Below are 43,586 nucleotides of genomic sequence, written 5' to 3' on the forward strand. Positions count from 1 at the left end.
TGGCCGAAGTGTGCCCCTCGTGCGCCGCGAGCGTCCTCGAAATGCCGAGGATTTACGGCGTGTCGGGGTACAGACACGGTCGCTCGCGGTGCAAGGGGTGCAGCACGGGAAGCAGAACTAAGCAGAACTAGATGGCCATGGCGGCGCGGACGTCGGCCTCGGAGGCCGAGCCGCCGGTGCCGCTGGAGGTGATGCGGCCAGACTCGAGGATGTAGTACCGCTGCGAGGATTCCAGCGCGAAGCCGATGTGCTGTTCGACCAACAGCACTCCGAGGTCACCGCGGGCGGTCAGCGCAGTGATGGCCTGCTCGATCTCGGCGACGACCGACGGCTGGATGCCCTCGGTCGGCTCGTCGAGGATGAGCGTCTTGGGGCTGGTGATGAGTGCCCGGGCGATCGCCAACTGCTGGCGCTGACCACCCGACAGCAGACCGGCCCGGCGGGTCAGCAACTCTTTCAGCGCCGGGAACAGATCGAGCTGCTCGTCGATGAGAGCCTTGCCGTTCTTGCGGCCATCGGCCACGACTTGCAGATTTTCGGCGGTGGTCAGTTGCCCGAACGACTGCTGGCCCTGTGGGACATAGGCCAGGCCGCGCGCGACGCGTGCGCTCGGCCGGAGCTTGGTGATGTCCTCACCTTCGAAAAGGACCTTGCCCGCAGTGCATTTGAGTAGCCCGACGGCAGCGCGCAACAGTGTGGTCTTGCCGGCACCGTTGTGCCCCATCACCGCGGCCACACCGTCGGACGGCACCTCGATGCTGGCGCCGTGGATGACCTCGGAGCGGCCGTAACCGGTTCGGACGTCGACGAGTTCGAGCATCAGGCAATTCCTTCCACGCCCGCGGCGGCCGTGCCCAGATAGACCTCTTGCACTTTCGGGTTGGCCTGGACTTCGGCCACCGACCCTTCCGCGATGACCTGTCCGCGGGCCAGTACGGTCACCGAAGTGGCGAACGCGCGCATGAAGTCCATGTCGTGTTCGACGACGACGACCGTGCGTTCGGCGCCGATGCGGCGCAAGAGGTTTCCGGTTTCCTCACGTTCTTCGGTGCTCATGCCGGCGACGGGCTCATCGAGCAGCAGCACGTCGGCGTTCTGGACCAGCAGCATGCCGATCTCCAGCCATTGCTTCTGCCCATGGGCGAGAATCCCCGCCGGCTTGTCGGCCAGATGGGTCAACCCGATGGTGTGCAATGCCTGTTCGATCACCGGCAGCACGCCTTTGCGCTTGCGCATCAGCGTCCACACCGACCGGCCCGCACCCGCCGCGATGTCGAGGTTCTGCAGCACGGTCAGCTGCTCGAACACGCTCGCGGTCTGGAATGTGCGGCCAACCCCACGCCGGGCGATCTGGTGCACCTTCTTGCCGAGCAGTTCCACGCCCGACTTGTTCACCGAACCGGACGCCGGGACCAGGCCGGTGATCGCGTCGATCACCGTCGTCTTGCCCGCCCCGTTGGGTCCGATCAGGAATCGAAGGTCGCCCTGGAACAGGGTGAGGTCGACGTCGCTGACGGCTTTGAATCCGTCGAATTCGACTGTCAACCCGCGTACTTCGAGGTACTGGGTGCCCATGCCGACATTGCCGCCCTCGACGGGTTCCTTGCCCGCGGTGCTCGCTTCGACCTCGGTCATGAGCTGGCGCCCACCTTTTCTGTGTCAGGGTCCGAGTCGGGGACTTTGTCCGACGGCGCGTCTGCCTTGGCTCTGCGTCGACGTTTGAGCAGTACCCCGAGTCCGGCCAGCCCGGCCGGGAAAAACCCGACGACGACGATGAACAGCAGTCCCTGGGCGTAGGTCCACTCGGACGGAAAGCGTTCGGAGAACAGTGTTTGCGCCCATGCCACACCGATCGCGCCGAGCACCGGACCGAGCAGCGTGGTCCGCCCACCGATCGCGACGCCGATCAAGAACGCGATCGACGGCACGATACCCACCTGCGAGGGCGCGATGAAGCCGACGATGGGCGCGAACAGTGCACCGGCGATGCTCGCGAACAGCGCGGCCAGCGTGTAGGCGACGACCTTGATGTTGGCCGGGTCATAGCCCAGGAATCGCACGCGTTCCTCACCGTCACGCACCGCGACCAACAGTTCGCCGTAGCGGCTGTACATCAACTGTCGGACGACGGCGACCACGATCAGCAGGGTCGCGGCGGCGATGAAGTACAGCATCTGCTTGTTCACCGGATCGTTGAGCGTGAAACCGAAGAACGTGCGGAAGTTGGTGAGCCCGTTGCTGCCGCCGATGCTGGTCTGACCGACGAGCAGGATCGCCAGCGCTGCCGCGAGCGCCTGCGACAGGATCGCAAAGTAGGCACCCTTGACCCGTCGTTTGAAAACCCCGAAGCCGAGCAGTGCGGCGATCCCGGCCGGAATCACCAGGATGGCCAACAGCGTGAAGGCGGGGGAGGCGAACGGCGTCCAGTAACCCGGCAGTTCGCGCACGCCGGCGATCTGCATGAAGTCCGGCACGTCGTCGCCGCGGATCTGGGCGTCGGCGATCTTGAGGTGCATGCCCATCATGTAGCCGCCGAGGCCGAAGAACACGCCCTGCCCGAGGACGAGCATTCCGCCACGGCCCCAAGCCAATCCGATACCGACCGCCACGATGGCAAAGCACAGGAACTTGCCGAGCAGGCTGAGGCGGAAATCCGAGAGCACTGCCGGCGCCACTCCGAAGAGCAGGACCGCTGCGACACCGAAGCCCGCCCATGTTTGCCAGCGTCCAAGGATGGTCATACGAGACTCCTTGTCCGAACGGTGAACAACCCCTGCGGGCGCACCTGCAGGAAGATCACGATGATCACGAACACGATCACCTTGGCCAGCGACGCCGTGGTGCTGTACTCGATGAACGAGTTCAGGAAGCCGAGCGCGAGCGCCGCGATGACGGTGCCCTTGATCTGGCCGAGCCCGCCGACGACCACCACCAGGAACGCGTCGATCAGGAAGCTCTGCCCGATGGTCGGGCTCGTCGAGCCGATCAACGTCAACGCGACACCGGCCACGGCCGCGAGCCCCGACCCGATGAAGAACGTCGTGATGTCGGTCTTGCGCGACGAGATGCCGCTGGTCTCGGCGAGGTCGCGGTTCTGCACGACCGCCCGGATACGCCGGCCCATGGGGCTCGTCTTGAGCACCGTGGCCAGCACCGCGACGCACACGATGGCCAGGATCAGGATGAAGATGCGCGTCTTGGGTACGACGGCGCCGAGGATCTCGACACCGCCCGACAGCCATGACGGAGCGACCACGTTGACTGCGGGGGCGCCGAAGATGTCGCGGGCGATCTGCTGCAGGATCAGACCGACGCCGAAGGTCACGAGCAGGGTGTCCAGCGGCCGGTCGTACATGCGCTGGATCAGCGTGACCTCCAGCAGTGCGCCCATCGCGCCGCCGACCACGAATCCGACGAGAAGCGAAATCAACAGTGATGCACCGGCATTGGAGATGATCTGCTGAACCACGTAAGCGGTGTAGCAACCGGCCATGATGAACTCACCGTGCGCCATGTTGATGACGCCCATCTGGCCGAAGGTCAAGGACAGGCCGAGCGCCGCCAGCAACAGGATCGAGCCGAGGCTCAATCCCGTTGCCAGCTGGCCGATCAGAATATCCATGGCCCGCTCAGCCGGACAGCCCGGCGGCCCACGGGTAGGACTTCAAGTACGGGTCCGGCTCGATCGGGCCCTTCGACTCCCAGATGGTGTAGATCAGGCCGTCCGGGCGGATCTCACCGATGCGGGCGGTCTTGGTGATGTGGTGGTTCTCGCCGTCGATGGTCACCTTGCCCTCAGGGGCGTCGAAGGTCACGCCGTCGGCGTTGTCCTGAATTGCCTTGACGTCGAACGACTGTGCCTTTTCGACGGTGTTCTTCCAGAGATAAACCGACACGTAGGCCGCTTCCATCGGGTCCGAGGTCGGCTTCTTGGGATCCTTGACGAAGTCCTTGTAGGCCTTGACGAAAGCCTTGTTGACCGGGGTGTCGATGGTCTCGTAGTAGTTCCACGCCGTCAGCTGCCCGGTCACGTTCTGGACGCCGATGCCGCCGACCTCTTCCTCGGCGATCGACACCGACACCACCGGCATGTCCTGCGGGGTCAGGCCGACGTTTTTGTACTCGCGGAAGAACGCCACGTTGGAGTCACCGTTGAGGGTGTTGAACACCGCGTCGGCGTTGGCGCCGCGCACCTTGTTGACGATCGTGGAGAAGTCCGTCGATCCCAGCGGGGTGTAGTCCTCGCCCTTGATCTCGATGCCGTTCGCCCCGGCGTACGCCTTGATGATGCGGTTGGCCGTCTGCGGGAACACGTAGTCGCTGCCGACCAGGTACAGCGACTTGACGCCCTTCTCCTTGAGGTAGTCGAGCGCGGGCACGATCTGCTGGTTGGTGGTCGCGCCGGTGTAGAAGATGTTCTTGCTCGATTCGAGGCCCTCGTACTGCACCGGGTAATACAGGAGAGAGTTGGCGCTTTCGAAGACCGGCAGCATGGCCTTGCGGCTCGACGACGTCCAGCCGCCGAACACCGCTGCGACGCAATCGCTGCTGATCAACTTCTCGGCCTTCTCGGCGAACACCGTGGGCTCCGACGCACCGTCCTCGCCGATGAGCTCGATCTGCTTGCCCAGCACACCGCCCTTGGCGTTGATCTCGTCGACAGCGAGTTTGATCGAGTCGCGGACCGTCACCTCGGAGATGGCCATCGTTCCCGACAGTGAGTTCAACGAGCCGACCTTGATCGTGGGCCCGGACGTGTCCACGCATGACTCAGCATTTGCTGCGTCGGTTTCGCTTGCCCTGCTTCCGCATCCGGCCAATAGAAGGCTGGCGACTGCGATCACGCTTCCGGTGGCTAACGCCGATCTGCGGAACGTGGCACGTGCTGGTACTCGCATGAACAACCTTTCCCAATGATTGCAGCGCTTTTCGGCCGATGCGATCGGCAGCGCCGCAGGAGGCTAAACACACTGTGCGGGTGTCGAATCGGGACGTTAGAGCGCCGGTGTTACTGAGAAATGTCTGTATGTGACGAACAAATTAACCTCTAGCTAGACGGGCGTTGGTTTGCCGTTTTCGCGTAACTCCACGACGCCTTTCGCGACGCCCGTGCGCTCATTCGTCGCACCTGTAACAAGCCGGTAGCCTGCCTCGATATGACGAACATGCGAAAAGTGACAACCACGGTCGGTGCGGCGGTCGTTCTGGCGGCCGCGGGTATGGCGGTCTCCAACGCAACGTCGTATGCGGAGCCGGAGGCAGGCGGTCATCAGGTGCGCTACACGCTCACGACGGGCGCGCCCTACGATTTCGATCTCTACTATCTGGCGACTCAGCCTCCGAGCAAGGAGGCCTATGACGCGGATCCCTACGCCTTCCTGCAGAAGGCTGAGGTGAACGTGGTCCCCGAGGCGCCGTGGGTCTTCGAGACCACGCTGGCCGATCCACAGTGGGCCATCTTCACCGTCGCCAGCACCACGCACGGCGGCCGGGGCGCGCCCAACGCGCACTGTGAGATCGCGGTCGACGGCCAGGTCGCGGTCCAGAACGATCATCCCTACAGCCCGCGGTGCCAGCTCGGGCAGTGGTGACAGGCCGCTGAGCGACGCGCCCGCCGGCACGGTGAGTTGACAAACGCGTCGAACAATTGTTCGATAAGAGGCATGCGAGACGGTGCCCGGGTACGCGATCAAGCCATGCGCCCCGGTCGCACCGTCTCGATGTGCTTCGTGCTCCGGCGCCCCTGCAGGCGTCCGGGTACGGTCTGACTGGGCAGCGCCCACGGCGGGCGCCGGTGCCGTACCCGAAACCGCGGCACCGGCGCACCCAATCTTTCTAACTGGTCGGGCGGCCCTCCGCCGCCGTCACGGCGGCTGAGATGAGCGCCGCCAGCGCGGCGGGCGCCTCGACGTGCGCCAGGTGGCCTTGGTCGGCGAGGGGCACCACCGGCGCCTGAGGCAGCGCGTCGGCGAACGCGGCGAACGCGGTGCCGTAGGGTGCCTGACCCTCGTTGCGGGTGCCCAGAATCAACCTGACCGGCATGGGAAGCGTTCGGTAACGGTCCAGCGCCGGGGGGTGCGTGTTGATCGCCGCGAGTTCCTCGGCCAGCGGTCCGGCGAGCGGGCGCAGGACGGCCCAGGCGGGGCTGCGGCGCAGGTCGGCCACATAGTCGGCGGCGAATCCGGATACGTCGGTGTTGACGAGCGTCACCGCGCGGTCGAGATCCCCGGCGGCGATGGCTTGGCGGAGCGGTTGCACGACGTCGGGCGCGAACGGCCGGCTGACCGGTTCGTAGGCGGTCAGCGAGACGATCCGCTCGCACGTCAAGGCGGTCTCGAGCGCGATCAGCGCACCGTAGCTCCAGCCGAACAGATGGACATCGCCGAGCGCATCGATGATGTGGCGCAGGTCGTCGACCTCGACGCGTACCGAGTAGTCGGCTCCGAGCGGACCGCTCGGATATCGACCGCGGCGATTGACCGTGATCACGGGGTTCGGCAGGTCGATCGAGTCGACCACCTGGCGCCACGTCGCCGCGTCGGCCATCACTCCGGGCACAAGCAGGATCGGTGTGCCCGTGCCCGGGCGGACGTCCGCGGTCAACGCCGTACCGGCACGGTCGAATACGAGGTTCTGCACTTCTGAGTGCGTGAAAGTCATTGCGGTGCACGTCCGATCGTGAGTAGGGGGCGCTTGTCGCCGGCGTAGAAATCGTTGCCCTTGTCGTCGATGACGATGAACGCCGGAAAGTCCTCGACCTCGATCCGCATGACTGCCTCCATGCCCAGTTCGCCGTACTCGAGGACCTCGGTCGCCTTGATGCAATCCTGGGCGAGGCGTGCGGCGGGACCGCCGATGGAACCCAGGTAGAACCCACCGTGTCGGGCACACGCGCGCCGCACAACCTCTGACCGATTGCCTTTCGCGAGCATCACGAGCGATCCGCCGGCGGCTTGGAACTGCTCGACGTAGAAGTCCATGCGTCCGGCCGTGGTGGGCCCGAACGAACCCGAGGCGTAGCCATCGGGTTTCTTCGCCGGCCCCGCGTAGTAGACGGGATATCGGCGAAGGTATTCCGGCATCGGTTCACCGGCCGCCAGGCGCTCGCGGATCTTGGCGTGCGCGAGATCTCGTGCCACGACCAGAGTGCCGGTCAATGACACTCGCGTGCCAACCGGATGAGCCGCCAGTTGCGCACGGGTGTGGTCCAGTGATTCATCAAGGTCGATGCGCACGGCCTCTCGGTCGGTGTCGATGCCGCCGGTGTCCGGCAGGAACTGTGCCGGGTCGGTTTCGAGTTGTTCGAGAAACGCCCCGCCACGGGTGATCTTGCCGAGCACGTGGCGGTCGGCGGCGCACGACACCGCCACCGCGATCGGTAGTGAGCCGCCGTGGCGGGGGAGGCGGACGACACGCACGTCGTGGCAGAAGTATTTGCCGCCGAACTGTGCGCCGATGCCGAGACGCTGGGTGGCCGCGAGCACCTGCTGCTCGAAGTCGAGGTCCCGAAAGCCGTTGCCTGCCGATGATCCCGCCGTGGGCAGGGTGTCGAGGTGGTGTGCGGATGCGAGTTTGGCCGTCTTGAGCGCGAATTCGGCACTCGTCCCGCCGATCACGATCGCCAGGTGATACGGCGGGCAGGCTGATGTACCGATCTCGGCCGCCTTGGTCACGACGAAGTCCAGGAGGCGGTCGCGGTCGAGGAGGGCAGGCGTCTGCTGGAACAGGAAGCTCTTGTTCGCGCTTCCGCAGCCCTTGGCGATGAACAGAAATCGGTAGGCATCGTCGCCGTCGGCGAGAATCTCGATCTGTGCGGGCAGGTTGGTGCCGGTGTTGCGCTCGTCGAACATCGACAGCGGCGCCAGTTGTGAGTAGCGCAGATTGAGGGTCGTGTAAGCCCGGGTGACGCCGCGTGAAAGGTGTTGCGCATCAGCGCCGTCGGTGAGTACATGGCGGCCCCGGCTCGCGTGGATGATGGCGGTCCCGGTGTCCTGGCACATCGGCAGCACCCCGCCCGCGGCGATGTTGGCGTTGCGCAAGAGTTCCGTGGCCACGAAGCGGTCGTTCGGTGAGGATTCGGGATCGTCGAGTATCGCCGCGATCTGGCGAAGATGACTGGTCCGCAACAGATGCGACACATCGCGATAGGCCTCGAAGGCGAGTTGTTCGAGGACGTGTGGGCTGATTTCGAGGAACGTACGGCCCGCGGCATGTACTGTGCCGATCGCATCGGGCTCGGTATCGAGCCGCCGATACTCCGTGCCGTCGGGGCCGGTCGGCAACAGCGGGGTGTAGTCGCCGGTCATCGTTGCGCTCGTTCGACGCGGTCAGCGAGCGCGAACAGGAGGTGCTCTCGGCCCGGTGCGGTGATGAGTTGCAGGCCGACGGGCAGCCCCGCCACCGTGCCGGCCGGAATACTCAGTGCCGGATGGCCGGTGAGATTCCACGGGCTGGTCAATGACAGCAGGGCCGACCGTACCTCCACTGCCTGACCGTCGATGACGTGGGCGCGCCTGCCGAGATCAGTGGCCACCGTCGGCACAGTCGGCATGGCCAGCACGTCGAACCGGCCGAGCAGTTCGACGATACTGGCGCGCAACATGTTTCGCGTACGGTCCGCACGGACGTACTGCCACGCCGGGGTGTCTCGGCCGCGGATCAACCGTTCGACGACCTCGGGATCGATGTCATCTCGGTGATCGGCGAGGGCGTCGGCGTGTTCGGTGTAGGCCTCGCTCGCCTGCAACACGCTCAGCACCGCGAACAGTTCGCCTGCCCGGAACGGGAGTTCGGTGTCGACGGCGCTGATACCGGCCTGATCCATCGCAGTGCGCACGGTTGCGACGATCGCCGGGTCGGTGGGTCCGATGCAGGTCGGGTCGATCCACGCGAGCAGGGGGCTGCGGGGGTCGGGATCGGGCGCGCGACCGGCCATCGCCGCGTAACCGGCCGCCGCGTCGGCCGCGGTGCGGGCGAACACGCCCACGTGGTCCAGCGACGCAGCCAGCGGCCGGACGCCGTCGATGGGTATCGCCCCGTACGCCGGCTTGAACCCGACTATGCCGCACAGTGCGGCGGGCACCCGTACCGAGCCCGCCGTATCGGTTCCGACAGCCAGTGGCACCATGCCCGCCGCCGTCGCCACCGCGCCGCCACCGCTGGACCCGCCGCTGATCTTGTCGGTATCCCAAGGGTTTCGGGATGCTCCGTGCAACGATCGGTCGCCGGTGGCTCCGTACGCGAACTCATGCAGGACGTTTCGTCCCACGATCACCGCACCCGCCGCGCGCAGCCGTGCGACACACGTGGCGTCCGCTTCGGCGGGGTGGTCCGGGTGCACCGCCGACCCGGACGTGGTGATCTGGCCTTCGACATCGATGAGGTCCTTGACGGACACCGGGATGCCGTGCAGCGGACCGTGATCCAATCCACGCGCAAGGTCTGCGTCAGCCTGCCGGGCGGCGGCCAGCGCCGCGTCGGCGTCGACGGTGGTGAACGCGTTGAGGATCGGGTTGAGGCGGGCGATCGCGGCCAGGCTCTCCTCGACGAGTTCCACGCAGGTGGTGCGGCCGGCACGGAGATCCGTTGCGAGCGAGCTGATATCGCGCTGGCGGAAGTACCCGCTCAATGCGGCGGTTTCGACTAGGTCGGTCATATCAGATTCCTGGAAGTAATTGCAGCGGCGGGATGATGACGGACGTGGCGACTGCCATGGCTGCCACATTGCCGATGAAGGGGTGAAAATCGGTTGGCAGCCGGGAGGAAATCGCCGCTGCCAGAGGTGGGCTCAGCAGCGCGCCCAGCACTGCTCCGGCGACTATGGAGACCGCTGTGCCCCCATAGGTGAGCACACACGCCGGGGCGACGGACACGACCGGCACGAACGTGGGGTAGAAGGGCTTTCGGGCCCACTGCCCGCGCCACAATGTCACGGCGATGATCGCGGTGATCGCCTGGGCGACCAGGATCTGCGGCAGGAGACCCGAACCGTAGGCCACCATTGCCGGGTTGAGCAGATAGGCGAGGACGACACCGGCGATCAGGCCGAAGCTCGCCCACTCACTGCCGAAGAACTGCGCTTCGGAGAAGTCGGCCAGGCAGCGACGCAAGAGCCAACCCGGCCCGTGCTTTTGAGCGCCTGTACCGACATCTGCCACCGCGGGCGCGCGTTGCAGGTGCAGCGGGGAGGGCAACCAGGGCAGGTGCCGGCACAGCGTGAAGGCGATCACCGCAGCGACCGCCATCCCAGCGGTTATTCCGACAACGGGTGGGAGGGTCAGCCGCGAACAGAGGTCGGCGCCGAGCACCGACAGCGGAGGCGTGATCAGGCCGCCGAGCACGCCTCCGGTCAGCACAGTCTTGGCCTCGGCGCCGAACATCAGCACGACGGTGGGCGATACCGAGACGAACGGGACGAACAGCGGTTGCCAGGTGCCTTCGGACAGCGTCCAGCCCCACACAAGATTGCTGATGGCCACTCCCAGTAGTGAACTCGCGAGGGTCGCGACCCACAGTCCGGATCCGCAGGCTTGGGCGAACCCCTGACAGGGGCGCCGTTTCATCTGTAACCGGTGCGCCACCACACCGCCCGCGAGCAGGCCGGCGCCGGCCAGTGCGCTCCCGTAGAAGTTGGGTTCGCTTGCCGCGGCGGCGATCATGTCGAGCATCGGTGCGACGACGTGCAGGCTGCCGGTCCACAACAGGGCGGCCAACAGACAGATGGCGGCGACGAGCGGCCACAGCGGAAGGGCGGCACTCTGGGGGCGCGTCGAGGGCGCGGTTGCCATGTCGGTGCCTCAGCGGGGGAGCGCCGTGCCGCCGCGGTATCCGAGCAGCTGATCGTAGAGATCGGTGCGGCGGTCGCGGTGAAGATCGTTGAACTGATTCCAGATCGGCGCACCGCGCGACGCGGTGATGTCGATGTCGGCGTAGAGGATCGTGTCTTCGTCCGGCCCGGCGATGCGGTCGATGGGCCATCCGTTGGTCCCCGCGATCAGTGAGTTGCCCATGAAACCCGATGTGCGTTCGGTGCCGATCCGATCCGCGGTCGCGATGAACACGTTGTTGACATGCGCGGCCGTCATGGTGAGGTACGCGGCCATGCAGGTGCCGCTCGCGTCGTAGAGCGGCGGCGGGGTCCACACCCACCCGGTGGGGATGCAGATGATGTCGGCGCCTTGCTGCGTGACGATGCGCGCGGTTTCGGGGAACCAGATGTCCCAGCACACCAACAGGCCGATCCGGCCGATCTTGGTGTGGAACACCGGGTAGCCGAGATCGCCGGGGGAGAAGAACAACTTCTCCTCGTTCCAGAGGTGGGTCTTGCGGTACTTGCCGATGTACCCGTCGGGGCCGACGAGGACTGCGGTGTCGAACAGTTCTACTCCGTCGAGCTCGGGCAGGCAGCCCACGATGTACACGTCGTGCGCTGCGGCGAACTCGACCCAGCCGGTCACGGTCGCACCGGACGGCACCGCCTCGGCGTGGGCGTACGCCTCGTCCCGCGATTCAAAGGTGTATCCGGTGGTGGCCAGCTCGGGCAGCACGATGAGATTGGCCCCTTCAGCTACTGCCGCGTGGAGGCGTTCGTACACCGCCTCGGAGTTGGCCTTGAGGTTCTCGACGCCGACCTGAGGATTGAACTGCACGACGGCCACGCGTGCCGGGCTGTGCCGATGAGTCTCTTGTGATGCGTCCTGATCAGGCATGACGGTCCCTTTTCTGTTGACGGGCTGGTCGATGTAGAGCCGTGCGACACGTCCGACCCGATTTGCCCGAACGTTCGGGCCGAACGTTCGGGCTATACTGCTCCCGAACGCGCGCCGCTGTCAAGGGCTCGTGTGGCGGATGTCGGACAGCAAACAGGAATGCGGGAAGTGGCCAAGTCGAAACAGGCGACGTTGCAGTCGATCGCGGACGATCTCGGTCTGCACGTGTCGACCGTCGCGCGGGTGCTCAACGGCATGCGGCAGGGCGAACGCGCGGCGTCGGGCGCCACCGCTGAACGGATTCGCAAACGGGCCGCGGAGGTGAACTACCGGCCCAATCCGCATGCGGCCAGCTTGCGCACGCGCCGGACCAACCTCATCGGCGTACTCGTGCCGCGGCTGAGCGACGTCGTACTGGCCACGGTCTACGAGGGCATCGAATCCGCCGCATCCGCGCGGGGTTTGACGGCGTTCGTGGCAAACACTCAAGACGAGCCTGCCGATCAGCGCAAGCGGATCGAGATGATGCTCGACCGCCGGGTCGACGGCCTGATCCTCGGCGATGCCCGCGCCGACGACCACACCGTCCTCGAAGAGCTGAGGCGGCGCGAAGTGCCGTTCGTGTTGGTCAACCGGAGCGTGGCCGGATATCCCGCGGCCACCTGCGACAACTATCTCGGTGGGCGGTTGGCCGCCGAACATCTGCTGGAACTCGGGCACCGCGACGTCGGGGTGATTGCCGGCCTCGCGCACGCCAGCACCGGAATCGACCGGCCCGCCGGTTTCGTCGACCGGTATCGCGAGGCGGGTATCGAGGTGCCCGCCGACAACATCGTGTTCTCAGGGCTCGACAGCCACGGCGGCCATTACGCCGCGGACCGGCTGCTGGCCGGGCCGACGCCGCCGACGGCCCTGTTCGCGGTCAACGATTTCGCGGCCATCGGCGCGGCCGGCGCGATCCGCAACCATGGGCTGCGGGTGGGCGACGACGTGTCGTTGATCGGGTTCAACAACATCGCGCTCACCGCCGAGCTGCATGTCCCGCTCACGTCGATCGAGTCGCATGCGTTCGACATGGGGCGCGACGCGGTGCAATTGCTGACCGAGGCGCTGGCCGGCCAGGAGCCGGATCAGCTCCGCACGACACCGGTCCTCGTGGCGCGGGAGTCGACCCGCGCGGCTTGAGCGCCCGGGGCGTCGCCTTGACTTCGACGTCGAACGAATGTTCGATGGACGTGTGCGGTGGGATCGACAGGCCGTCAAGGTTGACGACGGTGCGCTGCCCGGCCTGCAACGGGTCGGATTCGTGCGCAGCGTCCGCTCGCCGCAGTTCGAGGGCATCACGTTCCATGAGGTGCTGTGCAAATCGGCGTTGAACAAGGTGCCCGCGGCGTCGGCGCTGCCGTTCCGCTTCACGGTCAACGGCTACCGCGGCTGCAGCCATGCGTGCCGATACTGTTTCGCCCGCCCCACTCACGAGTACCTCGATCTGGACTGCGGCACGGACTTCGATTCGCAGATCGTCGTCAAGACCAACGTCGCCGAGGTCTTGCGCCGCGAGTTGCGGCGGCCGTCGTGGACGCATGAAACGGTGGCCCTCGGTACGAACACCGACCCCTATCAGCGGGCCGAGGGCAGGTACGGGTTGATGCCCGGGATCATTGGCGCGCTGGCTGATTCGTACACGCCGTTCTCGATCCTCACGAAGGGCACGCTGCTGCGCCGCGACCTCGGGCTGATCGCCGAGGCGTCGCGACGCGTCGACGTCAGCATCGCGGTGTCGCTGGCGATCGGTGAGGCCGACCTGCACCACGACATCGAGCCGGGTACGCCGACGCCCCAGGCCCGCCTGGGCCTGATCACGGCCATCCGCGAGGCCGGTCTGGACTGCCACGTCATGGTCGCGCCGGTGCTGCCGTATCTCACCGACTCGGCCGATCAGCTCGACGCCTTGCTCGGTCGCATCGCGGCTGCCGGAGCCACCGGTGTGACGGTGTTCGGACTCCATCTGCGCGGTTCGACCCGGGGCTGGTTCATGTCGTGGCTCGCGCGCTCGCATCCCGAATTGACGTGGCGTTATCGCGAGTTGTACCGGCGCGGCGCATATCTGCCCGCCGAGTACCGCGACGCACTGCGGGCTCGAGTGCAACCGCTGATCCGCGCACACGGATTGGCGGCCGGTCCGCGCGCGATGTCGCCCGCCCCGGTTCTCGGTGAGCGCGCGCCGGAGCCGGTCCAGCAGACCCTGTTCTGAGTTTCCTCGGCGAGCAGACGCGCAGGTACCCGAAATGTGCTGGAAATGGGTACTTTAGCGTCTGCTCGCGGGAGGAAGCTCAGGTCTTGTTGCGCTTGACCTGATTGAACGGCACGCCGCGGTCGGCGGCGAATTCCCGCGGAAAACCGAGAATGCGTTCCCCGATGACGTTGCGGGCCATCTCGGAGCTGCCGCCGCCCAAAGACCCGGTCTGGCGGGACAGGTAACGCACGCCGATGTCGAGCATGCCGCTGAGTTCGTCGCCCTCGTCAACGACACCGGCCGTGCCGGCGATGGCAAGTGCGGTGTCGACCTCGAGCTCGGTCGTTTCGGCGTGGAAGAGGCGGATCAGCGTGCCGGCATTCGGTGGCAGCGAACCGTTTCCGATGGCGCGGCCCACGTGGTCGATGAGTTGCTTCTTCACGATTCGCCGTGCCAGGGCGCGTCCGGCGAGATCCTGTACCCGCGCGTCGTCACCCTGCCCGGTGGCCTCGGCCAGCCCGACGTGGTCGGGCGGCATCTCGTTCGCGTTCTCGGCGCCGGTGCCGCTGGCGAACTCCGAGCCACCGCCGACGGCCCGGCGTTCGTGGTGGAGCTGGCGCGAGGCGACCGTCCAGCCGTCGTTGACCTCGCCGACGACGGCGTCGGCGGGAAGCTCGAGCCCGTCGAAGAACTCCTCGCAGAATTCCTCATTACCGTTGACTTCCTTGATGCGCCGCATGGTGATGCCCGGCGCGGCGAGCGGCACCAGGAACATCGTCAACCCCTCGTGTTTGGGGACCGTCCAATCCGTTCGGGCCAACATCAACCCGTAATCACCGGCGAACGCGCTCGTGCTCCACGTCTTGGCGCCGTTGATCACCCACGTGCCGTCGTCGCGGCGGTCGGCGCGGGTGATGACGCCGGCCAGGTCCGATCCGCCGTTCGGCTCGCTCAGCAGTTGAACCAGGATCTCGTCGCCACGGATCGCGGCCGAAATGCGTTCGCGCTTCTGCGCTTCGCTGCCCATGTCGAGAATGGTTGCGGCACAGATGGTGAACGACGGCGTGTTGAGGATCAGCGGCATCTCGTAACGGATACACTCGTCGTTGAAAGCCTTCTGGTACGCGTAGTCGAGGCCGAGACCGCCGTACTCCCGCGGGAAGCAGATGCCCGCGAAACCACCTTCGTACAGCCGCTTCTGCAGGTCCTTCGCTCGCTCCCACGACTCGGCTTCCGCGCGCACCGCGAACGGGGGATTGTCCGGATCGATCGGCGGCATGTTCTCGGCCAGCCACTGCCGCGCACGACGAGCGAACTCCTCGACGGACTCCGTGGTCGCGCTCGTGCTCACGGTCTCGGTCATGCCCCAACCTCCTCGACTGCGCGGTTCCTGCGGCTCACTGCATACACCGCGTGATGGTGGTCCTCGGGTGACCCGAACATGGCGCGGTAGAGGGCAACTCGGCGAAGGTAGAGGTGCAGGTCGTGCTCCCAGGTGACCCCGATGCCACCGTGCAACTGGACGCAGTCCTGCAACATCACCGGAGCTCGTTCGGCCACATAGGCTTTCGCGACGCTGACCAGCAGCTCGGCGTCAGGTGAGCGGCCGCCGACCGCGGCGACTGCTCCGGCGGTGGTGGCCCGGCAGGCCTCGAACCACATCTTCATGTCGGCCGCACGATGCTTGAGCGCCTGATAGGACGCCAAGGGCCGCCCGAAGCTGTGCCGATCGAACAACCACTGGTTGGTCATGGTCAGGACGGCGTCGAGGATCCCGACGATCTCGGCGCACTGCAGCACGAGTGCGATCTGGCGCTGCCGCTCGACGATCGCCTGCGTCGCATCGGCACTACCCACCACCGCGGCTTCGCCGACCTCGACCCCGTCGAACTCCACGCGCGCGTACTGCTTGACCATGTCGACCGACGCCTGCGGGGTCACCGTCACGCCCGGGGAATCGGTGGGCACCACGAACTGTCTCAGTCGACCGTCACACATGGCAGGCACGAGCAGCACGCCGCTCTGCTCGCCGGCCTCGACCCGGTCCTTGGTGCCGTCGATGCGGAAGCCTGAGGCGGTGCGGGTCGCGGTGGTCTGAACCGAATCTCCGCGCAATACCGAGAAGGGTTGGCGCGGTTCGTATGCGGCCCATGACGCCACGAGCTCGCCGGAAACCAGCGCCTCGATCGTCTCGTCGTGACCGTCGGGTGCCTCGACCAGCGCGGCCAGCACAACGCTGACGGGGTGTAGGGGACCTGGCGCGACACTACGGCCGGCCTGCTCGGCGAGCAGCGCGAGATCGGCGACGCCGTCACCCGAGACGCTGCCTCCGCCGAGTTCTTCGGGAACCAGCAGACTGGCCCAGCCGAGTTCGGCGGCCCGCTGCCACCATTCGGCATCGAACGCGATGCCGTCGGCGTGCAGTTGACGCACCCGGCCCAGTGGGACTTCCTTTTCCAGGAACGCCTGCGCAGTCGAGGTGAACAGCATCTGTTCCGGGTTTGCCACGTCGGTCATGAATTCGGCTCAGCCTCTTTGTGGATGGATGTGATCAGGCGATGACGAGGGCCGGGACATCGGGTTTGTAAACCTTCTTGCTCGGTACCTTGAACAGGTCGACCAGGTTGCCGCCCATGACCTTTCGGATGCCCGCATCATCGAGGCCCTGTGCTTCCAGATCGCCGACCAGATTGATCGGGTCCGCCAAGCCCTCGGGGTGCGGCCAGTCGGAGCCGAAGATGATGCGGTCGATCCCGCACAACTCGGCCATCTTCTTGAAGTCGTCTTCCCAGAACGGCGCCACGTAGACACCGCGCTTGAACGCCTGGATCGGATCCTCCGGGAACTCCTGCGGCATCTTCGAATACACGTCTTTGAACTGGTAGAACAGGTACGGCACCCACGATGCGCCGTTCTCGATGGACAGTATCCGCAGATCCGGATTGCGGGTCAGTGCGCCGTGGCAGACCAACGCGGCCATGGTGTCCTCGATGGGGCGCTTGCCCATCGCGACCATCCGGAACGCGGTCGGGCGGAAGGGCAGGAACTCGTCGGCCGGTTCCCAGTCGTTGAGATATTGCGCGTAGCCGCTGTCCGAGGCGTGCATGCACACCGGGATGCCGGCCTTGACGCAGGCGTCCCAGAACGGATCGAACTCCGGGAGACCGAGCGAGCGGGTTCCGCGATAGCCGGGCACCGGCGCGGGGCGGACCAGTACCGTTTTGGCCCCGCGCTCCAGGCACCACTCGAGCTCGGCGAGTGCGCGGTCGACGACGCCCAAATTGATTACGGGAGTTGAGAAGATACGGTTCTCATAGTTGAACTGCCATGTCTCGTACATCCATTGGTTGAGTGCGTGGATGATGTCGAGAATCAGGTCGGGATCGTCCTTTAACCGTTCCTCGACCAGACTGGCCAGCGTCGGGAACATGATCGTGTAGTCGAGGCCCAGCCCGTCGAGGACCTCGAGGCGCGCCTGCGGATTGCGGAAGGCGGGGATGGCCTTCATCGGCTTGCCCATCACCTCGCGGAAGCTCTTTCCGCCGCTGCCGTGGCGGAAGTACTCCTCCTGTGCGCCGGGGCGTGCGACGACCTCGAAGGTCGGGTTCGGGATGTAGTCGCTGATGTGGTTGCGGACGACGATTTTGGTGCGGCCCCTGACATCGATGTAGTCGATGACGCCTTTGCGGTTGTCCGGGAGGAACTGCGTGAGCGCTTCCTTGGGTTCGTAGAAGTGGTTGTCGGCGTCGAACACCGGATAGTCGAGGATGCGTGATGGCACGTTCGCCTCCTGAGAGAGGGCTGTTATCGAATCTGGTAATGACGTTACCACGGTGTGACCAGCGCAGACGAGACCCGGCGAGGATTCGTTGAGGAAAGGGAAAAGTACTGGTCAGCGCGGTGAAGCGGGGTTCGACAAACCCGTCACGCAGAATTCGTAAATGTGGTGGCCCTCGATCGGCACGCCGTTGAGTGCCACGCCGAGTGACCGTAACCGCATGGCACCCAGAACCGACTGCATGATCAGCGCCGCCGTGGCCTCGACCACAAGGTCCGGGCGGAACGCGCCGGATTCGATGCCGCGTCGCAAAATGTCCTGGAAGAGGTCGTGGAGCGGCGTGAGCACGCGCGCGTATTCGCGCGGCAACGACTCCGCCAGATGGTCGTTGTAGAACGTCAGGCCCCGGTTGATGCTGTCCTGGGTGCTCGAAGCCGCCGGGGCCGTGATGCGCTCGATGAGCGCTCGGAGCGCCTCGGGGCCCGGAAGGTCTGCGGTGTCGGAGCGCCACCGCCGGGTCGACTCGGCCATGATCTTGTCGATCAGCGCGAGAAGCAGCTCGTCCTTGGTCGAAAAGTGCTGGTAAAACGACCGAAGTGAGGTTTTCGAGCGCTCGACGACCTCCAGCACCGTGAAGTCTGTGCGCCCGGTTTCGCCCAGTATGGCCAGCGCCGACCTCATGAATCGGCCGGCCCGTTCCTCGTTGTCGGCGCGCGCGCTGCCCGATGGTCGTCCGGCCGGCCTAGCCATTGCGGCACCACCTCCGTCATGCTGCACTGTGGAGAATGACGTTACCGTTTCGGTAGAAGCTATAGGCGGCTTGTGATCACTGTGTTCCGACAACCGATCGGGTCGGCCCGATGACCGAGTGGTTTCTGTTCCTGCCACAAGTGCGGATGGGGATCGGCGACATCGTCGAGCGTGCGCGGGCCGCCGAGGCAGGCGGGTTCGACGGCATCGCGTTCATCGACCACCTTGAGCCGCCCGGTGCGACGAGCCAGGGCATCTGGGAGGCAATGACGGTCGCGACGTGGGTCGCCGCGCACACCGAGCGGTTGCGCATCGGTCATCTGGTGTTGTGCGACGCGTTCCGGCATCCGGCAGTGCTGGCCAAGCAAGCTGTCACGCTGTCGGCAGCCTGCGACGGCCGCTTCGAACTCGGGTTGGGGTCGGGTTCCTGGCCGCAGGAATTCGAGAAGTTCGGCATCGCCGATGGCGACGACGCATCGGCGCGGGTGCGCAGGCTCGGCGAAGATCTCGCGCTGCTGCGCCGGTACTGGGCCGGCGACGACGCCGGTGGTGCCGTCCAGCTGCCCCGGCCGCCCCACCGAATTCCGTTGGTGCTCGGTGGAACCGGTAAACGAACGATGGAACTCGTGCGGACGTACGCCGACTGGTGGAACATTCCCTCGCACCAACTCGACCGTCTACCGCGACTGCTGCCGACGGTCGGCTCGGCGCGCGTATCCCTGCAGCAGATGGTCGGATTCGTCGGCCGTGGCGCCGATCGCGCAGCGGTCACCGACCGCAGCACGCGGCTGTTCGGGCATCTCGGCGACGGGTTGATCTGTGGGGACGCCGCCGAGATCGCCGAGCATTTCGCCGGGCTGACGGCGCAGGGCGTCGAACGCTTCTACGTGTGGTTCGCCGATTTCGCGGCGCCACAGACCATTTCCGAATTCGCCGACACCGTGATCAAAGCCTGACAGAAAGGACACATCGATGACCACCGAATCCGCCGAGGCGCCAGTGGAGTCCACGCCATGGACGCTGCAGATGCTGCTGGACCTGTTCGATGCCGAGTCGGCAGGGGATGACCGTTTCATCGCGCAGACCGGCATCGCTGGCGCCGACGAGCGGCAGGTGGTCGAGGGCACCCAGATCCTGGCCGCCGCGATCGTGGCTGTCGCGAAACGGTTTCCGGAGAAGTCGGTGCGCACCGCACACGCCGTGTTCGCCCGTGCCGTCTTGGTCGGGCCGCCGGTGGAACTCGACATCGACGTGATCAGCGAAGGCCGGTCCACCGCCACCGCAGTGGTCGCCGCATCGCAGAACGGCAAGCGGTGCATCACCATCACCGTGTTCACCGACGTCCCGTCGGGTGACGTGATCCGCCACCACCTCCCGCGTCCGGACGTGGCCGCTCCTGCAGACGCCAACGTGTCGCCGATGCCGATGACGGGGCGGCAGCTGAGGCTCGTCGACGTCGTCGATGTCAACAGTCCCGACGAGGTCGGACCGCCAGAGCTCTACGCGTGGCTGCACTACGACCCCATCCCGACTCGTGACGACCTCGCCAAGGCGCTCATCGCGTATTTCACCGGCCATCTGGGTATTTCGACGACCATGCGTGCGCACGAAGGCATCGGCACCGCGCAAGCACACCTGACCGTGTCGACCGCGCCCATGACCGTCACCGTCAGCTTCCACGAACCCGTTCGCTGGGACGGCTGGATTCTCTACAGCCACGAGAGCACCCAGGTCGGCTCCGGCATGTCGTACGTGCGCGGCGCGGTGCACACCGAAGAGGGTGAGCTCATCGCGTCGTTCAGCCAGGACGCCTTGATCCGCCCGTTGCGCACAACCGACACGAACATCTCGGCGCATTCGCGGTTGTGAGTACGGCGGGCATTCAAGCGCCTTCTAGCACGGGTCTCCCGGCGGGGTGAAGTAAGGCACGCCTTCGACTGTGTAGCAGGGGATTTCACCCGGGACGTAGGGGACGTGGGACGCGGCGATGGCTGCGCCTGAGGCGATATCACCGGCGACGTTGGTGCAGCCGCCCGCCGCGAAGTGGCGGCCGCCGGCGCCGGCGCAGATCTCGGCATTCGCGGTCGGTGCCATGGCCAGTGGTGCGAGCGCCATTGCGGTGGCGGTCATCAGTGTCGCGGTGCGGATTCTCATCGGTTTCTCCTGTCGTGTCTTGAGGTTATTAGCACAGGCTGAGCGGTCGCCAGGACGAGGTGTGTCACGCGAGTGTGTCACGCGACTTCGGTGACAGCCGGCGGTTTCCAGGTGCCGTCGATGATCGACGGCGGGGCCTGCGTGGGCCAGTACAGGCGCATCATGAGGTTGAACTTTCCGGCCGGTGCCGGAAGCCAGTTGGCCTCGCGCCCCGGACCCGGATTGTCATGCTGCAGATACAGATCGACTGAGCCGTCGGGATTTGTCATGAAGCTGTCCCGCTGGCTGAGCGTATAGCGGTTGAGCGGGTTGTCGACGAAGAAGAACCCTTCGTCGTACATCGTCAGGGACCAGAACCCGTCGACCGGTGGGAACTGGGCTTTGTCGAAGTGCAGCACGTACTTGTTGGCACCGTCGTAGGGTTGGCTGGCGGCGTCCGCCTCCGACGTCGGGTACACGGCGTCCTGCGGACGGTTTGCGCCCAAACCGATCGCGGTGATCATGGCGCGCTGCAGGTAGTCGGTGCCGTATTGGCCGGTTTGAGTGGTGAATTGCCAGCCGTTGACATCGTCGAGCTCAGAGAACCGGGACATGATCTTGTCGTAGCCGTCCTTGGGCACGGATTGCAGCGCTTGGGCGACATCGGCGCCGAGCTTGCTCATGTCGAACTTCTCACCGGCGACAATGCCCAGCTTCGCCATTTTGTCGACCATGGGTTTGTCGGCTTCGGCCGGGGGATTGTCCTTCATCAACGTGGCCAGCAGGTCGAAATAGTCCTGGGTGTTGAGATTGTTGACCTGTTGGCGTACCGGGGTTTTCATATCGATGGCGGGATCTGTCTTCCCGGCGGGCGGAGTGTAGGGCTTGCCGTACGAACTCAGCGGGACGAGCGAGATGTCATCCTGCAGTTTGTGCACGGCGGCGTAGTCCTCAGGTGTCCCGGTGCAGTAGATGCGGCCGAGCAGCCACACGATCGAGGTGGGTGACTTGTACTCGGTGACTCCCGCAGGCAAGGTGCCTTTCCAATCCGGACCGGTGATGGCATAGGTCTGCGGCGCGGTGCCCGTAGTGCGTTTACCCGGCACCTCGAATACGTCGGTCCAGCCGGACAACATCGGGAACAGGTAGTAACGATTCTGTGCCTCAGGCAAACTCAACACCCACGGTTCATCCTTGACGTCGACGAACCCGTTGACATAAAGCGTGTCGGCGTTCGGAGCGGTGACATCTCGGAACTGTGCATTGGGGTATTCACGCATCCGCATCAGCTGCCCCATCGGGGCGCGGGGTGCTTGCACCGTGTCGACGTTGGTCATCACCCGGCGCGTCATCTCCACGGTCACCAATGGATAGCCATAGATGTAGGCGTCCATGGCGATTTCGGTGGCTTCTTCTGCAGACAGCGTGTCGGACTTCGGATCGGTCGAGCATGCCGACGTGGCGGCCATGAGCACTGCGGTGCCTAGTGCGGCCAGCCAAAGTGCCACCCGCCGGTGTCTACAGGTCAACGTGTCGCTCCTATTTCGTTGTGGCCCAGGTGATCAGGTGCCGCGCCACTGCGTCACCCCTACCCGGGCATCAACTGTGCAGCAAACGACGGCCCCGCGTCTTGACATTTCGGGACAGATATTTGACAGCGTGAGACACGGATCGAGCAGGAGCGCTCAGTGTCCGGCGGAGCCAGCGAGTGGGTCGGCAGGGCGCCGGGAGAGAAGCTGTGGATGTAGTTGGCGAGGGTGTCCGCGCCCTGCACCTCGACCGCGAGCGCCTCGAGGAATCCCGAGGTCAGATGCCCGAGCGCGATCTCGATCGCCCACTCGCGGTTGCCCAACGCATTGTGCACCGTGCCACGGGACACGCCGGCGGCGTCAGCGACCGCGGTGAGACTGAATTGCCTTGGCCCCGACTGTCGTAACGTCTGGACGGTGGCGGCCAGCAGCGCTGGAGACAGCTTGCCCACCGGCTCGCGCATTTGAACACATCAACGATATGTGTTCAATGTGGTCAATGGTCGGGTGGTGCGGTGACGTCGTGCGCGTGGTGGACGATGTCGTGGAGGTGATAGATCGCGATCGAGGCCACGGTGAACTCACTGCCGTTGCTGCGCAGCCCGCGACGCGACCACGCGTCGTCGGGCACCTGCTCGTAGGTGGCGGCCACGGTGTTGGCCGACTCGAATAGTTCGGTCGCCACGGTGGCGGGGTCCTGCGACCCGTAGTCGTCGGCGATCGCGGTGGCGTCCTGGTCCCAGTTCGGGAACTGTGGATCGTGCTCGGTGAGCATCAGCCGGACCCGGTGGTCGAATATGCGATGCACATCGCGAATGTGGCAGCCGTATTCGAGCGTCGACCACATGCCCGGTCTGGTCCGGATGGCGACGCCGGGGTTGTTGAGTCGCGGCACCCAGGCGGCGGCGTCGTCACGGATCCTGGCGGCCACCTCGGTGTGTTGCACCGTCGTCGCGTCGAAACCACATTCTGGGCAGGGCCGCGACATCACCCATGTCCAGTCTTTGGTGTCGGGTTCGATGGGGGAGTTCATGAGTCAGCCAATGCCGACCGCAACACATCGAGCGGCAGGCCGCCCAGATCGAGTGCGGTGCTGTGGAACCGCGCAACGTCGCACCCCGCTGGAGACTCTCCTCGCGCAGTTGGTGCCAGATTCGCTGGCCGATCGCGTACGAGGGAGCCTGCCCGGGCCAGCCGAGGTAGCGGTCGAGCTCGAACCGCAGATGCTCCTCGGTCATGGCCGAGTGCGACGTCAGGAAGTTCCATGCGCGTTCGGCGTCCCAGACCTCCCCGTCCGGTGCGGTCAGACCGCAGTGCACGCCGATGTCGATGACCACGCGCGCGGCTCGGAACCGTTGTGCATCAAGCATTCCCATCCGGTTTCCGGCATCGTCGAGCCAGCCGAGCTCGGCCATGAGGCGTTCGGCGTACAACGCCCAGCCTTCGCCGTGACCCGACACCCAGCAGGCCAGCCGACGCCACCGGTTGAGCTGATCCGACAGCGCCACGGCCCGGCCGATCTGCAGGTGGTGGCCCGGCACGCCCTCATGGAACACCGTGGTGGTTTCCTGCCAGGTGTGGAACTCGTCGACGCCGGGTGGCACCGACCACCACATCCGGCCCGGTCTGCTCCAGTCCTCGGACGGCCCGGTGTAGTAGATGCCGCCGGTCTGGGTGGGCGCGATCCGGCACTCCAGCCTGCGTAGCGGTCCGACGATGTCGAAGTGTGTACCGGACAGCGACTCCACCGCTCGGTCCGACAGGTCCTGCATCCACGCCTGCAGCGCGTCGGTGCCCTTGACGATGTAGCGCGGTTCCTCGTCGAGCCGGCGCAGAGTCTCGGCGACCGTGGCGCCGGGGTACAGCTGCTGGGCGATCGTTTCTTGCTCTGCGACAACCGCATCGAGAAGTCCCAGACCCCATTCGTAGGCCTCGTCGAGGTCGACGCCCGTGCCCAGGAACGACCGTGACAACAATTGGTAGGCGTCGCGTCCGCAGGCGTCGACCTCGCGCGCGTGTGGGGCGATGTCGTCGCGCAGCACGTCTCCCAGCCGCTGGTAGGCAGCGGCGGCGGCTGTGGTGTGCCTGCGCAGTTCGCTGTGCAGCGCAGCATCGCCGGTAGGCGACTCGGCCACCATGTCGGCGAACAACTGGGCGATCTGCTGCGTTTGGGCGATGCCGCGGGTGACCTGCCGGATCGCCGGCGGGTGTCCGTTGCCGACCGTGGCACGCAGCGCACGCGCATAGCCGTCGACGCGGTCGGGCACCTTGGCGAGCCGTCGTCCGATGACGGCCCAGTCGTCGTCGGTGTTCGTGGCCATCAAGTCGAATACGTCGCGCATGGTTTGGAGCGGTGATGCGATGACGTTGAGCTCACCGACATCCAGACCGGCGTCGTGCAATTCGACGGTCACGCCAAGGCGTTCGCGCAGCGCGGCCACGGTCACCACGTCGACATCGTCGGCCGGGCGCACGGTGTCGAGTTCGCGCAGTGTGGCGCGGGCGGCATCGGCTCTCGCGGCTACGCCCTCAGGCGAGTAGTCGGTGACCTCGTCGTCGAATCCGGTGATCCCCAGTTCGGTTGCCGCGCAGGGATCCAGCTGCGCGTAGGTCTCGAGGTAGCGCTCGGCTACCGCGTCGACGGCGGTCTGGGCCCTACCCAAGGTCATTCGTCGCAAACGTGTCGCACTTGTTCGGGTCACCGGTCCGGTATCCCTCTGTGAACCACTTCTGCCGCTGTGCGGATGACCCGTGGGTCCAGGCTTCCGGATTCACCCGCCCCGTCGCCGCCTGTTGGATGCGGTCGTCGCCGACCGAGGACGCGGCCGACAGGGCGTCGGCGATGTCCTTGTCGCTCAGCGGTTCCAGGAACGGCACGCCGGTGCTTTCCTGCCGGGTGATCGAGGCGTAGTGCGCCCACACCCCGGCGTAGCAGTCGGCTTGCAGTTCCGTACGCACGCCACCGCCGGTGGGACCCTGCGGGTCCTGCTGTGCGCGGCCGAGCACGCCGAGCAGATTCTGGACGTGGTGGCCGAACTCGTGGGCGACGACGTACTCCTGCGCGAGTGGCCCACCGCTGGAACCGAACTGGTCGACGAGCGTCTGGAAGAAGTCGGTGTCGAAGTACGCGGTCTGGTCGACCGGGCAGTAGAACGGTCCCACGTCGCTGGTGGCCGGCCCGCAGCCGGTGTTGACCTGGCCGGTGAACAACCGCACATGCGGACGTTCGTAGCCCTTCAGCAGCTGCGACCAGACCCCGTCGACCGAGTTTCCGGTGGCCACCACGCGGCACTGCACGATGTTGTTGGCATCGGCGCCGGTCTTGCACTGGCTCAGGTCGAAGCCCTGGGCCTCCGCGCCGTCGGTGCTCATTTGCTGCTGCTGCGGCATGACCGTGCCGGGATCGATGCCGAGAAACATGGCGAGCACCACGATCAGCAGACCACCGATACCGCCGCCGATCGCGATACCGCGGCCCGGACCGCGGCCGCCACCACTGCTCGAAGTGGTGCTCGTGTCGATCTGCATACCCTCGTTGAAGGTCATCGCATCGCTCCATCGCATTCGCGCCCAGGTCGTACTCGACAGCTCGGTTTAGCTTGCCACATTAGGATTCAGACGTGTCCGTCGTAGCGGAACATTCGACCATCGCCCACACCTCGCTCGGGCGGCTGCGCGGCACCCTCGAGGGCGGTGTCAGCGTATGGCGAGGTGTCGACTACGCCCAGCAACCACTCGGCCGGTTGCGCTTTGTCGCGCCACAGCCCTTGACACCGTGGTCGGACGTGCGAGAAGCCGTCGACCACGGCCCTTTGCCGCCGCAGGGCCGCTCGTTCGTCGGCGGCGGCCGCGACGATCCCAAGATCCGCGACGAGGCCTGCCTCACCGTCACGGTGTGGTCTCCCGATACGGGCGGCTCGCTTCCGGTGATGGTGTGGATCCCGGGTGGTGCCTTCGTCTACGGGGCGGGCCAGCTGCAGCTGTACAACGGCTCGCGGCTGGCGGCCAACGGCAATGTGGTGGTCGTCAACGTCACATATCGGCTGGGCGTGTTCGGCGGATTCGAACTCGGTGACCTGGGCGAGGGATTCGACGACAATCTGTGCCTGCGCGATCAGATCGCGGCCCTGCAGTGGGTGCGCGACAACATCGCGGCGTTCGGGGGCGATCCGGAGCGCGTGACGGTGTTCGGCGAATCCGCAGGCGCGACGTCGGTGTTGGCGCTGTTGGCGAGCCCGGCCGCCGACGGCCTGTTCGCCAGGGCCATCGCGCAGAGCCCGGCCCTGCCGCTGATCGCCGACCGGGAGATCCGGGCCCGGCAATCGCGCCGGTTCATGCATCTGCTCGGTGTCGGGGCCGAACAGCTCAAAGTGCTGCCGCAGCGGCAACTGCGCCGCGCGGCCGGCCAATTGCAGCTCGAAAGCGCACAGCAGACACCCACTCTCGCCTACGGACTCACGCACGGCGTCGACCTGCTGCCGCTACATCCGATCGAAGCGGCGCGGGCAGGCAAGGTGACACGCGTCCCGCTGATCATCGGCACCAACAGCCATGAAGCGTCGATGTTCGCGTGGGGCAAGCCGCCGATGCTGCCGACCACGCCGGAACTCGTCGACGGGTACTTCCAGCGCACGGCGCCGCACGACCGAGACCGCATCCTGTCCGCATACCCGACCTATCCTCGGCGTGCCGCGCGGGTCGCGTTCGGCTCCGACGTCATGTTCGGGGCGCCGACGTGGGCCTTCGCCGACGCCTACAGCGCGCTGGCGCCGACGAACGTGTACCGCTTCGACCACACCACCTGGACGTTGCGCGCGTTGGGGCTCGGCGCGACCCACGGCAGTGAGATCGTCCATATCCAGCACAGCTATTCGTCGTACCTGGGTCGCAAGATCCATCCGCTCGGCAGGCGCGTCCAGCCTTCGGTCGGCAGGCGCATGCAGCGCACGTGGCTCGATTTCGCGACCGACGATCTCGGCCCGGAATGGCCGCGCTACGACTCCGACCGGCGCCGCACCCGGGTGATTCGATCGACCCGCGACGAGACCGTCGAGGACCCCGATGCCGTCCGCCGCGCGGCATGGGAGGGCATCTACTGAGGGCGCGTCGCGTACCGCTTGTCGGTGTAGCGGCGCAGGTTCTGCAAGAAGCGCTGGAACAGCCACGCCATGATCGGTTTGCCCAGCGTCATGCCCACGCGCCCGGCGAGCCCGCTCGGTTTCATCGCCATCACCCAGGTCAGGTGGCAACCTTGGCCCGTCGGGACGACGCGGTAGTCCTCCGCGAAAGCCGAGATCGCGTTGGACGTGCTGGTGTTGAACCGGAATGCCATGTGGGAGAACGGTTCCCACGCCAGGAACTCCTCGTCGCCGACGATGTTGCCGCGCATCGTGACGGTGCGGGTGGTCCCGATTCCGCGGGGTTCGGGGCTCGTCCACTCCACGTTGGTGATGACGGTCGCCCAGTGCGGCCATGAGGTCTCGTCGGCGAGCACCTCGAACAACTCCTCTGGGGTGATCGCGAGCTCTACGGTGCTGACGAAGCGAAACGGCGCTCGGTCGATGAAGTCGAGTTCGACGCGTTCGCACTGGTAGGTCCGTGCCATGACTAGACACCTTAGGGCAGGGTGTCTAGTGGCGTGGCCTATCCCGGTCCATCACTGGCCGCGGCCAGCAGCGGCACCACCACGTCACTGACCGGCGTCGGCAGGCCGTAGACGGCCGCCTTACGGGCGATGACCCCGTTGCGGATGTCCCACTCCAACGGCCGGCCCGCCTCGCGGTCGGTCAGCATCGACGTCGTGACATCAGCGGGCCCGGAGCTCAGCATCGTGAGGATCTCGTCGGGCACGCCGTCGCCGAGCGCGGCGCCGTCCGCCCGCGCCACCGCCAGGCACTCGTCCAGATAGCGACGCGCCAACGCGGCCACGTCGTCGCGGCGGAACATGCCCGCGCGCCGCCCTGTCAGCACCATGAACCCGACGACCGCGTTGACCAGGAGCTTGTGCCAGGCAGCCGTGCTGAAGTCGCCGTCGAGCTCGACCGTGATGTCGGTACTGCGCAATGTCTGGGCGATGACAGTGGCCGAGGCGGTGTCGGGCAGCACGAGGCGCGTCGCGGTGCGCACCCATATCCAGCCGTCGGGCCGAGTCTCCGACGAAACCCATACCGCGGCCGGGACGACCTGCGATCCGGGGCAGAACCGGCCTACCCGCTCCACCTGCTCGACGCCGTTCTGCAGCGCGCACACCACAGTGTTCTCGCCGCACAGCCGCGCCAGCCAGGCGCCCGCCTGTTCGTTCTGGGTGTCCTTCACCGCCAGGAACACCACGTCGACCGGACCGGCGACGCCTGCCGGTTCGGTGTGGACCGGGCCCGGTATGACGATCGGATCGCGACCGTCGGGTCGCACCTCGACACGGTCGCGCGGGGTGCGACCGCACAGCAGTACCGGTCGGCCCGCGGCGTGGAGGAACGCCGCGACAGTGGATCCGATGGCGCCGGGGCCGATGACGGCGATTGGGGAGTTCACTATCGCCAAACTAGTGGTGATCAGGTCCCCACTACACTGTGGCAGTTATCCCTCAAGTTCATTCACAAGGAGTTTTCGTGCTGCGCAGTCACGCCGCTGGTTCATTGCGGCCCACGGATGCGGGTCAGAAGGTGACGTTGGCGGGCTGGGTGGCGCGTCGCCGTGACCATGGCGGCGTGATCTTCATCGACCTGCGCGACGCTTCGGGCGTGTCGCAGGTGGTGTTCCGGGAAGGCGCTGTGCTCGAAGCCGCGCACCGGCTGCGCGCCGAGTTCTGCGTCGCCGTCGAGGGCATTGTCGAGGTCCGGCCGGAGGGCAACGAGAACCCCGAGATCGCCACCGGGCAGATCGAGGTGAACGCGACATCGCTGACGGTGTTGGGGGAGAGTGCGCCGCTGCCGTTCCAGCTCGACGAGAGCGCGGGCGAGGAAGCGCGGCTGAAGTACCGCTATCTCGACCTTCGCCGCGAGGGGCCGGGCAACGCAATCCGCTTGCGGTCCAAGGTGAATGCCGCCGCGCGGGCGGTGCTGGCCGAACACGACTTCGTCGAGATCGAGACGCCGACGCTGACCCGCTCGACCCCGGAGGGCGCCCGCGACTTCCTGGTGCCGGCCCGGTTGCAGCCCGGCTCGTTCTACGCGCTGCCGCAGAGCCCGCAGCTCTTCAAGCAGCTGCTCATGGTCGCCGGCATGGAGCGCTATTACCAGATCGCGCGTTGTTACCGGGACGAGGATTTCCGCGCCGACCGCCAGCCCGAGTTCACCCAGCTCGACATGGAGATGAGCTTCGTCGATGCCGACGACGTCATCGCGGTGTCTGAGCAGGTGCTCAAGGCACTGTGGGCGCTGATCGGTTACGATCTTCCGCTCCCGCTGCCGCGGATCAGCTATGCCGAAGCCATGCGGCGGTTCGGTTCCGACAAGCCCGACCTGCGGTTCGGTGTCGAACTGGTCGAGTGCACCGAGTACTTCAAGGACACCACGTTCCGGGTGTTCCAAGCGCCGTACGTGGGTGCGGTCGTCATGGCGGGCGGCGCCTCGCAGCCGCGGCGCACGCTCGACGGCTGGCAGGAATTCGCCAAGCAGCGCGGTCACAAGGGGCTGGCCTATGTGTTGGTGGGCGAGGACGGCACGCTCGGCGGCCCGGTGGCCAAGAACCTCACCGATGCTGAGCGGGACGGTCTGGCCGCACATGTCGGCGCGAATCCCGGTGACTGCATCTTCTTCTCGGCAGGCCCGGTCAAGACCGCGCGGGCGCTGCTGGGCGCAACGCGCATCGAGATCGCCAAGCGCCTCGATCTGATTGATCCGAATGCGTGGGCCTTCACCTGGGTGGTGGACTGGCCGTTGTTCGAGGCCACCGACGAGGCGACCGCGTCCGGCGACATCGCCGTTGGCTCGGGTGCCTGGACGGCCGTGCACCACGCGTTCACCTCACCCAAGCCCGAATCGGTGGCGACATTCGACACCGATCCCGGTGCCGCGCTGGCCGACGCCTACGACATCGTGTGCAACGGCAACGAGATCGGCGGCGGGTCGATCCGTATCCACCGCCGCGACGTCCAGGAGCGGGTGTTCGCGATGATGGGTATCGACCACGACGAAGCCCAGAAGCAGTTCGGATTCCTGTTGGACGCCTTCGCATTCGGCGCACCGCCGCACGGGGGTATCGCGTTCGGCTGGGACCGCATCACCGCGCTGCTGGCCGGCATGGACTCGATCCGTGAGGTCATCGCCTTCCCGAAGTCCGGCGGTGGCGTCGATCCGCTGACCGACGCGCCCGCGCCGATCACCGCGCAGCAGCGTAAGGAATCGGGAATAGATGCCAAGCCCGAGAAGCTGGACAAGGCGTGACGGAGTACGACAGGGAGAAGTTCTACACGGACCGGGCCGCGCTCGACGAGCTCAACCGCGGCATCGTCGAGCAGTTCCGCGCCAACGGCGGGAAGGTCGCGGGTTTCGGGGTCACGGACCTGCTTCTGCTGCACACCACCGGCGCGAAGTCGGGTGAGCCGAGGCTGTCACCATTGGCCTACCTGAACGTCGACGGCAAGATGCTGATCGTCGGGTCCTATGCCGGTGCGCCGAAAAACCCGGCGTGGGTGCACAACCTGCGGGCCGACCCGAAGGCGCGCATCGAGGTCGGCACGGAGTCCTACGACGTGACCGCTCGCGAACTGCCGCCGGATGAGCGCGATGCCACCTACCCGAAGATCGTCGAACTCGCTCCGGTGTTCGCCGACTACCAGAAGAACACCACCCGGCCCATACCGCTGTTCGAGCTGATCCGGGAATAGCGGACGACGCCGCACTGCTTGTCGGTGTGTGACTGAATTCAACTCAGACGAACTGCTGAACAACCGGGCGGCGCTCGACGACGTGAACCGCAATGTCGTCGAGGAGTTCCGGGCGAACGGCGGCAAGGTCGGCGGCCCGTTCGAGGGCGTCGACATCCTGTTGCTGCACAACACCGGCGCCAAGTCCGGGCAGCGACGAGTGAGTCCGCTGGCGTCGTTCACCGTCGACGGCCGCCTGCTGATCGTGGGGTCGTACGGTGGGGCGCCGAAAGACCCGGCCTGGGTGCACAACCTGCGGGCCAATCCGGATGTCCACGTCGAGATCGGTACCGATGCCTACGACGCCACGGCTCACGAGCTGTCCCGCGATGAGCGGGATGTGCTGTATGACAAGGTTGTCGCCGCGGCTCCCGCGTTCGGGGAGTACCAGGCCAAGACCGACCGCGTCATCCCGCTCTTCGAGCTGATACGGGTTTAGCGCCGAGTGTTGGCTTGTGTGCGAGATTTCGCGGGAATGTCGCACACAAGCCAACGTTCGAGGGGTGGTTACAGCCGCTCGATGATCGTGGCGTTGGCCATGCCGCCGCCTTCACACATCGTCTGCAGGCCGTAGCGGGCACCACGCTGCTCAAGCGCGTTGACCAATGTGGTGGTGATGCGTGCGCCGCTGGCGCCCAACGGGTGCCCGATCGCGATCGCCCCGCCGTTGACGTTGGTCTTGGCGAGATCGGCTCCGGTGTCGGCCGCCCACGCCAGAACCACGGGCGCGAACGCCTCGTTGACCTCGAACAGGTCGATGTCTGACAACGTCAAACCGGCACGGGCAAGGACCTTTTCGGTGGCCGGGATGACACCGGTCAGCATGTAGAGCGGGTCCGAGCCCACGACGGTCGTGGTGTGTATCCGCGCGAGCGGCCGCAGCCCGAGGCGTTTGGCGGTCTCGCCGCTCGTGATCATCACCGCCGCGCTGCCGTCGGACAACGGTGACGAGTTGCCCGGCGTGATCTCCCAGTTGATCTGCGGGAAGCGGGCGGCGTAGGCCTCGCTGTAGAACGCAGGTTTCAACCCGGCCAGGGTCTCGACCGACGTGCCCGGCCGGATGATCTCGTCGGTGGTGAGGCCGGCGATCGGCGCGAGCTCTGCCTCGAACAGCCCGTCCTTGGTCGCGCGGGCGGCCTTCTCGTGGCTGGCCGCCGAGAACTCGTCGAGCTGGGTGTGCGACAGTTTCCACTTGGCGGCGATCAGCTCGGCGCTGATTCCTTGCGGGACAAGGCCATCCGGGTAACGTGCGGCCATGTCGAGGCCGAACGGATCGCTGCCGGGCAGCACCGAGGTGCCCATCGGTACGCGAGACATGGATTCCACGCCCGCCGCGATCACGATGTCGTAGGCGCCCGCCAGCACGCCCTGTGCGGCGAAGCTGATCGCCTGCTGGCTGCTGCCGCACTGGCGGTCCACGGTCGTACCCGGGACCGTCTCGGGAAAGCCCGCACCGAGCAGGGCGTTGCGCGCGATGTTGACCGCCTGGTCGCCCACCTGGGTCACGGCGCCTGCGATGACGTCGTCGACGTGGACGGGATCGACGCCGGTGCGCGCGATCAGCTCCCGCAGGCTGTGCGCGAGGAGGTCGGCCGGCAGCACGCCGTGCAGTGCGCCGTTCGCCTTGCCTTTGCCGATGGGCGTGCGGACCGCGCCAACGATGACTGCGTCTCGGCCTGCGTATCCGGTCATCTCTGCCTCCTGATGCTCAACGCTGAGTATTCTGATGTGTACCCAGATATACCACCTGGGTATAGTTAGAACAACTCAGGGATGAGGTTGATTCCGTGGGAATGCTGCAGGGCGCCCTTGCTGACCGCGACGCCTGGTCGGCGGTGGGGCGCTGCCCGATCGAGAAGACGATGGCCCTCGTGGGGACCAAGTCGGCGATGCTGATCATGCGCGAGGCCTACTACGGCACGACGCGGTTCGAGGACTTCTGGCGACGGGTCGGCGTGACGAAGGCCGCGGCATCGGCACGGCTGTCCGACCTCGTCGAGGCCGGCCTGCTCGAGCGTCGGCCCTACCAGGAACCCGGTCAGCGCAGTCGCGACGAGTACGTGCTGACCCAGGCCGGCGTCGACTTCATGCCCGTGGTGTGGGCGCTGTTCGAGTGGGGCCGCGACCACGTGTCGAACGATTCCCCGTTGCGGTTGGCCCATGCCGGCTGCGGTGCTCGCGCGACCGTCGAAATTCGTTGCGAGGAAGGACATCTCGTGCCGCCCGACGAACTCGTCGTCAGAGTGGACCGCCGTGATTAGCCCGAGTCCGCGGCGTCGGCCAGATACGCCTTCACCAACGTCTTGGGCGCCTGCGCCAGCCACGCCTCGGTGATCAGCTCGGTCAGCTCGTCGACGCCGATCGCCGCGAGCCGGACGAGCACGATCGGGTAGCCGTCGAAGTGCGGCGTGGTGAAGTACACCGCGGGATTGTCGGCGATCAGCGCGAACTTGACGCCCTCGTCGGCCACCCGAGCGCCGAGAATGTCGCCGTCGGGCGCGTCGGCGCCCAGCGCCGCGTAGTCGGCCTTGCGTAGCGGACGCTCCCACACCACGAGCTTCTTGCGCACCCGCCAAGTTCGGGGCGTCGGCTCGCCGGTCTCGGGAAGATCTGCCGCGATGCGCGCCACGTCACCCCAGTCGGCCACGCTCTGAACGTTACTCTCGGCGCGTGCTGCACCTACGTGTGATCGCGCCGGTCGAGTTGCGCAATCCGATACTCAACGTGCTCGAGCGCGAAGCCGGCGTCACCCACATCGTGATCCACCCCGGAGCGGCAATCGAACCCGCAGGCGACGAGATCACGGCCGACGTCGCACGGGAGGCCGTCAACGAGGTGGTGGAGCGGCTCAAGTCGCTCGACGTCCACCACCAGGGCGCCATCACCATGGAACCGCTTGACACCGTGCTGTCGAGCGCGGCCTATCACGCCGAGGACGAGGCCGACGGGGACGCCGCGGACGCGGTGATCTGGGACGAGCTCATCTCCCGCACCCGCGAGGAATCCCACCTCAACGTCACGTACGTGATGTTCCTGTGCATCGCGTGCATGCTCGCGGCGGTGGGCGTGATCACCGACTCGCCCGTCACGGTTGTCGGTGCGATGGTGGTCGGCCCGGAGTTCGGCCCGCTCGCGGCGCTGGCGGTTGCGCTTGTGCAGCGCAAGATGTCGCTGGCGCGCCGTGCGGCCGCGGCGCTGTTGATCGGCTTCCCGTTGGCGATGATCGTGACGGCGGGCGCGACGCTGGCATTCGAGGCGTTCGGCTGGGTCACGCTGACCAGCACGCGAGAACTGGAGGGCGTCGACTTCATCTTCCAGGTCGGCCCGTTCTCGTTCGTCGTCGCGCTACTGGCCGGCGCGGCCGGGATGTTGTCGCTCGTATCGGCGAAATCGGCAGCGCTTGTCGGCGTTTTCATCTCGGTCACCACCGTGCCCGCCGCCGGTTTCGCCGTGGTTGCCGCGACGGTCGGGGACTGGGACATCGCCGGTCAGTCCGTCCTGCAGCTCGTGGTGAACCTCGTCGGCATCACGCTCGCCGGTCTTCTGGTGCTCGCGGTGTATCGACGGTCGCGGATCACGAGGGGCGCCCGTCAGAGGTGAGTGATGCCGAGCCCGACGAAAAAGAGCCCGACCAGTCCGGCGATCACGGCGACCACGAGCCGGTGATGGGTCCGCATACCGGCGTAGATGCGTTCGACGGCTGACCGCGTGGGCTCGGGCGCGAGCCAGAAGCTGATGAGCGGCACGATCGCCGCGCCGAACCCGACGAGATTGAACACCACCAACGCGGCCAGCTGCTGCCCGACGCCGGCGCCCGATGTGAGCACCGCGGCCATCGCGGCCAGGTAATACGGCGTGGGAAATCCATTGCTGAGGCCCAGCAACGCGGCGGCCCACGCCGCTTCGCCCCGCAGTGCCGCCTTGATGCTCTCGGGCAGCTTCGACACGACGGGCAAGGAGTCGAGCGTCGGCGGCGCCGGCCCCGACCCGGGTTCGCCGACGGCGGCAGGCACGGCGGCCCGTCGGCCGCGAATCCGGTCGGCCAGACGTTCCAACACCCCCGTCGCCGACAACGCGGCGATCACCAGCGCGGCCACCCCGATGCCGATCTCGACGGCGGGCGGAATCGTGGCGCCGCCCGCAGCGGTCTCGCGCAGGACGAACACCACCACGGCGCCCACCACGACGTTCACCGTGAACCCGACCACGACGAACGGCAGCAGCAGCCGGGCGGGATGTCGTCGCGACAGCATGTAGGCAACCACGCCGATCCGCAGTGGGTCGGTTCCGGCCACCGCGGCCATCACCAGCACCGTGCTCCACATGGCGGGTTGCCACATCCCTTCGGTCAGTCGTCTCTCTCGGTGCATTGAACCAGCGCCGCCTGGGTTGAGCCGGATCGGCACGGCCCGGCCGCGGTACCGGCCGGGTTCGCCGGCGACGAAACTCCTGCGCAATGCGGGCGTGATCACCTTGTGGTGGGATCTGCGGATGGGTATCAAAGTGGCGCTGGAGCACCGCACCAGCTACACGTTCGATCGGCTGGTGGACGTGCACCCGCACGTCGTCCGACTGCGTCCCGCGCCGCACTCGCGCACCCCGATCGAGGCGTACTCGTTGACGGTGGAACCCTCCGACCATTTCATCAACTGGCAGCAGGATGCCTTCGGTAATTACTTGGCGCGCTTGGTTTTTCCAAGCCGGGCGCGGAATCTCACCATCACGGTCGGATTGATCGCCGATCTCAAGGTCGTAAACCCGTTCGACTTCTTCATCGAGGATTACGCCGAGACCTTCCCGTTCGAGTACCCGGCGACGCTGCTCGAAGACCTCAAGCCGTACCTGCGCCCGGTCGACGAGACAGGCGAGGGTTCCGGGCCGGGGGAGTTGGCGGCGGCCTGGGTGAGCAATTTCACGATGCCGGCGGGTACCCGCACGATCGACTTCCTCGTGGCGCTGAACCGGGCTGTCAACGCCGATGTCGGCTACAGCGTCCGGATGGAGCCCGGAGTTCAGACACCGGATCTCACACTGCGCACGGGCATCGGTTCCTGCCGGGATTCGGCGTGGCTGCTGGTGTCCGTCCTGCGGCAGCTGGGCCTCGCGGCGCGGTTCGTCTCCGGCTACCTGGTGCAGCTCACCTCGGACGTGACGGCTCTCGACGGCCCGTCGGGGCCTGCCGCCGATTTCACCGACCTGCACGCCTGGACCGAGGTGTACGTTCCCGGGGCCGGCTGGATAGGCCTCGATCCGACCTCCGGCCTCTTCGCGGGTGAGGGTCACATCCCGTTGTCGGCAACCCCGCATCCGGACTCCGCGGCGCCGATCACCGGTGCGACCGGACCGTGCGAAGCCACGATGGAGTTCTCCAACGTGGTCACCCGCGTGCACGAGGACCCGCGGGTGACATTGCCCTACACCGAGTCCGCGTGGGCCGCAATCCTGAAGCTCGGCGCCGAAGTGGACCAGCGGCTGGCCGCCGGCGACGTCCGGCTCACGGTCGGCGGCGAACCGACATTCGTGTCGATCGACAATCGGGTCGACCCCGAGTGGACGACCGCGGCCGATGGCCCGCACAAACGCGAGCGGGCGTCGGTCTTGGCTGCACGGCTCAAAAAGACATGGGCGCCAAACGGACTCGTTCAACGCAGCCAGGGCAAGTGGTATCCGGGAGAACCGCTGCCGCGATGGCAGATCGGCTTGTTCTGGCGCACCGACGGCCGTCCGCTGTGGAACGACGACACACTGCTCGCCGACCCGTGGAGCGGCGAGACGCCTGCCGTGCCCGCCGACGCCGGGCTGAAGATCCTGTCAATGTTGGCCGCCGACTTCGGACTGCCCGACACCCAGGTCCGGCCCGCCTACGAGGACGCGCTGAGCCGGCTGGCCGAATCCGTCCGCAGGCCTGCAGGCGATCCGGTGAGCGACCAGGACGATCTGGCCGATGACACACCCGATACGCGGTCGGCACTGCTTGCCCGGCTCGAGGCGTCCGTCGACGAACCGGCCGCCTACGTGCTTCCACTGCACCGCCGTGACGACGGCACGGGCTGGGCGAGCGCGGACTGGAAGCTGCGGCGTGGACGCATCGTCCTGTTGGAGGGCGATTCGCCTGCCGGCCTGCGGCTGCCGCTGAACTCGATCAGCTGGCAGCCCCCACGGCCCACCTACGACACCGACCCACTCGCGCCACGCGGAGCGCTGCGGGCCGATCCCGCTGCGGCGGTCGTCGAGGACGCCGACAACGCGCCCACCACGGCCCTGGTCGCCGAGATCCGGGGCGGACTGCTCTATCTGTACCTGCCGCCGACCGACGCGCTCGACGATTTCGTCGACCTCGTCAGACGGATCGAGGCCGCCGCGGCCGAGACCGGCACGCCCGTCGTCATCGAGGGTTACGGACCACCATCCGACCCACGCATCACTGCCGTGACGATCACGCCGGACCCGGGCGTCATCGAAGTCAACGTCGCACCGTCCGCCAGCTTCGCCGAACAGCAAGCGCAGCTCGAGACCCTGTATGAAGAGGCTCGGAAGGCCCGGCTGTCCACCGAATCGTTCGACGTCGACGGCACACACGGTGGCACCGGCGGCGGCAATCACATCACGCTAGGCGGCATCACCCCGGCCGATTCGCCCCTGCTACGCCGGCCCGACCTGCTGGTGTCGTTGCTCACCTACTGGCAACGCCATCCGGCACTGTCCTATTTGTTCGCCGGCCGGTTCGTCGGCACGACGTCACAGGCACCGCGCGTCGACGAGGGGCGCTCCGAAGCCCTCTACGAGCTCGAGATCGCGTTCGCCGAAATCGCCCGGCTCACCGCAGGCAGGGCGGCGAAGCCGAGCCATCGTCGCCCCGCAAGCGGTTCTCCCGATCATGGTCGTTCCGCAAGCGTCTCTCCGTGGGTCGTCGATCGGGCGCTGCGCCACCTGCTGACCGACATCACCGGCAACACCCACCGCGCCGAGTTCTGCATCGACAAGCTCTACAGCCCCGACAGCGCGCGCGGGCGCCTCGGTCTGCTGGAGCTGCGAGGCTTCGAGATGCCGCCCCACTTGCAGATGGCGATGGTGCAGTCGCTCCTGGTGCGTTCACTTGTGGCGCGGTTCTGGGACGAGCCGCTGCGGGCTCCGCTGATCCGGCACGGTGCCAACCTGCACGGACGTTATCTGTTGCCGCACTTCCTGATTCACGACATCGCCGACGTGGCCGCCGACTTACGGGCCCACGGCATCGAATTCGACACCAGCTGGCTCGACCCGTTCACCGAGTTCCGGTTCCCCCGTATCGGCACTGCCGTGTTCGACGGGGTGGAGATCGAACTGCGCGGTGCGATCGAACCCTGGAACGTCCTCGGCGAGGAATCGACCGCGGGCGGCACCGCCCGCTATGTCGACTCGTCGGTGGAACGCGTCCAGGTCCGGCTGATCGGGGCCGACCGCCACCGCTACGTCGTGACCGTCAACGGCCATCCGATCCCACTGCTGGCCACCGACAACCCCGACGTCCAGGTCGGCGGGGTGCGGTTCCGGGCCTGGCAGCCGCCCTCGGCCCTGCACCCGACCATCACCGTCGACGGGCCGCTACGCTTCGAGCTCGTCGACACCGCAGGAGAAGCCTCGCGAGGTGGGTGCACCTATCACATCGCACACCCTGGCGGACGCTCGTACGACAGCCCGCCGGTCAACGCCGTCGAGGCCGAGTCGCGCCGGAGCAGGCGATTCGAGGCGACCGGATTCACGCCAGGCCGGATCGACATCTCGGACATCAGGGAGAAGCAGGCGCGCCAATCGACCGATGTCGGCGCACCGGGCATCTTGGACTTGCGCCGGGTGCGTACCGTGCTCCACTGATGGTTTTACGTGCAAGCTCACCGGAGCCCGTCCCGAGCGTCGGTGTGAGCAACGACGCCGACGGCGTGCTGGCCGGCTATCGCAGGACGCGGGCGCAGCAGGCGCTTTTCGACGTCCGCGGTTCGGGCGCCGGTTCGGGCTACGACGAGTTCGTCGATGTCGCGGGCAACGTCCGGCCGACCTGGCGCGAGCTGGCCGAGTGCGTCGCTGAGCGCGGCCGCCACGGCCTCGACCGCCTGCGTGCCGAGGTGCGGGCCCTGGTCGACAACGACGGCATCGACTACATCCAGGTCGACCGCCACGGTGAGGTCGTCACGGATGGCGACGGCACCGCGATGCCCGGCCCGTGGCACCTCGACGCGCTCCCGCTGGTGATCTCGACGCAGGACTGGGATGTGCTGGAAGCCGGCCTGGTGCAGCGTTCCCGGATCCTCGATGCGGTGCTCACCGACCTGTACGGGCCGCGCCGCTCGATCACCAGTGGTGTGCTTCCGCCGCAGCTGCTGTTCGCCCACCCCGGCTATGTCCGGGCCGCCCGTGGAATCGTGGTGCCGGGGCGACACCAGCTGTTCCTGCACGGCTGCGACGTCAGTCGCGGCGCCGACGGCGCGTTCGTGGTCAACGCGGACTGGACGCAGGCACCGTCGGGCGCCGGCTACGCGTTGGCCGACCGGCGCGTCATCGCCCACGCGGTACCCGACCTCTACGAGCGCATCAGCCCGCGCCCGGCCTCGCCGTGGGCCCAGGCCCTGCGGCTCGCGCTCATCGACTCCGCACCCGAAACCGCCGAGGAACCGGTCGTCGTGGTGCTCAGCCCCGGCATCCATTCCGAGACAGCCTTCGACCAAGCGTATCTGGCCGGGCTGCTCGGCTTTCCGCTCGTGGAGAGCGCCGACCTGGTGGTGCGCGACGGCAAACTGTGGATGCGCTCACTGGGGACCCTCAAGCGCGTCGACGTGGTGCTGCGGCGCGTCGACGCCGATTATGTCGACCCGCTGGATCTGCGCCCGGATTCCCGCCTCGGCGTCGCCGGACTCGTCGAGGTCTTGCGGCGCGGTGCGGTCACGGTCGTCAACACCTTGGGCAGCGGCATCCTGGAAAGCCCTGGGCTGCAGCGCTTTCTGCCCAAGCTGGGCGACCTGCTGCTCGATGAGACACCGCAACTCCAGACCGCCCCGATGTACTGGGGTGGCATCGATCTGGAACGTTCGCATCTGCTGACCAAGTTGCCGACACTGCTGATCCGCTCGATCAGCGGCGGCGCACCAATCGTCGGGCCGGAACTTTCGGCGGCGCAACGCGTAAGGCTCGCGGCGCGGATCGAGGCCAGCCCATGGCAGTGGATCGGCCAGGAGCTGCCGCAGTTCTCCACCGCACCCACGGATCATCGGTCCGGGGGACTGTCGGCGGCGAGTGTCGGTATGCGGCTGTTCACCGTCGCGCAACGTGGCGGCTATGCGCCGATGATCGGCGGGCTGGGTTATCTGATGGCACCGGGTAACGCTGCCTACCGGATGAATACCGTTGCTGCCAAGGATGTCTGGGTCCGGACGCCCACCCGGGTGACAGCTGAGCGCATCTCCGCCCCGGTTGATCTCGCCGCGCCGGCGATGACGCCGAGTCCTACGCGTGCGGTCAGTTCGCCGCGCGTGTTGTCGGACCTGTTCTGGATGGGCCGCTACTCCGAGCGTGCCGAGAGCATGGCGCGGTTGCTGACCGTCACCCGTGAGCGCTACCACGAATACCGGTACCGGCAGGAGTTCGAGGAAAGCCAGTGCGTGCCGGTGCTGCTCACGGCGATCGGGGCGATCACGGGCACCGACACCGACGCCGCGGGGGACCATCACGAGATGATCGCGATCGCGCCGACCACGCTGTGGTCGGTCACCGCCGACCGGCAACGGCCCGGTTCCCTGGCGCAATCGGTGGAACGGCTCGGGCTGGCGGCCCGTGCGGTGCGCGATCAGATGTCCAACGACACCTGGATGGTCTTGGCGGGCGTGGAACGAGCGGTGCTGCGCGTGTCGGATTCGCCGCCCGAGTCGCAGACCGCCGGCGAGGCCTATCTCGCGACCGCGCACAGCCAGACGCTGGCCGGCATGCTCGCGATGTCCGGGGTTGCCGCGGAGTCGATGGTGCAGGACATCGGCTGGACGATGATGGACATCGGTAAGCGGATCGAGCGCGGGTTGGCGCTGACCGCCCTGCTGCGGGCCACGCTCACAACGGTGCGCAGTACGGCTGCCGAACGTGCCGTCGCGGAATCGACGCTCGTGGCCTGCGAGTCGTCGGTGATCTACCGCAGGCGCAATCCCGGGCGGATCAGCGTGGCCGCGATCGCCGAACTGGTGTTGTTCGATGCCGAGAACCCCCGGTCGCTGATCTATCAGCTGGAGCGACTGCGCACCAAGCTCAAGGCGCTGCCCGGCGCGTCGGGATCCTCGCGACCCGAGCGGCTGGTCGACGAGATCGCGACCCGGTTGCGCCGGCTCGACCCGGCCGATCTGGAAGACGTGAATTCCGACGGCATCCGGGGCGAACTCGCCGACCTGCTCGACGGTATGCACGCCGGCCTACGCGACCTGTCCGGGGTCATCACGGCGGCGCACCTGTCGCTGCCGGGCGGCATGCAGCCGCTGTGGGGCCCAGATGAGCGCAGAATGGTGCCATGACCGTCGCGAACACCGGGGCCGCCACCCGGTGCTACGAGATCACCCATCGCACGGTCTACCGCTACTCCGACGATGTCACCAGTTCTTACGGGCGCGGTTATCTCACTCCGCGGGACCTACCCTGGCAACGCTGCCTGGCACATGAACTGCTGATCGATCCCGAAGCGGCGGACAGTTCCACGAGCCGCGACGCGTACGGCAACCTCAGCTCGTACTTTCACGTCACCGAACGCCACCGCACGCTCAGCATCACGAGCCATTCCGTGGTGGAGGTGGACGCGCCCGCACCGGACCAGTACACGGGTGCCTCGGCCAAGGCCCCGTGGGAGCTCGCCCGGCCGGTCGGTGCCGACGGTGCGCTGGCCGCCGAATTCACCATGGACCTGCAACCCCCGGAGATCACCGACGCCGTACGGGATTACGCCGCACCCAGTTTCGGCCCGGGCCGGCCCCTGATCGAGGTGCTGGGTGACCTGACGTCGCGGATCTTCACCGATTTCACCTACCGATCTGGGTCGACGACGGTTTCCACCCAGGTCGCCGAGGTGCTGCAGGCGCGGGAAGGGGTGTGCCAGGATTTCGCCCGTTTGGCCATCGCGTGCCTGCGGGCGAACGGCTTGGCGGCCAGTTACGTGTCCGGCTACCTGGCCACCGATCCGCCGCCCGGCAAAGAACGCATGATCGGTGTCGACGCGACGCACGCCTGGGCCTCGGTGTGGACGCCGCAGAACCAATGGCTCGCCCTGGATCCGACCAACGACCAGATGGTCGACGAGCGCTACATCGTGGCCGGTTTCGGCCGCGATTACGCCGATGTGCCGCCGTTGCGGGGGATCATCTACACGGACTCGGACAGCAGCGCCATCGAGGTGGCCGTCGACGTAGCGCCGTACGAGGGGGGATTGCTGCATGCGTGATTTCAACTGCCCGACCTGCGGGCAACGGCTGGCCTTCGAGAACTCGCTGTGTCTGTCCTGTGGCAGCGACCTGGGTTTCTCGCTCGACGAGATGGCACTTCTGGTCATCGCCGAACCCGAGGAGAGCGACCACGCCGGTGCCGTGGACGAGCGCAAGTACCGGCTGTGCGCCAACCTCTATGTCGCGGAATGCAATTGGCTGGTTCGGATCGGTGGTAACGAGCTCTGCGCCTCGTGTTCGCTCACCCGCACCCGGCCGGCGGACACCGACACCGTCGCGCTGGCCTCGTTCGCCGCGGCCGAGCGGGCCAAACGCCGATTGATCGCCGAACTCCACGAGCTCAGGCTGCCGATCGTCGGGCGCGATGAGGACCCCGAATTCGGCCTGGCGTTCGATCTGCTCTCCAGCGAGTTCGAGAAGGTGTTCACGGGCCACCAGAACGGCGTCATCACGCTCGATCTCGCCGAGGGCGACGACGTGCACCGCGAGCAGTTGCGGGTTTCGATGGACGAGCCCTACCGCACGCTGCTCGGCCACTTCCGCCACGAGATCGGCCACTATTACTACTATCGCCTCGTCGCACCATCGGCCGAGTACACGGCCCGCTTCGGCGAGCTGTTCGGCGACGCGGACGCCGACTACCAGCAAGCCCTGGATCGTCACTACAAGGACGGCCCCCCGGATGGCTGGGAGGACGATTACGTGTCGTCGTATGCGACCATGCACCCCGCCGAGGACTGGGCCGAAACGTTCGCGCACTATCTGCACATCCGCGACACGCTCGATACCGCGGCGGCGTTCGGCTTCGCCCCGGCAGGTGCGACGTTCGAACGAAAGGTTCTGGGCCCCAGCGGTTTCGACACGATCATCGAGATGTGGCTGCCACTGTCGTGGTCGCTGAACATGGTGAACCGGTCGATGGGCCGCGACGACCTCTACCCGTTCGTGCTACCCCCGGCGGTGCTGGAGAAGATGCGGTTCGTCCACACCGTCATCGACGAGATCACCTCGTAGCGGCCTCGCTCGGAAATGGCGGCGAACGTGCGGATTCATCCGCGACTTGCCGCTTGGATTCAAGCGGTGGCTGCAACGAATGTGGACGGGTCTGACAGTAGTCGGTGGAGTTCTTCGGCGGGGGTGCG

40 protein-coding genes and 1 pseudogene (1 of these 41 running past the window's edge) are annotated in these 43,586 nt (G+C 66.7%); 15 read left to right on the forward strand and 26 right to left on the reverse strand.

Going from position 1 to position 43,586, the window contains the following annotated elements:
* The 6 genes from AWC31_RS37600 to urtA all read right to left on the reverse strand — a co-directional run.
* A protein-coding gene (locus AWC31_RS37600; RefSeq protein ID WP_207626274.1) for a hypothetical protein crosses the window boundary here: on the reverse strand, position 1 shows a 1-nt sliver of it. The gene continues 548 nt to the left of window position 1, outside the view; just 1 of its 549 coding nucleotides falls inside the window; only part of the start codon is in view: it crosses the left edge, with 1 base visible at position 1; its stop codon lies off the left edge, out of view.
* A 126-nt stretch (positions 2–127) separates the two neighbouring features.
* Positions 128–820 (reverse strand): urea ABC transporter ATP-binding subunit UrtE, encoded by a 693-nt coding sequence (gene urtE / locus AWC31_RS01715; RefSeq protein WP_067845002.1) that lies wholly within the window; start codon positions 818–820, stop codon positions 128–130.
* A complete protein-coding gene (gene urtD / locus AWC31_RS01720; protein WP_085142149.1) occupies positions 820–1,635 on the reverse strand; it encodes an urea ABC transporter ATP-binding protein UrtD in 816 nt (271 codons plus the stop codon). Before urtD ends, urtE begins: the two co-directional genes overlap by 1 nt.
* Positions 1,632–2,741 (reverse strand): urea ABC transporter permease subunit UrtC, encoded by a 1,110-nt coding sequence (gene urtC / locus AWC31_RS01725; protein WP_085142151.1) that lies wholly within the window; start codon positions 2,739–2,741, stop codon positions 1,632–1,634. The genes urtD and urtC overlap by 4 nt, the downstream gene beginning before the upstream one ends.
* Positions 2,738–3,622 carry an urea ABC transporter permease subunit UrtB gene (gene urtB / locus AWC31_RS01730; protein ID WP_067845008.1) on the reverse strand — a complete coding sequence of 295 codons (885 nt, stop codon included), beginning with the start codon at positions 3,620–3,622 and terminating at the stop codon, positions 2,738–2,740. The genes urtC and urtB overlap by 4 nt, the downstream gene beginning before the upstream one ends.
* A gap of 7 nt (positions 3,623–3,629) precedes the next feature.
* Positions 3,630–4,898, reverse strand: a complete 1,269-nt coding sequence (gene urtA / locus AWC31_RS01735; RefSeq protein ID WP_067845010.1) for an urea ABC transporter substrate-binding protein — start codon at positions 4,896–4,898, stop codon at positions 3,630–3,632.
* Positions 4,899–5,156: 258 nt separating this feature from the next.
* Here urtA and AWC31_RS01740 point away from each other — a divergent pair, with 258 nt between their 5' ends.
* Positions 5,157–5,591, forward strand: a complete 435-nt coding sequence (locus tag AWC31_RS01740) for an Rv2576c family protein (protein WP_067845012.1) — start codon at positions 5,157–5,159, stop codon at positions 5,589–5,591.
* 244 nt (positions 5,592–5,835) lie between these two features.
* On the opposite strand, the gene AWC31_RS01745 is transcribed toward AWC31_RS01740, so the two are convergent.
* The 5 genes from AWC31_RS01745 to AWC31_RS01765 are packed head-to-tail and all read right to left on the reverse strand — an operon-like array spanning position 5,836 to position 11,708.
* The gene (locus tag AWC31_RS01745; RefSeq protein ID WP_085142153.1) at positions 5,836–6,660 is read right to left on the reverse strand and encodes an alpha/beta fold hydrolase; all 825 of its coding nucleotides are present in this window, start codon (positions 6,658–6,660) and stop codon (positions 5,836–5,838) included.
* Positions 6,657–8,306, reverse strand: coding sequence for a FumA C-terminus/TtdB family hydratase beta subunit (locus AWC31_RS01750; RefSeq protein WP_085142155.1), 1,650 nt, complete (start codon positions 8,304–8,306; stop codon positions 6,657–6,659). The genes AWC31_RS01745 and AWC31_RS01750 overlap by 4 nt, the downstream gene beginning before the upstream one ends.
* Positions 8,303–9,655 carry an amidase gene (locus AWC31_RS01755; RefSeq protein ID WP_085142157.1) on the reverse strand — a complete coding sequence of 451 codons (1,353 nt, stop codon included), beginning with the start codon at positions 9,653–9,655 and terminating at the stop codon, positions 8,303–8,305. Before AWC31_RS01755 ends, AWC31_RS01750 begins: the two co-directional genes overlap by 4 nt.
* A gap of 1 nt (position 9,656) precedes the next feature.
* A complete protein-coding gene (locus AWC31_RS01760) occupies positions 9,657–10,787 on the reverse strand; it encodes a hypothetical protein (RefSeq protein WP_085142159.1) in 1,131 nt (376 codons plus the stop codon).
* Between the two features lie 9 nt (positions 10,788–10,796).
* Complete coding sequence (locus AWC31_RS01765) at positions 10,797–11,708, reverse strand: nitrilase family protein (RefSeq protein ID WP_085142161.1); 912 nt, start codon at positions 11,706–11,708, stop codon at positions 10,797–10,799.
* Positions 11,709–11,876: 168 nt separating this feature from the next.
* Here AWC31_RS01765 and AWC31_RS01770 point away from each other — a divergent pair, with 168 nt between their 5' ends.
* A complete protein-coding gene (locus AWC31_RS01770; RefSeq protein ID WP_085142249.1) occupies positions 11,877–12,893 on the forward strand; it encodes a LacI family DNA-binding transcriptional regulator in 1,017 nt (338 codons plus the stop codon).
* Positions 12,894–12,945: 52 nt separating this feature from the next.
* Positions 12,946–13,962, forward strand: a complete 1,017-nt coding sequence (locus tag AWC31_RS01775; RefSeq protein WP_067845788.1) for an Rv2578c family radical SAM protein — start codon at positions 12,946–12,948, stop codon at positions 13,960–13,962.
* A gap of 79 nt (positions 13,963–14,041) precedes the next feature.
* Here AWC31_RS01775 and AWC31_RS01780 read toward each other — a convergent pair whose 3' ends face one another.
* From AWC31_RS01780 to AWC31_RS01795, 4 genes are all read right to left on the reverse strand, one after another.
* Positions 14,042–15,307 carry an acyl-CoA dehydrogenase family protein gene (locus tag AWC31_RS01780; protein WP_085142163.1) on the reverse strand — a complete coding sequence of 422 codons (1,266 nt, stop codon included), beginning with the start codon at positions 15,305–15,307 and terminating at the stop codon, positions 14,042–14,044.
* A complete protein-coding gene (locus tag AWC31_RS01785; RefSeq protein ID WP_085142165.1) occupies positions 15,304–16,461 on the reverse strand; it encodes an acyl-CoA dehydrogenase family protein in 1,158 nt (385 codons plus the stop codon). Before AWC31_RS01785 ends, AWC31_RS01780 begins: the two co-directional genes overlap by 4 nt.
* A 34-nt stretch (positions 16,462–16,495) precedes the next feature.
* Positions 16,496–17,725, reverse strand: coding sequence for an amidohydrolase family protein (locus AWC31_RS01790; protein ID WP_067845028.1), 1,230 nt, complete (start codon positions 17,723–17,725; stop codon positions 16,496–16,498).
* A 111-nt stretch (positions 17,726–17,836) separates the two neighbouring features.
* Complete coding sequence (locus tag AWC31_RS01795) at positions 17,837–18,472, reverse strand: TetR/AcrR family transcriptional regulator (protein WP_085142167.1); 636 nt, start codon at positions 18,470–18,472, stop codon at positions 17,837–17,839.
* Between the two features lie 110 nt (positions 18,473–18,582).
* Here AWC31_RS01795 and AWC31_RS01800 point away from each other — a divergent pair, with 110 nt between their 5' ends.
* Both AWC31_RS01800 and AWC31_RS01805 read left to right on the forward strand, forming a co-directional pair.
* A complete protein-coding gene (locus tag AWC31_RS01800) occupies positions 18,583–19,428 on the forward strand; it encodes an LLM class flavin-dependent oxidoreductase (protein WP_085142169.1) in 846 nt (281 codons plus the stop codon).
* 16 nt (positions 19,429–19,444) lie between these two features.
* Positions 19,445–20,341: an acyl-CoA thioesterase gene (locus tag AWC31_RS01805; protein ID WP_085142170.1), complete on the forward strand. Its 897-nt coding sequence runs from the start codon at positions 19,445–19,447 to the stop codon at positions 20,339–20,341.
* 24 nt (positions 20,342–20,365) lie between these two features.
* Here AWC31_RS01805 and AWC31_RS01810 read toward each other — a convergent pair whose 3' ends face one another.
* The 6 genes and pseudogenes from AWC31_RS01810 to ypfJ form a co-directional block, all read right to left on the reverse strand.
* Positions 20,366–20,626, reverse strand: a complete 261-nt coding sequence (locus AWC31_RS01810; protein WP_085142171.1) for a hypothetical protein — start codon at positions 20,624–20,626, stop codon at positions 20,366–20,368.
* A 77-nt stretch (positions 20,627–20,703) separates the two neighbouring features.
* Entirely contained in the window at positions 20,704–22,074 is a 1,371-nt protein-coding gene (locus AWC31_RS01815) for a DUF1254 domain-containing protein (protein WP_085142251.1), read from the reverse strand.
* Positions 22,075–22,193: 119 nt separating this feature from the next.
* A complete protein-coding gene (locus tag AWC31_RS01820) occupies positions 22,194–22,598 on the reverse strand; it encodes a TetR/AcrR family transcriptional regulator (protein WP_085142172.1) in 405 nt (134 codons plus the stop codon).
* Between the two features lie 32 nt (positions 22,599–22,630).
* Complete coding sequence (locus AWC31_RS01825) at positions 22,631–23,167, reverse strand: DinB family protein (RefSeq protein WP_085142174.1); 537 nt, start codon at positions 23,165–23,167, stop codon at positions 22,631–22,633.
* A pseudogene (locus AWC31_RS01830) lies at positions 23,164–24,797 on the reverse strand (DUF885 domain-containing protein). The gene AWC31_RS01825 and the pseudogene AWC31_RS01830 overlap by 4 nt, the downstream one beginning before the upstream one ends.
* Positions 24,790–25,680 carry a KPN_02809 family neutral zinc metallopeptidase gene (gene ypfJ, locus AWC31_RS01835; RefSeq protein ID WP_085142176.1) on the reverse strand — a complete coding sequence of 297 codons (891 nt, stop codon included), beginning with the start codon at positions 25,678–25,680 and terminating at the stop codon, positions 24,790–24,792. The pseudogene AWC31_RS01830 and the gene ypfJ overlap by 8 nt, the downstream one beginning before the upstream one ends.
* Positions 25,681–25,754: 74 nt before the next feature.
* On the opposite strand from ypfJ, the gene AWC31_RS01840 reads away from it, so the two are divergent.
* A complete protein-coding gene (locus AWC31_RS01840; protein ID WP_085142178.1) occupies positions 25,755–27,233 on the forward strand; it encodes a carboxylesterase/lipase family protein in 1,479 nt (492 codons plus the stop codon).
* Here AWC31_RS01840 and AWC31_RS01845 read toward each other — a convergent pair.
* On the reverse strand, positions 27,227–27,739 hold the full coding sequence (locus AWC31_RS01845) for an SRPBCC family protein (RefSeq protein ID WP_085142180.1): 513 nt from the start codon (positions 27,737–27,739) through the stop codon (positions 27,227–27,229). The genes AWC31_RS01840 and AWC31_RS01845 overlap by 7 nt on opposite strands.
* 38 nt (positions 27,740–27,777) lie before the next feature.
* On the reverse strand, positions 27,778–28,665 hold the full coding sequence (locus AWC31_RS01850) for an oxidoreductase (RefSeq protein ID WP_085142182.1): 888 nt from the start codon (positions 28,663–28,665) through the stop codon (positions 27,778–27,780).
* Positions 28,666–28,742: 77 nt separating this feature from the next.
* Here AWC31_RS01850 and aspS point away from each other — a divergent pair, with 77 nt between their 5' ends.
* The 3 genes from aspS to AWC31_RS01865 are packed head-to-tail and all read left to right on the forward strand — an operon-like array spanning position 28,743 to position 31,439.
* Positions 28,743–30,518 carry an aspartate--tRNA ligase gene (gene aspS / locus AWC31_RS01855; RefSeq protein WP_085142185.1) on the forward strand — a complete coding sequence of 592 codons (1,776 nt, stop codon included), beginning with the start codon at positions 28,743–28,745 and terminating at the stop codon, positions 30,516–30,518.
* The gene (locus AWC31_RS01860) at positions 30,515–30,961 is read left to right on the forward strand and encodes a nitroreductase family deazaflavin-dependent oxidoreductase (protein ID WP_067845054.1); all 447 of its coding nucleotides are present in this window, start codon (positions 30,515–30,517) and stop codon (positions 30,959–30,961) included. The genes aspS and AWC31_RS01860 overlap by 4 nt, the downstream gene beginning before the upstream one ends.
* A 28-nt stretch (positions 30,962–30,989) precedes the next feature.
* A complete protein-coding gene (locus AWC31_RS01865; RefSeq protein WP_085142187.1) occupies positions 30,990–31,439 on the forward strand; it encodes a nitroreductase family deazaflavin-dependent oxidoreductase in 450 nt (149 codons plus the stop codon).
* Positions 31,440–31,507: 68 nt separating this feature from the next.
* Here AWC31_RS01865 and AWC31_RS01870 read toward each other — a convergent pair whose 3' ends face one another.
* Entirely contained in the window at positions 31,508–32,692 is a 1,185-nt protein-coding gene (locus AWC31_RS01870) for a thiolase family protein (protein ID WP_085142189.1), read from the reverse strand.
* A gap of 101 nt (positions 32,693–32,793) precedes the next feature.
* Between AWC31_RS01870 and AWC31_RS01875 the strand changes: the two genes are divergently transcribed.
* Positions 32,794–33,261, forward strand: a complete 468-nt coding sequence (locus tag AWC31_RS01875) for a winged helix-turn-helix transcriptional regulator (RefSeq protein WP_275083114.1) — start codon at positions 32,794–32,796, stop codon at positions 33,259–33,261.
* Here the strand turns inward: AWC31_RS01875 and AWC31_RS01880 are convergent.
* Positions 33,258–33,647 (reverse strand): MmcQ/YjbR family DNA-binding protein, encoded by a 390-nt coding sequence (locus AWC31_RS01880; RefSeq protein WP_067845062.1) that lies wholly within the window; start codon positions 33,645–33,647, stop codon positions 33,258–33,260. The genes AWC31_RS01875 and AWC31_RS01880 overlap by 4 nt on opposite strands.
* Before the next feature lie 23 nt (positions 33,648–33,670).
* On the opposite strand from AWC31_RS01880, the gene AWC31_RS01885 reads away from it, so the two are divergent.
* On the forward strand, positions 33,671–34,600 hold the full coding sequence (locus tag AWC31_RS01885; protein WP_085142191.1) for a DUF389 domain-containing protein: 930 nt from the start codon (positions 33,671–33,673) through the stop codon (positions 34,598–34,600).
* On the opposite strand, the gene AWC31_RS01890 is transcribed toward AWC31_RS01885, so the two are convergent.
* A complete protein-coding gene (locus tag AWC31_RS01890) occupies positions 34,591–35,340 on the reverse strand; it encodes a GAP family protein (protein ID WP_234816679.1) in 750 nt (249 codons plus the stop codon). The genes AWC31_RS01885 and AWC31_RS01890 overlap by 10 nt on opposite strands.
* Before the next feature lie 151 nt (positions 35,341–35,491).
* On the opposite strand from AWC31_RS01890, the gene AWC31_RS01895 reads away from it, so the two are divergent.
* Genes AWC31_RS01895 through AWC31_RS01910 form a run of 4 tightly spaced genes read left to right on the forward strand, consistent with a single transcriptional unit; the run spans position 35,492 to position 43,458 of the window.
* Positions 35,492–38,854, forward strand: coding sequence for a transglutaminase family protein (locus AWC31_RS01895; protein ID WP_085142254.1), 3,363 nt, complete (start codon positions 35,492–35,494; stop codon positions 38,852–38,854).
* Positions 38,854–41,526, forward strand: coding sequence for a circularly permuted type 2 ATP-grasp protein (locus AWC31_RS01900; protein ID WP_085142194.1), 2,673 nt, complete (start codon positions 38,854–38,856; stop codon positions 41,524–41,526). Before AWC31_RS01895 ends, AWC31_RS01900 begins: the two co-directional genes overlap by 1 nt.
* Positions 41,523–42,443: a transglutaminase family protein gene (locus tag AWC31_RS01905; protein ID WP_085142196.1), complete on the forward strand. Its 921-nt coding sequence runs from the start codon at positions 41,523–41,525 to the stop codon at positions 42,441–42,443. The genes AWC31_RS01900 and AWC31_RS01905 overlap by 4 nt, the downstream gene beginning before the upstream one ends.
* Positions 42,436–43,458 (forward strand): zinc-binding metallopeptidase family protein, encoded by a 1,023-nt coding sequence (locus AWC31_RS01910; protein ID WP_085142198.1) that lies wholly within the window; start codon positions 42,436–42,438, stop codon positions 43,456–43,458. The genes AWC31_RS01905 and AWC31_RS01910 overlap by 8 nt, the downstream gene beginning before the upstream one ends.
* Positions 43,459–43,586 lie beyond the last annotated feature (128 nt).

Origin of the sequence: Mycolicibacterium wolinskyi (genome assembly GCF_002101965.1) — a bacterium.
Lineage (GTDB): Bacteria > Actinomycetota > Actinomycetes > Mycobacteriales > Mycobacteriaceae > Mycobacterium > Mycobacterium wolinskyi.

Coding starts and splice junctions, on each gene's coding strand:
- urtE (WP_067845002.1), bottom strand. CDS start 820: ATGCTCGAACTCGTCGACGTCCGAACCGGTTACGGCCGCTCCGAGGTC.
- urtD (WP_085142149.1), bottom strand. CDS start 1,635: ATGACCGAGGTCGAAGCGAGCACCGCGGGCAAGGAACCCGTCGAGGGC.
- urtC (WP_085142151.1), bottom strand. CDS start 2,741: ATGACCATCCTTGGACGCTGGCAAACATGGGCGGGCTTCGGTGTCGCA.
- urtB (WP_067845008.1), bottom strand. CDS start 3,622: ATGGATATTCTGATCGGCCAGCTGGCAACGGGATTGAGCCTCGGCTCG.
- urtA (WP_067845010.1), bottom strand. CDS start 4,898: ATGCGAGTACCAGCACGTGCCACGTTCCGCAGATCGGCGTTAGCCACC.
- AWC31_RS01740 (WP_067845012.1), top strand. CDS start 5,157: ATGACGAACATGCGAAAAGTGACAACCACGGTCGGTGCGGCGGTCGTT.
- AWC31_RS01745 (WP_085142153.1), bottom strand. CDS start 6,660: ATGACTTTCACGCACTCAGAAGTGCAGAACCTCGTATTCGACCGTGCC.
- AWC31_RS01750 (WP_085142155.1), bottom strand. CDS start 8,306: ATGACCGGCGACTACACCCCGCTGTTGCCGACCGGCCCCGACGGCACG.
- AWC31_RS01755 (WP_085142157.1), bottom strand. CDS start 9,655: ATGACCGACCTAGTCGAAACCGCCGCATTGAGCGGGTACTTCCGCCAG.
- AWC31_RS01760 (WP_085142159.1), bottom strand. CDS start 10,787: ATGGCAACCGCGCCCTCGACGCGCCCCCAGAGTGCCGCCCTTCCGCTG.
- AWC31_RS01765 (WP_085142161.1), bottom strand. CDS start 11,708: ATGCCTGATCAGGACGCATCACAAGAGACTCATCGGCACAGCCCGGCA.
- AWC31_RS01780 (WP_085142163.1), bottom strand. CDS start 15,307: ATGACCGAGACCGTGAGCACGAGCGCGACCACGGAGTCCGTCGAGGAG.
- AWC31_RS01785 (WP_085142165.1), bottom strand. CDS start 16,461: ATGACCGACGTGGCAAACCCGGAACAGATGCTGTTCACCTCGACTGCG.
- AWC31_RS01795 (WP_085142167.1), bottom strand. CDS start 18,472: ATGGCTAGGCCGGCCGGACGACCATCGGGCAGCGCGCGCGCCGACAAC.
- AWC31_RS01800 (WP_085142169.1), top strand. CDS start 18,583: ATGACCGAGTGGTTTCTGTTCCTGCCACAAGTGCGGATGGGGATCGGC.
- AWC31_RS01805 (WP_085142170.1), top strand. CDS start 19,445: ATGACCACCGAATCCGCCGAGGCGCCAGTGGAGTCCACGCCATGGACG.
- AWC31_RS01810 (WP_085142171.1), bottom strand. CDS start 20,626: ATGAGAATCCGCACCGCGACACTGATGACCGCCACCGCAATGGCGCTC.
- AWC31_RS01815 (WP_085142251.1), bottom strand. CDS start 22,074: ATGGCCGCCACGTCGGCATGCTCGACCGATCCGAAGTCCGACACGCTG.
- AWC31_RS01820 (WP_085142172.1), bottom strand. CDS start 22,598: ATGCGCGAGCCGGTGGGCAAGCTGTCTCCAGCGCTGCTGGCCGCCACC.
- AWC31_RS01825 (WP_085142174.1), bottom strand. CDS start 23,167: ATGAACTCCCCCATCGAACCCGACACCAAAGACTGGACATGGGTGATG.
- ypfJ (WP_085142176.1), bottom strand. CDS start 25,680: ATGACCTTCAACGAGGGTATGCAGATCGACACGAGCACCACTTCGAGC.
- AWC31_RS01845 (WP_085142180.1), bottom strand. CDS start 27,739: ATGGCACGGACCTACCAGTGCGAACGCGTCGAACTCGACTTCATCGAC.
- AWC31_RS01870 (WP_085142189.1), bottom strand. CDS start 32,692: ATGACCGGATACGCAGGCCGAGACGCAGTCATCGTTGGCGCGGTCCGC.
- AWC31_RS01875 (WP_275083114.1), top strand. CDS start 32,794: ATGCTGCAGGGCGCCCTTGCTGACCGCGACGCCTGGTCGGCGGTGGGG.
- AWC31_RS01890 (WP_234816679.1), bottom strand. CDS start 35,340: ATGTGGCAACCCGCCATGTGGAGCACGGTGCTGGTGATGGCCGCGGTG.
- AWC31_RS01895 (WP_085142254.1), top strand. CDS start 35,492: ATGGGTATCAAAGTGGCGCTGGAGCACCGCACCAGCTACACGTTCGAT.
- AWC31_RS01900 (WP_085142194.1), top strand. CDS start 38,854: ATGGTTTTACGTGCAAGCTCACCGGAGCCCGTCCCGAGCGTCGGTGTG.
- AWC31_RS01905 (WP_085142196.1), top strand. CDS start 41,523: ATGACCGTCGCGAACACCGGGGCCGCCACCCGGTGCTACGAGATCACC.
- AWC31_RS01910 (WP_085142198.1), top strand. CDS start 42,436: ATGCGTGATTTCAACTGCCCGACCTGCGGGCAACGGCTGGCCTTCGAG.